The organism is Hymenobacter coalescens, from assembly GCF_054783195.1.
This window is the reverse complement of record NZ_BAAGRA010000005.1, coordinates 57,672-113,918: the sequence shown is the minus strand read 5'-3', so window position 1 is coordinate 113,918 and position 56,247 is coordinate 57,672. Positions and strand designations below refer to the sequence as shown.

General features: G+C 65.6%; 51 protein-coding genes (2 of these 51 running past the window's edge). 34 read left to right on the top strand and 17 right to left on the bottom strand.

Annotated features, from left to right (window positions below; all coding sequences use genetic code 11):
* Together ACYVKQ_RS05030 and ACYVKQ_RS05025 are read left to right on the top strand one after the other, a co-directional pair.
* Positions 1–185: the 3' portion of a helix-turn-helix domain-containing protein gene (locus ACYVKQ_RS05030; RefSeq protein ID WP_460576255.1), read on the top strand. 658 nt of this gene lie to the left of the window's left edge; only the last 185 of its 843 coding nucleotides appear in the window; its start codon lies beyond the left edge, outside the window; its stop codon occupies positions 183–185.
* Between the two features lie 75 nt (positions 186–260).
* On the top strand, positions 261–764 hold the full coding sequence (locus tag ACYVKQ_RS05025; RefSeq protein ID WP_460576253.1) for an SgcJ/EcaC family oxidoreductase: 504 nt from the start codon (positions 261–263) through the stop codon (positions 762–764).
* Positions 765–772: 8 nt separating this feature from the next.
* Here the strand turns inward: ACYVKQ_RS05025 and ACYVKQ_RS05020 are convergent, their stop codons facing one another.
* Positions 773–1,246 (bottom strand): nuclear transport factor 2 family protein, encoded by a 474-nt coding sequence (locus ACYVKQ_RS05020; RefSeq protein ID WP_460576251.1) that lies wholly within the window; start codon positions 1,244–1,246, stop codon positions 773–775.
* A gap of 185 nt (positions 1,247–1,431) precedes the next feature.
* Here ACYVKQ_RS05020 and ACYVKQ_RS05015 point away from each other — a divergent pair, with 185 nt between their 5' ends.
* On the top strand, positions 1,432–2,178 hold the full coding sequence (locus tag ACYVKQ_RS05015; RefSeq protein WP_460576249.1) for a head GIN domain-containing protein: 747 nt from the start codon (positions 1,432–1,434) through the stop codon (positions 2,176–2,178).
* Between the two features lie 84 nt (positions 2,179–2,262).
* Here the strand turns inward: ACYVKQ_RS05015 and ACYVKQ_RS05010 are convergent, their stop codons facing one another.
* Positions 2,263–5,163, bottom strand: a complete 2,901-nt coding sequence (locus tag ACYVKQ_RS05010) for a PA14 domain-containing protein (RefSeq protein WP_460576247.1) — start codon at positions 5,161–5,163, stop codon at positions 2,263–2,265.
* A gap of 244 nt (positions 5,164–5,407) precedes the next feature.
* Here ACYVKQ_RS05010 and ACYVKQ_RS05005 point away from each other — a divergent pair, with 244 nt between their 5' ends.
* The gene (locus ACYVKQ_RS05005; protein ID WP_460576245.1) at positions 5,408–6,421 is read left to right on the top strand and encodes a DUF3667 domain-containing protein; all 1,014 of its coding nucleotides are present in this window, start codon (positions 5,408–5,410) and stop codon (positions 6,419–6,421) included.
* 7 nt (positions 6,422–6,428) lie between these two features.
* Here ACYVKQ_RS05005 and ACYVKQ_RS05000 read toward each other — a convergent pair whose 3' ends face one another.
* Positions 6,429–7,004 (bottom strand): hypothetical protein, encoded by a 576-nt coding sequence (locus ACYVKQ_RS05000; RefSeq protein WP_460576243.1) that lies wholly within the window; start codon positions 7,002–7,004, stop codon positions 6,429–6,431.
* A gap of 114 nt (positions 7,005–7,118) precedes the next feature.
* On the bottom strand, positions 7,119–9,221 hold the full coding sequence (locus ACYVKQ_RS04995) for an IPT/TIG domain-containing protein (RefSeq protein ID WP_460576241.1): 2,103 nt from the start codon (positions 9,219–9,221) through the stop codon (positions 7,119–7,121).
* A 125-nt stretch (positions 9,222–9,346) separates the two neighbouring features.
* Between ACYVKQ_RS04995 and ACYVKQ_RS04990 the strand changes: the two genes are divergently transcribed.
* Together ACYVKQ_RS04990 and ACYVKQ_RS04985 are read left to right on the top strand one after the other, a co-directional pair.
* The gene (locus tag ACYVKQ_RS04990) at positions 9,347–9,991 is read left to right on the top strand and encodes a hypothetical protein (protein ID WP_460576239.1); all 645 of its coding nucleotides are present in this window, start codon (positions 9,347–9,349) and stop codon (positions 9,989–9,991) included.
* A gap of 268 nt (positions 9,992–10,259) precedes the next feature.
* The gene (locus ACYVKQ_RS04985) at positions 10,260–10,772 is read left to right on the top strand and encodes a hypothetical protein (RefSeq protein WP_460576237.1); all 513 of its coding nucleotides are present in this window, start codon (positions 10,260–10,262) and stop codon (positions 10,770–10,772) included.
* Between the two features lie 76 nt (positions 10,773–10,848).
* On the opposite strand, the gene ACYVKQ_RS04980 is transcribed toward ACYVKQ_RS04985, so the two are convergent.
* Positions 10,849–11,760, bottom strand: coding sequence for a DUF72 domain-containing protein (locus ACYVKQ_RS04980; RefSeq protein ID WP_460576235.1), 912 nt, complete (start codon positions 11,758–11,760; stop codon positions 10,849–10,851).
* Positions 11,761–12,106: 346 nt separating this feature from the next.
* Here ACYVKQ_RS04980 and ACYVKQ_RS04975 point away from each other — a divergent pair, with 346 nt between their 5' ends.
* The 4 genes from ACYVKQ_RS04975 to ACYVKQ_RS04960 all read left to right on the top strand — a co-directional run bounded on the left by ACYVKQ_RS04975 (position 12,107) and on the right by ACYVKQ_RS04960 (position 16,582).
* Positions 12,107–12,859, top strand: a complete 753-nt coding sequence (locus ACYVKQ_RS04975; RefSeq protein WP_460576233.1) for a septal ring lytic transglycosylase RlpA family protein — start codon at positions 12,107–12,109, stop codon at positions 12,857–12,859.
* A 299-nt stretch (positions 12,860–13,158) separates the two neighbouring features.
* Entirely contained in the window at positions 13,159–15,597 is a 2,439-nt protein-coding gene (locus ACYVKQ_RS04970) for a penicillin acylase family protein (protein WP_460576231.1), read from the top strand.
* A gap of 6 nt (positions 15,598–15,603) precedes the next feature.
* Complete coding sequence (locus ACYVKQ_RS04965) at positions 15,604–16,221, top strand: energy transducer TonB (protein WP_460576229.1); 618 nt, start codon at positions 15,604–15,606, stop codon at positions 16,219–16,221.
* Positions 16,214–16,582 (top strand): hypothetical protein, encoded by a 369-nt coding sequence (locus tag ACYVKQ_RS04960; protein ID WP_460576227.1) that lies wholly within the window; start codon positions 16,214–16,216, stop codon positions 16,580–16,582. Before ACYVKQ_RS04965 ends, ACYVKQ_RS04960 begins: the two co-directional genes overlap by 8 nt.
* Positions 16,583–16,649: 67 nt before the next feature.
* Here the strand turns inward: ACYVKQ_RS04960 and ACYVKQ_RS04955 are convergent, their stop codons facing one another.
* Complete coding sequence (locus ACYVKQ_RS04955) at positions 16,650–17,885, bottom strand: alpha/beta hydrolase family protein (RefSeq protein WP_460576225.1); 1,236 nt, start codon at positions 17,883–17,885, stop codon at positions 16,650–16,652.
* 187 nt (positions 17,886–18,072) lie between these two features.
* Between ACYVKQ_RS04955 and ACYVKQ_RS04950 the strand changes: the two genes are divergently transcribed.
* The 3 genes from ACYVKQ_RS04950 (at position 18,073) to ACYVKQ_RS04940 (ending at position 21,069) form a co-directional block, all read left to right on the top strand.
* Complete coding sequence (locus tag ACYVKQ_RS04950; protein WP_460576223.1) at positions 18,073–18,474, top strand: BlaI/MecI/CopY family transcriptional regulator; 402 nt, start codon at positions 18,073–18,075, stop codon at positions 18,472–18,474.
* A complete protein-coding gene (locus ACYVKQ_RS04945) occupies positions 18,452–19,783 on the top strand; it encodes a TonB family protein (protein WP_460576221.1) in 1,332 nt (443 codons plus the stop codon). The genes ACYVKQ_RS04950 and ACYVKQ_RS04945 overlap by 23 nt, the downstream gene beginning before the upstream one ends.
* Before the next feature lie 296 nt (positions 19,784–20,079).
* A complete protein-coding gene (locus tag ACYVKQ_RS04940; protein ID WP_460576219.1) occupies positions 20,080–21,069 on the top strand; it encodes a hypothetical protein in 990 nt (329 codons plus the stop codon).
* Positions 21,070–21,242: 173 nt separating this feature from the next.
* Here the strand turns inward: ACYVKQ_RS04940 and ACYVKQ_RS04935 are convergent, their stop codons facing one another.
* Positions 21,243–22,814, bottom strand: a complete 1,572-nt coding sequence (locus ACYVKQ_RS04935; RefSeq protein WP_460576217.1) for an efflux MFS transporter permease — start codon at positions 22,812–22,814, stop codon at positions 21,243–21,245.
* Positions 22,815–23,025: 211 nt separating this feature from the next.
* Between ACYVKQ_RS04935 and ACYVKQ_RS04930 the strand changes: the two genes are divergently transcribed.
* Positions 23,026–23,265, top strand: coding sequence for a four helix bundle protein (locus ACYVKQ_RS04930; RefSeq protein ID WP_460576323.1), 240 nt, complete (start codon positions 23,026–23,028; stop codon positions 23,263–23,265).
* Positions 23,266–23,326: 61 nt separating this feature from the next.
* Here ACYVKQ_RS04930 and ACYVKQ_RS04925 read toward each other — a convergent pair whose 3' ends face one another.
* The 3 genes from ACYVKQ_RS04925 to ACYVKQ_RS04915 form a co-directional block, all read right to left on the bottom strand.
* Positions 23,327–24,442: an HlyD family secretion protein gene (locus ACYVKQ_RS04925; protein ID WP_460576215.1), complete on the bottom strand. Its 1,116-nt coding sequence runs from the start codon at positions 24,440–24,442 to the stop codon at positions 23,327–23,329.
* 108 nt (positions 24,443–24,550) lie between these two features.
* On the bottom strand, positions 24,551–24,979 hold the full coding sequence (locus ACYVKQ_RS04920; protein ID WP_460576213.1) for a universal stress protein: 429 nt from the start codon (positions 24,977–24,979) through the stop codon (positions 24,551–24,553).
* 107 nt (positions 24,980–25,086) lie between these two features.
* The gene (locus ACYVKQ_RS04915) at positions 25,087–26,412 is read right to left on the bottom strand and encodes a TolC family protein (protein ID WP_460576211.1); all 1,326 of its coding nucleotides are present in this window, start codon (positions 26,410–26,412) and stop codon (positions 25,087–25,089) included.
* 213 nt (positions 26,413–26,625) lie between these two features.
* On the opposite strand from ACYVKQ_RS04915, the gene ACYVKQ_RS04910 reads away from it, so the two are divergent.
* The 8 genes from ACYVKQ_RS04910 to ACYVKQ_RS04875 all read left to right on the top strand — a co-directional run bounded on the left by ACYVKQ_RS04910 (position 26,626) and on the right by ACYVKQ_RS04875 (position 38,274).
* Positions 26,626–28,734, top strand: coding sequence for a sigma 54-interacting transcriptional regulator (locus ACYVKQ_RS04910; RefSeq protein WP_460576209.1), 2,109 nt, complete (start codon positions 26,626–26,628; stop codon positions 28,732–28,734).
* Positions 28,735–28,833: 99 nt separating this feature from the next.
* Positions 28,834–28,986 carry a hypothetical protein gene (locus ACYVKQ_RS04905; RefSeq protein WP_460576207.1) on the top strand — a complete coding sequence of 51 codons (153 nt, stop codon included), beginning with the start codon at positions 28,834–28,836 and terminating at the stop codon, positions 28,984–28,986.
* Positions 28,987–29,205: 219 nt separating this feature from the next.
* Complete coding sequence (locus tag ACYVKQ_RS04900) at positions 29,206–30,582, top strand: AAA family ATPase (protein ID WP_460576205.1); 1,377 nt, start codon at positions 29,206–29,208, stop codon at positions 30,580–30,582.
* A 168-nt stretch (positions 30,583–30,750) separates the two neighbouring features.
* Positions 30,751–31,782: an McrC family protein gene (locus ACYVKQ_RS04895; protein WP_460576204.1), complete on the top strand. Its 1,032-nt coding sequence runs from the start codon at positions 30,751–30,753 to the stop codon at positions 31,780–31,782.
* Positions 31,783–32,022: 240 nt separating this feature from the next.
* Positions 32,023–33,672 carry a TldD/PmbA family protein gene (locus tag ACYVKQ_RS04890; RefSeq protein ID WP_460576202.1) on the top strand — a complete coding sequence of 550 codons (1,650 nt, stop codon included), beginning with the start codon at positions 32,023–32,025 and terminating at the stop codon, positions 33,670–33,672.
* A gap of 72 nt (positions 33,673–33,744) precedes the next feature.
* Positions 33,745–35,076, top strand: a complete 1,332-nt coding sequence (locus ACYVKQ_RS04885) for a TldD/PmbA family protein (RefSeq protein ID WP_460576200.1) — start codon at positions 33,745–33,747, stop codon at positions 35,074–35,076.
* A 207-nt stretch (positions 35,077–35,283) separates the two neighbouring features.
* On the top strand, positions 35,284–36,936 hold the full coding sequence (locus ACYVKQ_RS04880; RefSeq protein WP_460576198.1) for a TldD/PmbA family protein: 1,653 nt from the start codon (positions 35,284–35,286) through the stop codon (positions 36,934–36,936).
* A gap of 12 nt (positions 36,937–36,948) precedes the next feature.
* Entirely contained in the window at positions 36,949–38,274 is a 1,326-nt protein-coding gene (locus ACYVKQ_RS04875; RefSeq protein WP_460576196.1) for a TldD/PmbA family protein, read from the top strand.
* A 119-nt stretch (positions 38,275–38,393) separates the two neighbouring features.
* Here the strand turns inward: ACYVKQ_RS04875 and ACYVKQ_RS04870 are convergent, their stop codons facing one another.
* Complete coding sequence (locus tag ACYVKQ_RS04870; RefSeq protein ID WP_460576194.1) at positions 38,394–39,026, bottom strand: porin family protein; 633 nt, start codon at positions 39,024–39,026, stop codon at positions 38,394–38,396.
* Positions 39,027–39,142: 116 nt separating this feature from the next.
* Positions 39,143–39,763 carry a porin family protein gene (locus ACYVKQ_RS04865; protein WP_460576192.1) on the bottom strand — a complete coding sequence of 207 codons (621 nt, stop codon included), beginning with the start codon at positions 39,761–39,763 and terminating at the stop codon, positions 39,143–39,145.
* Positions 39,764–40,006: 243 nt separating this feature from the next.
* On the opposite strand from ACYVKQ_RS04865, the gene ACYVKQ_RS04860 reads away from it, so the two are divergent.
* A complete protein-coding gene (locus ACYVKQ_RS04860; protein ID WP_460576190.1) occupies positions 40,007–40,630 on the top strand; it encodes a DUF4159 domain-containing protein in 624 nt (207 codons plus the stop codon).
* Between the two features lie 10 nt (positions 40,631–40,640).
* Here ACYVKQ_RS04860 and ACYVKQ_RS04855 read toward each other — a convergent pair whose 3' ends face one another.
* Together ACYVKQ_RS04855 and ACYVKQ_RS04850 are read right to left on the bottom strand one after the other, a co-directional pair.
* Positions 40,641–41,243, bottom strand: a complete 603-nt coding sequence (locus ACYVKQ_RS04855; RefSeq protein WP_460576188.1) for a hypothetical protein — start codon at positions 41,241–41,243, stop codon at positions 40,641–40,643.
* A 231-nt stretch (positions 41,244–41,474) separates the two neighbouring features.
* Positions 41,475–42,131 carry a hypothetical protein gene (locus tag ACYVKQ_RS04850; protein ID WP_460576186.1) on the bottom strand — a complete coding sequence of 219 codons (657 nt, stop codon included), beginning with the start codon at positions 42,129–42,131 and terminating at the stop codon, positions 41,475–41,477.
* Positions 42,132–42,475: 344 nt separating this feature from the next.
* Here ACYVKQ_RS04850 and ACYVKQ_RS04845 point away from each other — a divergent pair, with 344 nt between their 5' ends.
* From ACYVKQ_RS04845 to ACYVKQ_RS04825, 5 genes are all read left to right on the top strand, one after another.
* A complete protein-coding gene (locus tag ACYVKQ_RS04845) occupies positions 42,476–43,453 on the top strand; it encodes an AAA family ATPase (RefSeq protein WP_460576184.1) in 978 nt (325 codons plus the stop codon).
* Positions 43,454–43,608: 155 nt separating this feature from the next.
* On the top strand, positions 43,609–44,493 hold the full coding sequence (locus tag ACYVKQ_RS04840) for a DUF58 domain-containing protein (protein WP_460576182.1): 885 nt from the start codon (positions 43,609–43,611) through the stop codon (positions 44,491–44,493).
* A gap of 64 nt (positions 44,494–44,557) precedes the next feature.
* Complete coding sequence (locus ACYVKQ_RS04835; RefSeq protein ID WP_460576180.1) at positions 44,558–46,093, top strand: BatA domain-containing protein; 1,536 nt, start codon at positions 44,558–44,560, stop codon at positions 46,091–46,093.
* The gene (locus ACYVKQ_RS04830) at positions 46,090–48,315 is read left to right on the top strand and encodes a hypothetical protein (RefSeq protein WP_460576178.1); all 2,226 of its coding nucleotides are present in this window, start codon (positions 46,090–46,092) and stop codon (positions 48,313–48,315) included. Before ACYVKQ_RS04835 ends, ACYVKQ_RS04830 begins: the two co-directional genes overlap by 4 nt.
* 25 nt (positions 48,316–48,340) lie before the next feature.
* Positions 48,341–50,125 carry a hypothetical protein gene (locus ACYVKQ_RS04825; protein WP_460576176.1) on the top strand — a complete coding sequence of 595 codons (1,785 nt, stop codon included), beginning with the start codon at positions 48,341–48,343 and terminating at the stop codon, positions 50,123–50,125.
* Between the two features lie 379 nt (positions 50,126–50,504).
* Here ACYVKQ_RS04825 and ACYVKQ_RS04820 read toward each other — a convergent pair whose 3' ends face one another.
* A complete protein-coding gene (locus ACYVKQ_RS04820) occupies positions 50,505–50,735 on the bottom strand; it encodes a hypothetical protein (protein ID WP_460576174.1) in 231 nt (76 codons plus the stop codon).
* Positions 50,736–50,873: 138 nt separating this feature from the next.
* Here ACYVKQ_RS04820 and ACYVKQ_RS04815 point away from each other — a divergent pair, with 138 nt between their 5' ends.
* Together ACYVKQ_RS04815 and ACYVKQ_RS04810 are read left to right on the top strand one after the other, a co-directional pair.
* Positions 50,874–51,461 (top strand): RNA polymerase sigma factor, encoded by a 588-nt coding sequence (locus ACYVKQ_RS04815; protein WP_460576172.1) that lies wholly within the window; start codon positions 50,874–50,876, stop codon positions 51,459–51,461.
* A gap of 48 nt (positions 51,462–51,509) precedes the next feature.
* Entirely contained in the window at positions 51,510–52,655 is a 1,146-nt protein-coding gene (locus ACYVKQ_RS04810) for a trypsin-like peptidase domain-containing protein (protein ID WP_460576170.1), read from the top strand.
* Positions 52,656–52,879: 224 nt separating this feature from the next.
* Here ACYVKQ_RS04810 and ACYVKQ_RS04805 read toward each other — a convergent pair whose 3' ends face one another.
* Entirely contained in the window at positions 52,880–53,725 is an 846-nt protein-coding gene (locus ACYVKQ_RS04805; RefSeq protein WP_460576168.1) for a hypothetical protein, read from the bottom strand.
* A gap of 190 nt (positions 53,726–53,915) precedes the next feature.
* On the opposite strand from ACYVKQ_RS04805, the gene ACYVKQ_RS04800 reads away from it, so the two are divergent.
* The 4 genes from ACYVKQ_RS04800 (at position 53,916) to ACYVKQ_RS04785 (ending at position 56,117) form a co-directional block, all read left to right on the top strand.
* Positions 53,916–54,494, top strand: a complete 579-nt coding sequence (locus ACYVKQ_RS04800; protein WP_460576166.1) for a DUF4142 domain-containing protein — start codon at positions 53,916–53,918, stop codon at positions 54,492–54,494.
* 41 nt (positions 54,495–54,535) lie between these two features.
* Positions 54,536–54,781 (top strand): hypothetical protein, encoded by a 246-nt coding sequence (locus tag ACYVKQ_RS04795; protein ID WP_460576164.1) that lies wholly within the window; start codon positions 54,536–54,538, stop codon positions 54,779–54,781.
* Positions 54,782–54,841: 60 nt separating this feature from the next.
* On the top strand, positions 54,842–55,501 hold the full coding sequence (locus ACYVKQ_RS04790) for a DUF4142 domain-containing protein (RefSeq protein WP_460576162.1): 660 nt from the start codon (positions 54,842–54,844) through the stop codon (positions 55,499–55,501).
* Positions 55,502–55,676: 175 nt separating this feature from the next.
* Positions 55,677–56,117, top strand: a complete 441-nt coding sequence (locus ACYVKQ_RS04785) for a RidA family protein (RefSeq protein WP_460576160.1) — start codon at positions 55,677–55,679, stop codon at positions 56,115–56,117.
* 13 nt (positions 56,118–56,130) lie between these two features.
* Here the strand turns inward: ACYVKQ_RS04785 and ACYVKQ_RS04780 are convergent, their stop codons facing one another.
* Positions 56,131–56,247, bottom strand: the 3' portion of a protein-coding gene (locus tag ACYVKQ_RS04780; RefSeq protein WP_460576158.1) for a hypothetical protein. It continues 312 nt past the right edge of the window; 117 of the gene's 429 nt are visible here — the last part of the coding sequence; its start codon lies off the right edge, out of view — the gene reads right to left on this strand; the stop codon is at positions 56,131–56,133.

Genomic DNA, 56,247 nt, shown 5'->3' with positions numbered 1-56,247 from the left:
AGGCCTACCGGCTGAAAACCCGGCAGCCGCAGCTCGATTGGCAAGACGTGGTGTACCGCTGCGGCTACTACGACCAGATGCACCTGATCCGGGACTTCAAGCTGTTTGCCGCCGTCACGCCCACCATTCTGGTCGGAGAGGAAGCCCGCTCGCCGCTGAATCTTTTCCCGGGCGCTCCGTTTTAGAACGTCGGTTTTTTACTATCGGCCCCGGCCCGGCCCCGCTACTTTGGCTTCCTCAACACCTAACCGATGAAGCCTATGAAAACCCTGCTTCCCCTGCTGCTGGCCCTGGCGCTGACCCACTCCACCCCGGCCCAATCAGCCAAGCAAACTGCCGACGAGAAGGCGGTATGGCAAGTATCCGAGGGCTTGGTGGAAGCCTGGAACAAGCACGACCTGAACCTGTATTTTGCCCACTTCGCGCCCGAGGCGCAGTGGGTCAACGTGGTGGGCATGTGGTGGCACAACGCGGCCGAGCACCGCTACGCGCTGGGCATCTTCATGCAAATGATGTTCAACAAAACCACCCACACCACCCGGCGCACCGAAGTGCGGATGCTGCGCCCCGACCTGGCGCTGGTGCGCAGCCAGTGGCAGCTGGATGGCTGGGTGATGCCCGACGGCAAAGACATGAGCGACTTTTCGACCGGCGTACTCACCCTGATCATGGAGAAGCGCCAGGGCCGCTGGCTGGTCATCGACGGGCACAACACCAGCATCGATAACCAAGCCCAGGACCCGGTTCTGACCATGAAAAAGTAGCCGGGCGCCTATTTACGACGGCGGGCCATAAACTTCTCCAGGTTTTGCCGGGCCGTGGCCTGCACCTGGCGCTGCAGCCAGGGCGACCAGCCCAGCAGCCAGCCCGTCGGGCCGAGGGCCTGCCGCGCCCAGCGCCAGAAGCTGAACGCGTCGTGGTGGGTCAGGATTTTGCCGTCCTGAAAGGTGAACCGGGCCCGGATGTGGTTGTGCACCGGCCGGCCCGTCCGCGAGAAGGTGTAGTGCGCGTCCCAGGTCGCGCGGCCCTCGTGCTCATCGGCCCGGATGTCGTTGAACGCCAGGCGCAGGTCTTTGCCCTGCTCGCACAGCATTTGCCACATCGCCCCGATTTCGGCGCCGCGCAGGTGGGCAAAGGCCGCGTCGTTGAAGGTCGCGTCGGGGTGGTAGCAGGCAGCCATGGCGGCGTGGTCGCGGCGCTGAAAGGCTTGGTAGAAGCGGTGCAGCAGTTCTTCGTGGGGCGTCATGGCAAGGCGAAAGCGGAAGCCCAAAGCTGGCGAAACCAACAGCATCGTCCAACTAACGGCGGCCAAGGTCGCGGCGCGGCCCGCGGCTATGAGCCGCAAACCAGCCATTCGGCTGGCTCAGGCAACGGTGCGGGTCCCGGCAACATCTGCTACCTTGAATACTCTCCTTTGTTCCCCGTCGCCTCATGAAACATTCGCTTCTCCCCCGCCTGATTTTGCCGGTTGCCCTGCTGGCGACCCTCGCCGCCTTCCGCCCTGCTCCGGAAGCTGCGCTGAAGCCCGCCGCCTACGCGGCCGCCGACACCCGCGAGCAGCGGCAGGTGGCGGCATTCACCCGCCTAACCTTGGCTACCTCGGCCGAAGTCATTCTGGAGCAGGGCAGCACCCAAAAAGTAGAGGTAGTAGGTGCCGCTGAGGACCTGAAAGACGTGGAAACCACCGTGGAAAACGGCCGCCTGCGCATCGGCACGGTGCATAAGAACGGCCTGAACTGGCGCGGCTTCCGGGGCCCGGTGAAAGTGTACGTAACCATGCCGGCCATCGAGGCGCTAGGCGTGAGCGGCTCGGGCAAGCTGCACGCCGATAAGCCACTGCGAGCAAAGGCCCTGACGCTGGCGGTGAGCGGCTCGGGGCAGTTGCGAGCCCCGCTGAGCGCCGAAAGCGTGGACGCCAGCGTCAGCGGCTCGGGCAGCATGGCGCTCAGCGGCAGCACCCAAACGCTGAAGGCGGGCATCAGCGGCTCGGGGCGCATCGAGGCCTCGGGCCTGCAAGCGGGCAGCTGCGAGGCCCACATCAGCGGCTCGGGCAACTGTCGCTTGAACGTATCCGAGAGCCTGGATGCGCGCATCAGCGGCTCGGGCAACATCTCCTACGCCGGTTCGCCCCGGGTTACCAAACACATTGCCGGCAGCGGCCGGGTCAGTAAAAATTGATCCGGCCGCCCGGGTCTAACCACCAAGGGCCGGCCCGACGCATGCGTCGGGCCGGCCCTTTCTTGTGGGGGCTTGCCGGGCAGCTTACTGCACCACGATCTTGCTGGTGCTGCGGCCCTGCGGGCTGGTGACGCGCAATTGGTACACCCCGCTTGGCAGCCCCGGCACCACGATTTGCTGCTCCCGCGTGCCGGGCACCAGCTGGTGCTGGCGCACCAGGCGGCCGCTCAGGTCCAGCAGCTCCAGGCGGGTGTCGGGCGTAGCGGCCTGCTTCAGCTTCACCGTGAAGCGCCCGTCGTTGGGGTTGGGATATACCGTAGCCACGGGCGCAGCCGCTGCTGCAGCGGCGCGCTGCACGGCCACGGCGTCGCTGGTCGTGTTGGTGCCGTCGGTATCCACCTGCCGCAGCCGGTAGTAGCTCAGGCCGGGCAGCGGCTCGGTATCCACGTAGCGGTAGCTGCGCCGGGTGGTGCTGGTGCCGGCCCCGGGCACCAGCCCCACGCGGTGGAATGCCCGGCCATCGGCGGAGCGCTCCAGCTCGAAGTGGTGGTTATTGATTTCCTGAGCCGTTTCCCAGCTCAGCTCCACCTGTTGTTCGCCCAGGGGCCGGGCGCGGAAGCTCACCAGCGTAATCGGCAAGGCCCCGCGCGCCGCCTGCATGCCCGAGCACATGGACGTGCTGGGCACCGCTTCCCGGGCCAACCCCGCCGCCGCGTTTTCCCATTCCAGCTTGAGCACGTTGCCCCCGACAAACTCGCCGTAGTGAACCAGCAGGTTGTGCAAGCCCGCCGTCAGGTATACGCTGGCGGTGCCGGTTTGCAGCGCGTGCACGCCGTAGTTATTGATCAGGGCCGAGGCATCCGTGGGCGGCGAAGCCAACGCGTTGTCGTCCAGCCAGATGTAGGAGGCGTCGTCGGAACTCAGGTAGAACGTGTAGGTACCGCTCACGGGCACGTACAGGCTGCCGCGGTAGCGGGCGCTGAAGTGGTCCGGGTCGCTGTTGGAGCCCTGGGCCGGGGGCACCACGCTGCCCCAGCTGCCCACCGCCTCAAAGTTCAGCTGCGGGTCGATGCGTGCAAAGACCGGGGTGTTGTCCCGGAAAAAGCCGTGACTTTCGGCCTGAAAGTCAAAGAAACCTGCATAGTACTCGCCGTAGAAACCCGCCGCGACGCCCTGCCCCGACGGATCGTTGCCGCTGCAGCCTGCCGGGGGCGGAGGCGTGACCACGAAGGAGAAGGCAACGGCCTGTTCCAGCGCCCCTTCGGCGTTGTACACCACCACGCCCACGCTATACTGGCCCTGCGGCACGGTGGCCGCCGCCGTGAGCACGCCGGTGCTGCTGTTGATGGTGATGCCCGCCGGCAGGGCGGCCGCGTTGTGCAAGGCGTAGCCCTGCACCGGCAGCGGGCTGTTCGCCGTCGGAGCAGCCGACGACGCGGCCCGGCCAAACGGCGTCGACACGTTGCCGGGCGAATAATTCAAGGCTATGGGCGGACGACGCACCGGTTGCACCACCGAGCAAAACGCCGCGGAAGGCACTACCTGCCGCGCCAAGCCCGCGGCCTCGTTTTTCCACTCCAGGGTCAGCACGTTGCCGCCGGCGGTTTCGCCATAGTGAATCAGCACGTTGTGCAGCCCGGCCGTCAGAAACAACGTGACCGAATCGGTGCGCGGGGCGTGCACGCCGCCGTTGTCGATGGTGGCACGGCTCGTCAGCGGCGTCGCATCCAGCGCCGCGTTGCCGAGCCAGAGGAAGGAAGCATCGTCGGAGGTCAGGTAGAGCGTATAGCGGCCGGTGGTGGGCACATACAGGCTGCCGCGCAGCCGCGCGCTGAAGTCATCCGGATCGGTGGCCGTACCCGTGGCGGGCGGGCTCAGGTTGCCCCAACTGGCGGCGTTCGTAAAGTTTACCAGCGCATCAATGCGCTGCAGGGCGGGCGCATTGGTTTGGAAGAAGGTCTGGTCATTTTGGAAAAAACCCGCGTAGTATTCGGCATACAGCCCGCTTGCGGGAGCGGCTCCGCCCGGGTCGGCGCCCGCGCAGCCCGAGGGCGGCGGCGGCGCGATGTCGAATGTAAATACGTTGCCGAAAGTACTGGTACCGCTGGCATTGGTCAGGGCCACGTTCACGCTGTACAGACCGCTCGGCACGGTGGCCGCTGCCGTGAGCATGCCGGTGCTGCTGTTGATGGTGATGCCGGCCGGCAAAGCGGCCGCGTTGGCAATGGCAAACGCTGTAATGGGCTGTCCGCCGTCGCTGACGACCGGAACGCCTGAACTGAGGGGCGAGCCGGCGGCCACGGCCGCCGAGTTCGGCGCGTAGGTGATGCCCTGCGGCACCTGCAGCACGTTCTGAATGGCCGTGCACAGGGCCGAGGAGGGCACGATCTGGCGCGGAATGCCGGCGGCGGCACTTTCCCACTCCCAGGTCAGCACGTTGGCGTACAGGCTTTCGCCGTAATGAATCAGCACGCTGTGCAATCCGGCCGTCAGAAACACCGTGGCGCTTATTTCCACCGAGGAATGGCTGCCGCCGTTGTTGATGAGCGCGTCCGCGGCCTGGGCGGGCAGCGCCTGCGAGGGCGCGTCCAGCCAGAGGTAAGCCCCGTCGTCAGCCGTCAGGTAAAAGGTGTAGTTGCCGGATACGGGCACATACAAGCTGCCGCGGTAGCGGGCGCTGTAGAAATCCGGGTTGATAGCCGTATTCTGGGCCGGCGGCGTTACGGTGCCCCACGTGTCGGTATCGGGAAAGTTGATCTGCGCTTCGACGCGTGCCAGCCCTGGGGCATTGGAGGTGAAAAACGTCTGGTCGTCGTTGAAGTAACCCGCGTAATATTCCGCGTAGAGGCCGTTGGTGGCGGGGTTGCCGCCGGGGTCGGTACGCGTACAGCCGGAGGGCTGAGCCACGCCCCGGAGCTGCGCGGCCAGCAGCAGGAGCGGGAGGAGCCAGCAGCTTCGGAGCATGAGCAAGGAAAAGTGCTTCATATCCAATTAGCTTAAGAGGTGGAAAGAAAGGGATTGGCAACCCTCAATAAATATACTCTATCCAAGTACTTATTGTATGAATTTTATAATAATATTTTCTTAAAAGTGAATTTTGTCATGGAAATACACAATTAATCCATTTTCATATCGAATGGAAATTATGCAGTCTGCTAAAGGATAACGCCAACGAAATGCTTACTTGCGAGGCTTCGCGGGCCTTTTTATCCGCTCCTTCCAGCTCTGCATGGCGCACCACGACCACCGCCTCCCTACCTGCGCAAACTGCGGCTACGACTTCACCGGGCGGGCACCGGACAACTATTGCCCGCGCTGCGGCCAGCAGAATCAGGCCCTCGATCTTTCCTTGGGCCACGTGCTGGAGGAAACGCTGGAGGGCCTGTTTCACTTCGACGGCAAGGTGTTCCGCACGGCGCGCCTGCTGCTGCTCCGGCCCGGCAGGCTTACGCGCAAGTTCTTGGAAGGGCACCGCGTGGATTTCGTGCCGCCCATCCGCCTGTATGTATTCGTCAGCTTCGTGTTTTTTCTGGTGCTGGCGTGGGCATCGGGCCATGACGAGCGCCGCCTGGCCGATACGGCCCGGCCCCTGACCGGCGCCATCCAGCAGGCCGTGCTCGACAGCCTGCGCGCCTCCGGCCGCTCACCGGCCGTCGTCAACCTGGACCTGTCGTTGGGCAACATGCGCCTCGATGAAAACGACTCGCTGGAACTGGGCGAAGCGCATTTTGCTTGGCGGGACATTCGCTCCTACCCGGCCTCGCTCTCCCCCGCGCAGGCCGACTCGCTGCTGCGGGCCAAGGGCGGCACGCCCACGTTCTGGAACCGCCTGCTTTTGCGCCAGGCCGTGCGCCTGCCCGGCACCACCGTCGAGCAGCTGGAACAGCGCATCAATAAGGCGCTGTCGCTGACGATGTTCGTGTTCATGCCGCTGTTTGCCGTGCTGCTCAAGCTGCTGTACCGCCGGTTTCGGTACCTGGCCCACCTCATCTTCTCGCTGCACCTGCACGTATTTGCCTTCGTGCTGATGCTGCTGATCATCGGCCTGACGCGGCTGCTGCCCGGGGGCTATGCGGGCCTGCTGTGGGTGATGCCGCTGTACGTGGTGGTGGCCCTGCGCGAGGTGTACGCCCAAGGGTGGCCGAAAACCGTGCTGAAAGGCGCGCTGCTGCTGGGCGGTTACACCGTGGTTCTGCTGCTCGGGCTGTTGAGCGTGCTGGCCTTTAGCTTCGCCACGGTATAGCCGCCACCTAGTTTCCGAAGAGCCCCCCGCCCGACCGACGCTTGTCGGTCTTCGTCTTGGTTTTGGTCTTGCGCCGTTCCTGGTCCTTGTCGTCTTCGAAGAGGCCGCCCATAAATGACTTCTTCTTTTCCTTGATCAGCACGTAGCGCACCGACACAGCGGTGGGGAAGCGAAACCATTCCTCGTTGTTCAGCTCCACGCTGGGCTTGAAGTCGACGCCAATCAGGAAGGGCACAACGGGCAGCTTCCACTCGGCGCCCACCAGGGCATCGAACCCGCCCACGGCCCCGAAGTCTTTGTGCCGGCCCGCGTGCCCGCCGGCTCCGAAGTAGTAGTTCAGGCTGGGCCCCAGAATAGGAAAGTGCCGCTCGAGGAGTAAGGTGCCCGTCACTTCGCGTGGGCGCAGCAAGGCAATGCCCTCCAGCGTGGTCTTTTCGAAGATGCGCTGCTGGGCAGTGATGCCGTAGTTGCCGCTGCCCAGGCGCAAGCCCACGGCGGTGCGGTATTTCTGCGCGGCGGCGGGCCGGGCAGCCAGGGCAGCAAAGCCCAACAGTACGAATAAGCGGAAGCGGGAAGCAAACATGCGGGGAAGCGTTACGAAAGCCCTATCGTGCCACGGCTTGGCAAAGTACGGGCCAGCGTTGGTCGGCCGGAGCCGCCGGAGCCGGCTCCCGGTACGGCTCGCGTCCGCCCCCGGTTACTCCACCCGCACAAACGGCGCCGCCCCGCTACGGTCGCCGTCGTTCCAGCGCAGCACGTACCAGCCGGCGCTGAGCACGGGCAGCGCCAGGCTGAGCGTGTTGATGCCGGCCTGCGGCACGGTCAGTCGTTGCCCGCCGTAGTAGCGCCCGGCCGCGTCGTAAATGCGCACTTCCAGCTCGTTACTGGCCGCCGGGGCAAAGTACTCCAGGCCAATGATAGAGCCGCTGGCCGGGTTTGGGAAGACGGCAAACGGCACGCCGGGCTCTACGCGCACGCCTACGGGGGCCGTTGGCAGGCGCAGTTGGTTAGCCAGTTGTACTTGCAGGCGGTAGTAAAGCAGGCCGCCGGGGGGCTGGGTATCGGTATAGGAATACGAAGCAGCCCCGGTGGCCGGCACCTGGGCCAGTTGCGTCCAGGTGTCGGCGTCGGAGCTGCGCTCCACCACAAAGGCTTGCACGTTGCACTCCCCCCGGGTGGGCCAACTCAGCTGCACGCGCCCGGCGTCGGCGCGAACTTCCACGGCGGCGGTGAGCGGGGCCGGCTGGGCGGGGGCAGGGCCGCAGGTAGGCGCGGCCAGGCTGCGCAGCTGCACGGCGTAGCCGGCCCGCACGTCGCGGCCGGGGTTGAGCTGCCGGTTTACCTGTCCGCGCGCCACGGCAAAGTGCATCACGGCGACCAGCGGGGCAATGACGTGCCCGAGCTGATGGGCGTGGCCCAACTCGTGGAGCACCACGGTTTCAAAATCAAACTGCCCGGTGGCCGGCAGGCCTGGCCCGTACTGCCAGTTCACTCCGTCGTCGAACTGCATATCCACCTCCTTCACCCAGAAGCGGGCGGTACCGCTGGCGTCGCGGCAGCCGATGTAGTAGCTGGTGGTGCGCCCCAGAATGTTGTTCGGTAGCTCCGCTCCCTGATCGAACTCCAAGGCGTTGACGTCGTCGCTGCCGATGCCGCGCGCGTTGCGTTGCGTGCCCAGCTCCCAGTTGATGGCCGTTTGGCAGCGCCAGGAACCCAGGGCCCGGCCAAACGCGGCCAGCGCCGCCGCGTTCTGCACAAAGGCCGCGTCGGGCTGAAAGCTGTACCCGCCGCGGTTGTTCTGGTCGATGTGCACCGGGGCATGCGTCACGCCGGAGTTGGTCTCGGCCACGTTGGTCAGGGCGTAGCGCACCGTCAGCGGCAGCGGGCTGAGGGCCGCCTGCTGATCGGCCGCTACCACGCGCACGGTGCCGGTACCGGCGGGACGCCCCTCGGCGGAATTGGACGGCACCCGCACCTGAATGCGGGTATCCGACCAGCTGACAACGTCGCGGGGCCGGGCGGCGGTGAACGAGACGCCCCCGTCGTCGGCGTTGCGAAACTCCACGCTCCCGGTGGTATTGCCGAAGCCCGCGCCGGTAATGGTCAGCACCGAATCGGTTCCGGCCGAGATGCTGCGCGGGCTCAGGGCACTGATAACGGGCGCGTGAATACCCCGCGCCGCTGGCGGCTGCAAGCGCCGCACCAGGGCTGACGCCACAACCTTATTGGGCAGCAACTCCCGCAACGCCTGACCGGTCAGGGCCGTTTGCTCGCGGTAGAAGGCCGCATCGATGCGCGCATAGCGGCGGAAGGGCTCCGCGGCGGTAGCCGTCGGGAGGTCGTAGCGAATGAAGCCCTGCTCGCTGGCGTAGGCGGTCCAGGCACCGGGTAGGGAAAGTCCGCGGAAGGCGGCGGGCGTCAGGAACAGCAGGCCCTGCACCCCGGGGCTCAGTGTGAGCGTGTTGGTCAGGGTCTGGCGGGCGTCGTCCACCGTGCCGCCTTCCGTCACCACGGTGAGCGGGGCGTCGGCGGCCCACTGCCCCTTCAGCAGCTTGTACACGCGCAAGGTATTGGCGGTGTAAATGCGGCGGTGGGCATCGTCCCAGAAGCTGCGCTGGCTCACGACTTCGGCCTCCACCACCAGCGCGGCCGCCTGCGCGCGTTGGGCCGGGTCGAGGGGCAGCAGCAGGCAGTGGGTTTGCTCGGTGGTCGGCCCGGACTGCGCCCGCGCGGGTATCGTGGCCCCAAAGAGCAGCGCGCCAAGGAGGAGCGGGCGACAAACAGTAGCAAGTGAAAGCATAGCAGCGGCGCGAAAAACAGGCTTTACCAACATACGACTTTTGTGGCCTCTTGGTCGGCCGAGGCCAGGGCCATGCAACGTCGGCGGGCTGGGGTGGCTCCTGCCCATGCACTTAGCCTCATCCCATGTCGTCCTTTTCCTACCTCCACCGATTTGCCGGCCTGCCGCTGGCCTTATTCACCGTTTCAGCCGCCTGGGCCCAGCAGCCTGACACGCTTCGCGCGCGGCCGGTACCGGCCAGCCCCGCCACCATGTTTAAGCTCGGCTTGGATGCTGCTCGCGTTACGGGCGGCTACTCGGGCTTCACGCTGCCGTTGTACGCCGGCGTGGAGCGGCAGCTGGGCCAGCATTGGTCCCTCACAGCCGACGCCAACGTGGGCCTGGGGCCCGGCAACGGCCTTGGCTCCGTGGCCCAGCTGGGACGCTTCGGCGCTTCGGTGGGCGCCCGCTACTACTATAGCCGGGCCCGGCGGCAGCACAAGGGCAAGCCCGTAACGGCCCTGGGCGGCACGTACCTGCAGTTGCAGGGCAGCGCGGAATTTTCACGGCTTATGCCTTTCTACGGGGAAGGCAGGTCCAGCTTCCGCTACCATCCCGGCGTCGAGCTGCTCTGGGGCTACCAGCGCCGCCTGGGCCGCTACGGCTTCATGGACGTGGGCGCTGGCCTACGCGTACACAACGAGCCGCAATATTACTATTACGGGGGCCCGCAGCGCGGCTTCTGGCGCGTAGAGCCCCTGCTGCGGGCCCGCATCGGGCTGACGTTGTAGGGCGGCTTGGCGGGCAGTGGCCGGTTAGGTGCCCACTCATAGGGGGGCTGCTTTGGAAGCGTGGCCGCGCAGGTAATAATTTACGGGACGGCAAGGCGTTCCGGAAACCGTTCTACCCTCGTTTTTACTATCCCATGCGCTTTTTTATCCTTCCCGTCACAGCGCTGACGCTGCTTGCTATTTCCCCGCCCAGGCCCAGCAGGCCGATACTCTGCCGGCTGCGCCGGCGTCCCCTCCCCCCGCCACGCTGTTCAAGCTGGGCACCGACGTGCTGCGCGCCGAAGCCGGCCCCTGGGGCGTTTCGGTGGCTCTGTACGGCGGCGTGGAACGGCAGCTGGGCCAGCACTGGTCGTTTACCACCGACCTCACCCCCAGCTTGGGTTTCGACCGCCGCCCCCGCCGGGGCGCGGCGCTGCACCGGCTCGGGGCGGCGCTGGGCACGCGCTATTACTATAGCCAGGCCCGGCGGCAGCGCAAGGGCAAACCCGTGCGGGCGCTGAACGGCACCTACTTGCAGCTGCAGTACCGCAGCGAATTCAACGGCTATTACGGGGGCGACTATTACGGCACCCGCTGGCGGATGTACTACCGCCACACCCCCAGCCTGGACGCGTTCTGGGGCTACCAGCGGCAGCTGGGCCGGCGCGGCTTCTGCGACCTGGGCGCCGGCGTAGGCTTGCGCCGCCCCGACTATTTCCTCTCGCAAAGCCTGGACCTGATCGAGGGCCGCAACTTGGCGCTGGGGGCGGCTCTGCGGGCCCGCGTCGGCGTCGTTTTCTGAATCCAGATGCCCCGCTCACAGCCAAACGGCTTCTTTTCCCCGCGGGGAAAAGAAGCCGTTTGGCTGTGAGCGGCCCTCAGAACAGCTTGCCCTGTACCGGCTGTACCACCAGCTGGGGCAGGGCAAGCTCGCGGCCGGTGAGCTTGGCAAGGCGCTGCAGAAAATACTGCGCCCAGGTGGGCGCGTCGTTCACGTCGCGCTGGTGAATAAAGAAGTACACCTCGTGCAGCCCCTGGGCCAGCCACGCGGCCAGGCGCTCGGCCCAGGCGTCGGCGCGCAGGTAGTCGGAGCGGTGCAGGGCGTGGCCGTTGAAGCGCACGAACGCCGTGGACGTGGTCAGGCGCTGGTGCAGCACGTCGCGGCGGCCGGCCACGTCGCTGAGCACCCAGGTTTTGCCCAGGGCTTCGAGCAAGGCGCCGGTTTCGGCCAGCAGGCCGGGGTCGTGGTACCAAGCCGGGTGGCGCAGCTCCACGGCCAGCGGCAGGTGCTGGGGCCAGTCGAGCAGGTAGCGCTCCAGGCGCGGCAGTTGCGGCGGGGCAAAGTTGGGCGAGAGCTGCAGAAAGGCCATGCCGAGCTGCTCGCCCAGGTTTTCCAGGGCCCGGCAGAAGGAGTTCGTCAGGTCGTCGGCGCGGTACAGCTCTCGGTCGTGGCTGATGCTCTGGGGCACCTTGGGGCAGAAGCGAAAGTGCGCGGGCACCGCCGCCCGCCAGCGGCGCACCATCTCGGCGTCGGGAATGCGGTAGTGCGTTACGTTGACCTCCAAGGAGTTAAACTGCCGCCCGTACCAATGCAGCTGCTGGTCGTCGCGCAGGCCCAGCGGGTACCACGAGCCCAGCCAGGCCTTGTTAGTCCAGGTGGGGCAGCCAACCCAGATGCCGGCAGGGACTGCGGGCGGGCTGGTGCGCGCCAGCAGGGCGGCGGTGTCGGGGTGGTCGGGGGGCAGGGCGAAGTCGATGCCCCGCACGTCCGGAAGTCGGCCAAAATCCATAGCCAAACTTACGTAAGGGCCGGCCGGCGGCTACTAGTTGCTTAAGCATAATTTTCGGCTTTTGCAACCACCGTTTGGACAAAAGCCGGAGTGCCCGACGCATTTTTTTTCAGCGGCGGATAATCTTATTTCGGCGGCCTCCCTCGCTTTGTCTGTTCAGAATGCAAAATCACCCCCAAGGAAACACAATCACCTATTTAGCGTCTCCGGTTGAGTCAGGGCTAATGCAAATTTTCCTGACTAAGCACAATTTTTCAGAAAAATGCCTAGCTTCCCGCCGCTCCCTATTTGGATTGTATTTCAGATAGGCTAATAGATTTGGCCCGTTCACCATAGCAGAGAATGAATGAAGTCTAAACAACGACAGAACCTCTCGGGCTTGCTGATGATGTGGCTGACGGCCCTGCTGATCATCGCCACTTCGTTGTCCTCTTTCGCCGACGATACGCCCAACGCCACCGCTTCTAAAAGCGCCGTTCTGCGCGGCCGAGCCTCCTGGTACGGCCGCGAACACCAAGGCCACCGCACCAGCAGCGGCGCCCGCTTCGACCGCAACAAGTACACCTGCGCGCACAAAACCCTGCCCTTCGGCACGAAGCTGCGCGTTACCAATCCCGAAACCGGCAAAGCCGTGGTGGTGCAGGTCACCGACCGCGGACCGTACCGACACCAGCGCATCCTGGACCTAGCCGAAGTGGCCGCTCGCCCGTTGGACATCGTCCGCCGCGGCGCCGTGGGCGTAGTGGCCGAAATCGTCCCCAATGACACTCCCCTGGGCCCCGTCGCCGGCGTGGTGGCCGTGCCCGAGCCCGAGGCGGCCGATGTAGCCGTGACAGAGCTTACGCCCGAGCCCGCCGAAACCTACGTGGTGCAGGCCGGCACGTTCGGCGAACTGCGCAACGCCGAAGCCCTGGCCGCCCAGATCAAAGCCCTCGATGCGCAGCTGGCCGTGGCCGTGCGCCAGGACAACGTGAATGGCCGCCCCCTCAACCGCGTCATCGTGGGCCAGCGCATGCCGCGCGCTCAAGCCGATGACGTGTGGCAGCGCCTGCAGAGCCGCGGCATCAACGGACTAGTGCGCCAGGCGGAGAACCTATAACCCTGATTCCAAGCAAGCCTGTCCCGCCGCCCCGGATGTTCGAACATCCGGGGCGGCGTTTTTGGTGTGTAGCCGCTCAAGAGCCCGGTCGTTCCCGTTACGGGCTGCCTTTACCGGTGCCCGATAACCGACGTCCGTCTGGCGGTCAAGCCACACCCTGTACCAAACGGCTCACGCCCGCTTCGGCCGGGTGGTTCAGCCCTTCAGGGAGGTGCGGGTGTGTGGGGCGGTCCGCCCCGGGTTTGCGCGGCGCGTTTTTTTGTCGGATGTTGTAGCCTGCTGTTCCCTAGCTTCTTTCTATGCTGCGCTACGTCCGGGCCGCGCTGGCCTTGCTGACCACCGGGGCCCTCGTGTGGGTGCTCGATACCAACCACGGCGAAATCCCGGCCTTTGGGCGGTTTCTGAGTCCGTTCGAAGGCTTCTGGCGCAACGGCGAGGCGCCGGATGACTTTGCCGCCGCCCAAACGCTGGACCTGGCCGGCCTGCGGCAGCCGGTCACGGTACGCTTCGACGACCACCGGGTGCCGCACATCTTCGCCCAGAATGACCATGACCTGTACTTCGCGCAGGGCTACCTCACGGCCCGCGACCGGCTCTGGCAGATGGAGTTTCAGACCCACGTAGCCGCCGGGCGCATTTCCGAAATCGTGGGCGCGCGGGCCCTGGAGTACGACCGGTTTCAGCGGCGCATGGGCCTGCCCCACGGGGCCGAAAAGTCCTTGGCCGTCATGCTGGCCGAACCCACCACGCGCACCGTGTTGGAGGCGTACTCGGCGGGCGTCAACGCCTACATCGGAGCGCTCAGCCCGCGCGACTACCCGCTGGAATACAAGCTGCTCAACTACGCCCCCGAGCCCTGGAAACCGCTCAAGTGCGCCCTGCTGCTGCAGCTCATGGCCTGGGACCTGAGCGGCCGCTCCGACGACCTGCGCCTTTCCAACGCCCTGGGCAAGTACGGCCCGGCCGTGGTGCGGGACCTGTTCCCGGATTACCCCACCCGCGAAGACCCCATCGTGCCCACCGGCACCCCGCTGGACTATGCGCCGGTGCAGGTGCCGCCCGTGCCGGCGGCTTTTGCCGCGGCGGCCTCGGATAAGGTGCCGCAGCGTGAGCCCGACCCGGAGCTGGGGTCCAACAACTTCGCTCTGAGCGGCAGCCGCACGGCTTCGGGCCTGCCTATCCTGGCCAACGACCCGCACCTGCAGCTCAACCTGCCCAGCATCTGGTACCAGGTGCAGTTGGTGGCGCCGGGCGTGAACGTGTACGGCGTGACCATCCCCGGCGCGCCCACCATCATCATCGGCTTCAACCAGGACGTGGCCTGGGGCGTGACCAACGTGGGCGGCGACGTGCTCGACTGGTACCAGCTCCGGTTCAAGGATGCCACGAAGCGCGAATACTGGCACGCCGGGCAGTGGAAGCCGGTGCGGCGGGTGGTGGAGCGCATTCGGGTGCGCGGCCTGCCCGAACGGCTCGACACGGTGCTCCACACCCACCACGGCCCGGTGGTGTATGACCGCGACGAGAAGCCCTTCAACGCGCAGACGCCCGTGCGCCACGCCATGCGCTGGACGGCCCACGAGGGTGGCAACGAGGTGCTCACCTTTTACCGGCTCAACCGCGCCCGCAACTACCAGGACTACGCCGCCGCGCTGAGCACCTACGCCGCCCCGGCCCAGAACTTTATCTTCGCCAGCCAGCAGAACGACGTGGCCATCTGGCCGAACGGCAAGTTCCCCCTGAAGTGGCGGGCCCAGGGCAAGTTTGTGCTCGACGGCTCCAACCCGCAGCACGACTGGCAGGGCTGGATTCCGCAGGCGCAGAACCCGCACGTGAAAAACCCAGCCCGCGGCTTCGTGTCGTCGGCCAACCAGTTTCCGGCCGGGCCCAACTACCCGTATTACCTGGGCTGGAACTTCGCCAGCTACGAGCGGGGGCACCGCATCAACGAGCGGCTCGGCCGCATGCGGCAGGCCACGCCCGACTCATTGCGGGCGCTGCAAAACGACAACCTGAACCTGAATGCCCAGCTGATGCTGCCGCGGCTGCTGGCGCTGGTGGCGCCCGGGCAGCTTACCCCGGCCCAGCGCGCGGCCTATGACGCCCTGCGCCGCTGGAACTACGCCTACGACGCGCAGGCCGTGGGCGCGAGCATATTCGATTTGTGGTACGGCGAGCTGGTCGACCGGCTCTGGGCCGATGACTTTGGGCCGGCCGCTACCGGCCTGGAAATGCGCTACCCGCCCCGCGACCGGACCAACAACCTGCTGCTGCGGGAAGACACCTCCCGCTGGATCGACGACCGGCGCACGCCGCAGCGCGAGACGCTGCCGCAGCTGGCGCTGCAGAGCTTCCGGTTCGCCGCCGACTCGCTGGCGCGCAAGTTTGGCCCGCTCGGGCCGAAGTGGGCCTGGAGCCAGCAGAAAAGCACCGACATCCTGCACCTGGCCCGCCTGCCCGGCTTCGGCCGCCTGGACGTGGACTGCGGCGGCGGCGCGGGCATCGTCAATGCCACCTCGGAGCGCAACGGGCCTTCGTGGCGCATGGTGGTGGCCTTGGGCCCCGAGCCCAAAGCCTACGGCGTGTTTCCCGGCGGCCAGAGCGGCAACCCCGGCTCCCGCTACTACGACGACCTGCTGGAAACCTGGCGCGTGGGCCAGCTCAACGAGCTCATCTACCTGACTTCGCCCACGCAGCCGCACCCGCGGGTGCCGGCCGCCTGGCAGCTCAAGCCCTGATTACGTATGCCCCCCACTCCGCCACCCCGCCGCGGCCTTTCGCCCCGCGTTTTTGCCTGGATTTTCGGCCTGTTGCTCATAGCCTTCACCAGCTTCCAAATGGCCCAGAACCGGCTGCAGCACCCCGAACCGCCACCCAGCAGCACTGTTGCTGAAATCGGGGGCGATGAGACAACAGCGCATGGCCAAGCACGCAGGCAAGACGGCTCGTCTGCGCCTGGGCTCGATTTTAACGTATCGGCATCAGTGGCCGACACGTCGGCGGCCAAGGTATATGCCTACGTGGATCAGATGCCCCAGCCTCCAGGCGGCATGGATGGCCTGATGCAATACCTCAACAAGAACATTCAATATCCTGCCGAGGCACTGGACCACCACGTTGAGGGCAAAGTCTACATCAACTTCTCTATCGATCCTACTGGCCATGTGCGCGACGTAAGAGTAGCGAAAGGTATTGGCGCCGGCTGCAACGAGGAAGCAGTTCGAGTTATTAGCCAGATGCCTCGTTGGCAGCCAGGTCTGCATAACGGTCAAGCAGTTGGTGTTTCCTATACCATTCCGGTGGCATTTACCATCAACACCCCTTCCTTCCTGCGCCTTCTTGATAAGATCTTCCATGCGTAGCCCCTGGCGTCTCTTTCTTCTGATTCTCGTACTGGCCGCCCTGGCCCAGTTTTTCCTGCCCTGGTGGAACGCCGCCGTCGTGGCCCTACTGCTAAGCCTGGGGCTAGCCCGGCGCGGCGGCGCGGCTTTCCTGGCCGGCTTCGGCGGCGTGGGGCTGGGCTGGCTGCTGCTGGCCGGCTGGCTCCACCTGCAGGCCGACGGCCGCCTGAGCCACCGCGTGGCCGAGCTGCTGCCGCTCGGCGGCAACGGCTGGCTACTGGTGCTGGCCACGGCTCTGCTCGGCGGCTTGGTCGGGGGGCTGGCTGCCCTCACGGGCGTCTGGCTGCGGCAGGCATTGGCGCCCCGGCCCGAGCCGGCATAAAAAACCCCGGCCGGGCATCGAGCCCGGCCGGGGTTACGGCATTAGTAGCACCAAAGGGCTGCGCCTTTTATTGATTGTATTCCGAGATGAACGCGAAGGCCTCCAGGGTGTAGCTTACCGCCGACGTAAAGTGGTTGCCGCCCTGAATGGGGCGTAGCTCTACCTGCGTGGCGCCGCGGGCGCGCATGGCGTTGTAGGCGTCCTGCGAGTTGAAGAAGGGCACGTAATCGTCGGCCGTGCCGTGGAACAGGGCCAGCGGCGCCCGGGGCTTCCAGTCATGGATGTCGTTGGCACGGAAGCTGGCCAGCATCGGCGCGTCCGTCCCGCTGAGCACGCCCGTGCGGAACGCGCTGGTGAACAGCTGATCGGCCTGGTTGGGCACGGCGCTGAACGGATTGGCCTGCAGCTGGCTGGCGTAGGGCTGATTATAAAAGAACGAGGCGGGGCGGTTCAGGCCGTAGGCGCGGTTGTAGGTATCGAGCACCCACACGTAGCTGCTCAGGAAGTTGAGCGGCTGCGTCGAGCGTAGGATGTAGTTGGCGAAGGCCGACTTGTGGTAGGCCCCGGCACCCGGCGCGCTGGCCGTGACGGTAAACTCCGACGCGGCCGTCTCCTCCATCAGCTTGTGCAACGCCAGCGTGGCGAAGCCCCCTTCCGAATAGCCCAACAGGAAGGTCTTGTCGTTGCGCTCCACGCGCTGCTGCTGGCAAAACTCGCGGCTGGCCCGCAGCATATCGAGCGAGGTGGACGCCAGCGAGGCGGCATGCTCGTAAGGGTGCGGCAGCGCCTTGGCCGCGCCGTAGCCGAGGTAGTCGGGCGCCGCCACAATGTAGCCTGTGGACGCCAGCACCGACACGGCGGAGTACACCTCGCTGCTCGACTTATAATAGGAAGGCGCACGGTCCTCATCGGCCGGCGAGATGGTGCCGTGCTGGTAGCTGAGCAGCGGCAACGACTGGCCCGCGGGCACCTTGGGCACCAGCAGGGCGCCCGAGGCCGTCACGGTTTGCCCGTCGGTGTCCTTGGTCGAATACGTGAGCTTGTACACCCGGATGGGGTAGCGGATCAGCGCCGCCGCGAACGGGACGCCGCTCACGTGCCCGGCCAGGGCCTGCGGCGTGTACTCGCCGATGAGCGTGCTGCTCAGCAGACGGGTGGCCGATGCGGCCTCCGTGGGCGTAGCGGGCGCGACTTCGGCCCGCGCCGATTCGTTTTGGCAACCCATGCTGGGGCCCACCAACAGCAGGGAGGCCAGCAGCCACGTCAGTGGCGTCGATCGGAAAAATGGCTTGGAGAAGAACACAGCGTGAAGACGTTACGATTGGATTTCCTTTCAACACGCCGCGCGGTAAAAGATTCGATTCCAGGCAAAATCCACGCTTCCCTCACAAACCGGGCAGGGACAGTCAACTTGTTGGGCGAACCAAAAAGAAAACTTTAGTTGATTAACTAAATAATTAGTTATACGTTTAACCCAGTAGATGTCAACGATGCAACAACTCCCCGAACTCACCCGCGCCGAAGAGCAGGTCATGCAGGTGCTCTGGCGCCGCGGCCCGTCCTTTGTGAAGGACATGCTCCCCGACATGCCCGCGCCCGCGCCGGCCTACAATACCGTCTCGACCATCGTGCGCATCCTGGAGCAGAAGGGCTACGTGGGCCACGAAGCCTTCGGGCGCACCCACCGCTACCACGCCCTGGTGGCCCAGGATGAGTACCGCCGATTTTCGCTGCGTAAGCTGCTGGGCGGCTATTTCGGCGGCTCGTTTCCGCGCCTCGTCTCCTTTTTCGCCAAGGAAGAAAACCTCGATGCCCAGCAGCTCGACGAGCTGCTGCGCCACGCTCAGCAAGACCTCAACTCTGCGGACGATGACTCCCACCGGCCTGCTTAACTGGATGCTGCAAAGCACCGCCCTGCTGGGCCTGTGCTGGGCTTTTTATTACCTGGTGCTGCGCCATGAGCGGCTGTTTCAGTTCAACCGGGGTTTTCTGCTGCTCGCGCCCCTGCTGACGGCGGTGCTGCCGTTGTTGCCTCTGCCCGGGTGGCTGAGCCCGGCGCCCGTGCTGCCCGCCGGGTTGCTGCGCTTTAGCCTCTGGCTGCCGGAGGTGCAAGTGGGCCCAGACCATTCCGCGGCCGGGCCGGCGCTGCCCTGGCTGCCGGTGCTGTACGGGTGGGGCCTGGCGGCGAGCCTGCTGTGGCAGCTGAGCCGGCTTGTGTGGCTGAGCCAGCTGCTGCGGCGACTGCCCCGGCAGGCGGCGGCGGGCTATACCCTGCGCCTGACGGGCGGACGACTCCCGACCAGTTCCTTTGGCCGCACGGTGCTCTGGGATGACGCCGCGCCGCTGACGTCGGCGCAGGCTGCCCAGGTGCTGGCCCACGAGCTGGCCCACGTGCGCCTGGGCCACACCGCCGACCGGCTGTGGCTGCACCTCTGCCAAGCCGTGCTCTGGTTTAACCCCTTCGTGCACCTCTGCGCCCGCGCCCTAAACCTGACGCACGAGTACCAGGCCGACGCGGCCGCCCTGCAATCCACACCCACCGCCTCCACCGCTTACACCAGCCTGCTGGCCCGGCAGGCTGTATCCGCCCTGGGCATCCGCCTACCGTTTGCCCATTCTTTCTCCACTTCCCAAACCCTTAACCGCATTCACATGCTACACCATCCGCCCCCCGCGCGCCGCTGGAAACCCTGGCTGGCCCTGCCCCTCTCCGCGCTGCTGCTCGCGGCCGTCGCCTGCGACAAAGCCGCCTATGCACCAGAACCCGGCACGTCCGAAGCCCTGGGCCGCAGCAACCTGGTGGCTCCGCCGCCGCCGCCACCTGCCCCCCCGGCTCCGGCTCGCCTCACCGATTTGGGCCGCGTGTACGACCAAGTGGATCAGATGCCGGAGTACTCCGGCGGCATGGCACAGCTCATGCAGGATCTGGGCAACGGCGTGAAGTACCCCGCCGCGGCCAAAGCCGCCCAGCTCGGCGGCAAGGTTTTCATCAGCTTCGTGGTCGGGCCCGACGGGGAGATGTACAACCCGCAGGTGCGCAAAGGCGTGCAGGCCCCCGCGGGCCAGGAAGCCCTGGCGGCGGAGCTGAACGCGGAAGCGCTGCGGGCCGTGCAGCAGCTGCCGAGCACCTGGGAGCCGGGCCGGAAAGGCGGCAAGCCGGTGGCGGTGGAGTTTACCCTCCCGATTACGTTTGCCCCCTGAGTCCTCCCGTCCGACGATGACTGGCACCGCTGGTGTCTGCCTTGGCCGCCCAACGTGTTGGGGGGCCATTGGGCCTTAAACGCCGGTAAGACGGGGCAACTATCAGATTAAAATTATTTTAACTTTCTATAAATGAAGCTGATTTCGAACGCGGCCCAGCGGCAGCGGACAACTTTCCGGCCCGGCAATCAGGCGAAATGCCCTAACTTCGTAGCCTCAATGCCCGCTTTCCTAATTCGCTAAACGTGACCCGTTTCCCGCTTCTTTCGCGCTTTGGCGCACCGCTTCTGCCCGTTTTGGGCCTCTTGCTGGCCCCCACCCTGCTGCCCGGCTGCAGCAGCAAGGCCGACAATGAATCTTCGGCCACCGCCACGGCCTCGGCCGACTCGGCCAAGCCGGCCGTCATCGACACGGTGGCCCTGCAGCGGCAGGCCATGCGCCGCGACTCGCTCAAGGCTGACTCGATCGTGAAGGCCAGCGGACAACTGCCAGGCGCCATCCTGCCGGGCAAGCGCATCATTGCTTTTTATGGCAACATCCGCTCGAAGGGCATGGGCATTCTGGGTCGCGAGCCGAAGGAGCAGATGTTCCGCAAGTTTGCGGGCGTGCTGAAGGAGTGGGAAGCCGCCGACCCCAGCATTCCGGTGCAGCCGGCGCTGCACAACGTCACCATCACGGCCCAGGGCACGCCCGGCAAGGATGGCAAGTGGCGCCTGATGAACTCCAAGGCCACCATCGAGGAAGTAATTTCCTGGGCCCGGGAGCATAAATGCATCCTGTTCCTCGACGTGCAGCCGGGCCACAGCACCCTGCAGGTGGAGCTGCCCAAGCTGGAACAGTACCTCAAGCAGCCCGACATTCACCTGGGCATCGACCCGGAGTTTTCGCTGGCCACCATGCCCGGCGTGCGCCCCAACCAGCGCATCGGCACCCTCGACGCGAAGGACATCAACTTCACCATCAACTACCTGGCCCGCATCGTGAGCGAAAACAAGCTCCCGCCCAAGGTACTGACGGTGCACCGCTTTACGCGGAAGATGGTGACCAACTACAAGAACATCAAGCTCGACCCGCGCGTGCAGGTGGTCATGCACATGGACGGCCACGGCGAGCCGACGCTGAAGAAGGACTCCTACCACGACTACATCCAAACCGAGCCGGTGCAGTACACGGGCTTCAAGCTCTTCTACGAGTACGACGCCCGCCCCAAGCCGCACCACATCATGACGCCCAACGAGATACTGACCCAGCTCACGCCCAAGCCGCTGTACATTCAGTACCAATAGTCAGGGCATGCGGATAGGAGTTTAGGAGTTGCCCATTTCCTCTTACTTGCCACTCAACTCATCAATTCATAGAAAACAAAAAGCCCTGACCGAAGCCGGTCGGGGCTTTTTGTTGAGGGGGCAGGCTCAAACAACTCCTCAACCCTTACCTGCATACTCGCATGCCCTAAAACCTAGTGCGCCGCGTTCAGGTCGACTTTGGTGCCGGGCTTGGGGCGCTTGATGAGGAAGATGAGCGGAATGCAGAGCAAAAAGAAGGTGCCGATCATCAGGAAGGTCTGCGAGTAAGTAATGAGGGCCGTCTGCTTCATGACCATGCCTTCCAGCACGGCGTAGGCCTGGCGCTGGGCCTGCAGCGCGTCGGCGCCCTTGGCCATGAAGCTGGCCACCAGGCCCTGCAGGCGCTGCTGGGTTTCGGGGTCGTAGAGCGACACGTGGGGCAGCAGGCCGATGCGGTTCTGCACGGTGGTGCGCTCCAGGTACGTCCCGATCAGGGCCACCCCAAACGAGCCGCCCAGCTGCCGAATCATGCCGGTGAGGCCGGCGGCCTGGCCCGCGTCCTTGCCGCTAAGGCCCGCCAAGGACATGGTGGTGATGGGCAAAAACAGCAGGGCCAGCCCGAAGCCGCGCAGCATCAGCGGCCAGAAAAAGTCACTCTCGCCGGCCGTGGGCGAAATCTGGGTGCTCATCCAATACGAGAAGACGAAGAACACCACGAAACCCACCGGCAGCATAAACTTCTGCGACACGCCGCCCTGAATCAGCTTGCCCACCATCGGCATCATGAAGCCGGTAAGCAGGGCGCCGGGCAGCAGCAGGTAGCCCGTCTGGGCCGCCGTGAAGCCGAGGATGCGCTGGCAGAAGATGGGGAAAACGAACACCGAGGCAAACAGGCCGAAGCCCAGGATGAACGAGAGGAACGCGCCCACGGCCAGGTTGCGGCTTTTACCGAGCACCCGCAGGTCTACCACCGGCTGCTTGGCCGTCAGCTCCCGCCACACGAAGCCCGCCATGCCGATGACGGTCAGGACCGTGAAGAACAGGATGACCGAGCTTTCAAACCAGTCCTCCGATTCGCCCTGCTCCAGCACGTACTGCAACGAGCCCACGCCTAGGATCAGCAGGAAGATACCCAGCCAGTCGATTTCGCCAATGGGGCGCCGCACGGCGTTCTTGATGCGCTCCGGGTCGCGGATGAACATCACGGTGAAGATGGTGGCCAGCACGCCCACCGGCACGTTGACGTAGAAAATCCAGGGCCAGTCGTAGTTGTCGACGATGTAGCCGCCGAGCGTGGGCCCGATGGTGGGCCCGATGATGACGCCCATGCCGAACAGCGCTTGCCCGAGGGCCAGCTGGTTGGGCGGGAAGGTATCGATGAGGATGGCCTGCGAGGTGGCCATCAGCGCGCCGCCGCCCACGCCCTGCACGAAGCGGAAGAAGACCAGCTCCCAGATGTTGGTGCTCTGCCCGCAGGCCACGGAGGCCAGCGTGAACAGCACCACCGAGAACAAGTAGTAGTTTTTGCGGCCGAACTGCTCGGCCAAAAAGCCCGTCATCGGAATCACGATGACGTTGGCAATGGCGTAAGAGGCCACCACCCAGCTGACTTCCTGCTGCGTGGCCGAGAGGTTGCCCATCATCTGGGTCAGGGCCACGTTCACGATGCTGGTATCGATGAGCTCCAGCAAGCAGCACATCACCACCGTAATGACGATGATCCACTTGGTAAATCCGGTTTCCATGTGGTGAAATGGGGAGGTGGTGAACTGGTGCGTTTTGTTCTTATGTGAGCTAAGACGACGCTACCTATTCACCTTATGGAAGAGGATACTATCCCCAACGTATCGTTTAACGAAGCGTACCGAGCGCGCACCAAAGCAGCCGCGCTGCGGGTAATGCGTTTGTTTCAGCAGTTGCCGCACACAGGGCGAAGCAAGCGTTTTAGGCAAGCAGCTGCTGCGGGCAGCAACATCCGTAGCGGCCAATTTTCGAGCCGCTTGCCGCGGCCGCTCAAGCGCCGAATGGTACGCCAAGCTCTGCATCTGCGTGGAGGAAGCAGATGAGACGTTGTTCTGGCATGAGCTGTTAAGCGACTCCGGCATCATTCCCGCCTCACGCCTTCATAAGCTGCAGCACGAGTATGTGGAACTCGTTGCGGTGCTTGCCACTGCACGCAAGAAAGCGAAGGCCTGAAGGCAGCACGGGTGAAACTGGGAGTAGACAGGAACAGCAAACTCACCGTTTCACCATGTCACTATTTCACCGCTACTGTCGCCGTGACGCTCATGCCGGCGCGCAGCGGGTGCTCGGGGTCCGCTTGGTCGAGCACGATTTTCACCGGTACGCGCTGGGTCACCTTCACGAAGTTGCCGGAGGCGTTGTCGGGGGGCAGCAAGGCGAAGCGGGCGCCGGTAGCGGCCGACAGCGACTCGATGCGGCCGCGGAACTCCTCGTTCGGGTACGCATCCACCTCGATTTCCACCGGCTGGCCCACGCGCATGTTTTCCAGCTGCGTTTCCTTGAAGTTGGCCACCACCCAGGTGCGGCGGCTGGCCACGATGCCCAGCAGCTGCTGGCCGGGACCCACCACCTGGCCGGGCTGCACGCTCTTTTTGCTGACGATGCCGTCGGCCGGGGCTTTCAGCGTGGTGTAGCTGAGCTGCAGCAGGGCGTTGTCGAGGTCGGCCTGGCGCTGCTGCACCACGGCTTCGGCCACGGCCACCTGCTGCTGGGCAGCGGCTACCTGCTGGCGGGTCACGCTTACCTGTTCGGCGGCCGTGGCGCGCTGGGCGGTGGTGGCGCGCAGGTTGGCCTGCACGGCATCCAGCTCACTCTGCGGAATGATGTCCTCCTTGCGCAGAAACTCGCTGCGTTTCAGGTCTTTTTCCAGGCGGGCGCGGCTGGCGTCGCTCACGCCGATGCTGGCCTGGGCGGTGCGCACGTTGGCCTGGGCCGTGCCCACGGCGGCGCGGGCGGCCGTCACGTTGGCCTGGGCGGCGAGCAGGGCGGCCTGGGCGGCATTCACGCGCTGCTGGTAGTCGGCCGGGTCCAGGGTCACGAGCACGTCGCCCTTTTTCACCGGCTGGTTGTCATCTACCTTCACCTCCAGCACCGGCCCGCCGACGCGCGGCAGCACCGGGTACACGTCGCCCTCTACCTGGGCGTCGTCGGTTTCTTCGTGCGTCTGGCCAAACTGGTAGCGCTGGTAGCCGAAGTAGCCGCCCACCAGCAGCAGCAGGGCCAGGATAACCATAACAATCGGACGCTTCGAGCGGCCTGCGGGCTCCTCGTAAGCGGAATCGGCGGTGGGCTGGGCCGGGCCGCCAGGCTGGGACATGTGGCGTTCTACCACCGGTTCTTGCGTTGCCATTTAGTCGAAATGGTGAGTTTGTGAAATGGTGAGATGGTGAGGCGGCGAGGTGGCGGATTTGAGGGTCGGTACTACTGAACATCAACCCACTAGCTCACCCCTCACCGCTCAGGCCGACTGCCGGTGCGGAGACGCGCCCTGGGGTTTGACGAGCAGCGTGGCGCACGGGGCAGAGCGCACCACGTGCTCGGCGGTGTTGCCCATCAGAAAGCGCGCGAGGCCCGTCTGGCCGTGCGAGCCGATGACGATGAGGTCGGCGGCAGCCTGCTGGGCCTCACGCACGATTTCCACCGCAGCCTCCCCGTGGCGCAGCTGCGTGGTGACGTGCGGCGCCCCGGCCTGTTGGGCCACGGCCTGGTAGCGCGCCAGCGCCGCAGCCGCGTCCGCGTCGTCGTCGCTGAGCACGGGCGGCAGCTCCTGCACGTGCAGCAGACGCAGCTCGGCCCCCGTGGCGCCGGCCAGCGCCGCCGCGTAGGCGACTACCAGTCCGGCGGCCACCGAGAAATCCAGCGGGCAAAGAATCTTGGAGAGGTGCATGAGGGGAAATAGTGAAACGGTGCGTGGTGAGTGTGGTGTTCGGGAGGCTGGCACCGCGCCTGCGGCGCGGCTAACTCGACACTCACCAGTACACCACGTTTGCACCATTACCAGATCTGTTCGCCCGTGGCGCGGCGCAGCTGGTACTGCCCGAGGGTATAGTTGTAGATGGCCTGCAGGCGGGCCAGGCGGGCTTGGGCCAGCTGGGTTTCCGCGTCGAGCACCTCGAGGTTGGTGCCCACGTCGTAGCGGTAGCGGGCTTTGGCGCGGGTCAGCGCGTCGGCGGCCTGCGTTACCTGGGTTTCGGCGTTCGAGAAACGCGCGGCGCTGGCATCCATGTTGTTAGCGGCCTGGCGCACGTCGGCGCGCACTTGCTCCTGGGTATCCAGGATGCGAGCCTGGGCGCCGCGGATGGTGGCCTGGGCCTCCACGCGCTGGTTTTTGTTTTTGTTGCCGTCGTAGATCGGTACCGACAGCTGCACCACGCCCACGGTGTTGGGCCGGATCCGGTTGAGCTCGGGCTGGTAACCGTTTTTGGCCCCCACTTGCGCCCCGATGCCGAGCGTGGGCGTGTTGGCACGCTCGATCAGCTTCAGGTTCAGGGTGGCGGTATTTTCCGCGTCGCGGGCCAGCTTCAGCTCAGGGCGATTTTCACCGGCCCGGGCCAGGGCGGTGCTCAGGTCCACGGGCTGGGGCTGGTAGGCGAAAGCGCCACGCACGGGCACCTCGGTGTACTCGGGCTTGTGCAGCAGCCGCGCCAACTGCACCTGCTGGTTGCGCAGCTGGTTTTGCAGGTCGATGCGAACGTTTTCGGCCTGGGTGATGCGCACCTGCGTGGTAGTCACATCGAAACGCGTGCTCACGCCGCCCTGCACGCGCTTCTCCATTTCGCGCTGGTGCTGCCGCAGGGAGCCAATCTGCGCGTCCTGCACCTTGATGCTTTCGCGCACGAACAGGATGTTGTAGTACACCTGCACGGCCGAATAAGCCAGGTCGCGCCGGGTCACGGCGATGTTGTCCAGGGCGGTCTGTCGGCGGCTTTCGGCCAGGTTGGTCGAGGCTTCTTTCTTGCCGAAGTCAAGCAGGCCGTACTGGAGCGTAATGTGCGCGTCGTAGTTGTTGTTGGGCGCCAGCTGAAACGCGGGCTGCCCTTCGGCCAGCTGCAGTTTGACCACCGGATCGATGCGCGTATAGGTGGCCGTGCCCGTTACCTGGGGCAGAAAGCCGCCCCGGTTCTGCTGCACCCGGCTGGTGGCCGCGTTAACTTCTTCTTCCAGCGCGGTAATGGCCGGGTTGGCCTCCAGTACCGAGCGGATGGTGCCGTCCAGGGTCAGCGAGTCGGCGAGCACCGGACCCTGCTGGGCCTGGGCCGCCCCGCCGATAAGCAGCCCCAGGGTCAGCAGCGGCGCGGCAAGTTTGAGTCGAGAATACATAAGGGATGACTGATGAAGGTCGACCCGGTAGTACCCAAGCTTGTGCCAAGGGGCGGAGAGTGTTAAAACTTTATTGAAAAACCGCCTCCTTCACCCATACAAGGCCAAATTATTTTAAGGCATGCCTTCATCGGCCCGCATTTACCAACTTTATTTTCCTGTTATTTCAGAATTTCCTCTTTTATTGCTCCTCATATTTCAGGAAGAATGCTCATGCCCGACCAAGACGACTCCCTGCTGCTCTACCTCAACGATGCCATTGCCACCACCCGCAACAAGGAAGATTTATTTCGCACGGTAACGGAAAAGCTGCGGCTTATTTTCCCCTTCGACGCCATCACCATCCTGACCTTCGACGCCGAGCACCAGTACCGCCGCGTGTTCCTGCGCGACTACCTGGGCGAGGTGCTGTTGCCGGAGCAGCTCGACGCTTCCGGCCGCAGAACGGGCCGCGTGCCCATCGAAGGCACTCCGCTGGAGCAGTTCATGCGGCGGCCCAACCTGCACGTATATGATCTGCTGGAGCTACTGAATGAGGGCGCCGACTTCCAACCTTTTTACGCCCTCGTCGACCGCGGCATGCGCTACCTCACGGTGGTGCCGCTGCGCACCGGCGGTCAGCTGATCGGGCTGCTGTCCTTGGTGGCCCGCCGCCGCCCGGAATTCACGCCCCACGACGTGGACCTGCTGGAGAAAATCGGCAGTCTGGTGGCCGTGGCCGTGACCAACACCCTGGCCTTCGAGGACATTGCCAGGCGCGAGCAGGAGAAAACCATGCAGCTGGCCCTGAACAACGCCCTGCTCAGCATCAAGGAGCGCGGGGAGTTGTTTCGCACCATCGCCGCCGAAATCAACCGCGTGGTTCCCTGCGACTACTTCGGTGTGCGCATGCGCCTGTCCGATACTTCGGCCCGGGCCCTGGCCGAGCTGGCCAAGCAACCCGACGGCTCCTTTGCGGACCTCGACGAAAACCGCCTCGATGAGCTGCCCGACCCGGACTCGGCCAAGCTGGCCGCGGCGGAACTGTTTGCGCGGCCGGGCGTGTACGTCGAAACGGAGTTCGAAGCCTTGGCCGAACGCTACGCTCTGCTGCGCTTTATTCGCGACGAGCGCGGCACCCGCTCCATTCTCAGCGCGCCCCTGGCAGCGGGCGAAGAGCACACCACGGCCCTGATTATGGCCAGCCGCCTGCCGCTGGCCTTCACCGAAGAGTCGCTGGAGCTTATTCAGGGGCTGGCGCCGCAAATTCGGCTGGCCATCCAGAACGTGTTTGCCTTTGAGCAGATTGAGGCGCTGCGCACCCAGCTGGAACGGGAGCGAACCTACCTCATCGACGAAATCAACACCACGGCGGCGGCCCGCTTCGGCGACTTCGTGGGCGGCAGCCCGGTTATGCAGCAGGTGTTTACCCGCGTGAGCCAGGTAGCGCCCACCGACAGCACCGTGCTCATCACCGGCGAAACCGGCACGGGCAAGGAGCTGGTGGCCCGGGCCCTGCACAACCTCTCGCCCCGCAAGGAACGGGCCCTGGTTAAGATCAACTGCGCGGCCCTGCCGGCCCAGCTGATTGAGTCGGAGCTGTTCGGGCACGAAAAAGGCGCGTTTACCGGCGCGCACGACCGGCGCATCGGCAAGTTTGAGCTGGCCGACGGCGGCACCATCTTCCTGGACGAAATCGGGGAGCTGCCGCTGGACTTGCAGGCCAAGCTGCTGCGGGTGCTCCAGGAAAAGGAGTTTGAGCGCATCGGCGGGCGCCGCGTCATCCGCACCGACGTGCGCGTGCTGGCGGCCACCAACCGGGTGCTGGAGGAAGAAGTGGCCGCCGGCCGTTTCCGCGCCGACCTCTACTACCGCCTCGACGTGTTTCCCATTCACCTGCCGGCCCTGCGCGAACGGCCCGAGGACGTGGAACCTTTGGTGCGCCACTTTCTGGAGCGCTTTACCAAGAAGCTCGGCAAGCCGGTGCGCGGCCTGCGCGCCCGCGACCTGAAAGCCCTGCAGCGCTACGCCTGGCCGGGCAACATCCGGGAGCTGGAGCACGTGGTGGAGCGGGCCGTTATTGCTTCCAGCGGCCCGTTTCTGGAGTTTGCGGGCTTCTCGGCCGCCCCCGTTCCAGCCTCGGCGGGGCCTTCCGCCCCGGCTTCGGGCATCCTCAAAACCCTGCGCGAGCAGGAGCGCGACCATATTCTGGCGGCACTGCAGCGTACCGGCGGGCGCGTCAGCGGCCCGCAGGGGGCGGCCGTGCTGCTCGACATCAACGCCAAAACCCTGGAGGCGCGGATGAAAAAGCTGGGCATCCGCCGGGAGCACCGCGCCGACTGAAGCTCGACGGTACCGCGCCGCAATTTGCCGGCCAGCCAAACGCGCGCCGCCGGGGTGCGTACACGGCAGCATGGTTTCACCCACAAACCGACCATAGCCATGTCTAAGACCAGTGCCCCCAAAACGCCCCAACACGATGATCCGGCGCGCAAAAAGCAGGAAGACAAGCGCATGAACACCACCGAAGAAAGCCCGCAGGGCAAGAAGGTGACACCCGACAAAGCCCACGACCCGCAGCGCCACGCCAAGTAGCGGCTGCCCCACTCCGCAGTAACGCCCCGTGCCCGTCCCTATTGGGGCCGGGCGCGGGGCGTCTGCGTTCGGGCGGCACGGGCGGCACGGGCGGCACGGGCGGCTGAACGCAGACGCGCCGCAGCAGGTCCCAGCCCCACGAAATCCGGGAGCGGCCCTGCGTCGGATGGCCGAACTCCCCGCGCGCGGTTGGCGTTTTGCTTCTACCTTACCGCCCGCATGTCCACCCCTCCGTCCGCGCCTTCCGTCCCCCTTTCCGCCCTCACCCGCGAGCATGTGCTGCGCGCCCTGCGCCACATCGACCGGGCCGGGCTGGAGCTGCCGCCGAGCACGGTGTACGAGCTGGTGTACAAGGGCCGCCGCTACCCCCCGCGCCCCGTGGCCGAAATGGCCCTGCGCCTGGCCCTGAAAAAGCCCGACGCGCCCTTCCCGCTGGCCGCCGGCGCGCCCACCAACCGCTTGCTGGAGCGCCTGAGCTTCACCGTGACGACCAAGCGCCCCGTGCTGGCTGGCTCGCCCCACGACGGCGACCTGGCCGCCCAGCAGGACATGCAGCAGCTTTACACCGGCGCCGAGGACGACGAGCCCGCCGCAGTGGAGCCGAAACGAAAGAAGGCGGCGAAAAAACCAGCCGCCGCGGAGCCCGCCAAGCTCAGTATGGAGCCGCAGCCCGCGGCCCTGGCCGCCGAGCCGGAACCCGACTACCCCCCGTTGCCGGCCCTGCCCTACAGCCGCCAAGAGGCCCTGCGGGAATTGTTCGTTTCGGCAGCCCGGCTCGACGATGCGCTGGCCGGCCTGGAGCGCAAGCAGAACCTGATTCTGCAGGGCCCGCCGGGCACCGGCAAAACCTTTCTGGCCCGCCGCCTGGCGTGGTTGCTGCTCGGCGCCCAGGACGACAGCCGCATCGAGCTGGTGCAGTTCCACCCCAGCTACAGCTACGAGGACTTTGTGCAGGGCTTCCGGCCCGACGGGCTGGGCGGCTTTAGCCTCATCGACGGCGTGCTGCCCGACGTATGCCGCCGCGCCGCCCGGCAGCCGGAGCGCCCGTTCGTGCTGCTGATCGACGAAATCAACCGCGGCCACCTGAACCGCATCTTCGGCGAGCTGCTGGTGCTGCTGGAGCCCGACAAGCGCGGCCCCGGCCACGCCGTGCGCCTGCCCTACGCCCCGGCCGACGCCCCGCGCTTCTTCGTGCCCGCCAACCTGTACCTGATCGGCACGATGAACACGGCCGACCGCAGCCTCGCCCCGCTGGATTACGCCCTGCGCCGCCGCTTTGCCTTCGTGCCCATGCAGCCGGAGTTCGGTGAGGCGCTGCGGGCGTTTCTGGCGGCCCGCGGCGTGCCCAAGGTGGTAGTGGCCCGGCTGCTGCTGCGCCTCAACGAGCTCAACCAAGCCATTGCCGATGATCCGGAGCTGGGCCCCGACTTTCAGCTCGGGCACAGCTACTTCTGCCAGCCGCCCGCCCATCCGGCGCAGGCCCCGGCCTGGCTCACCCTGATTCTGGAGCAGGAAATAGCGCCTCTGCTCGACGACTACTGGTTTGACCAGCCCACGCAGGCGGCCGCGCACAAGCAGCGGCTGCTCTCGGCGTAGACCCTTATTCGTTCTGGCGTTTTTAGCCCACAGAGGGCGCTGAAGCCTGCGCAGAGGATGCAGAAGCCGTTCAACGAAGCTACCAACAATTGCCCCAAGCGAAGCGCTCCGCTCCTCGTGTCAATCGTCCACAAAATCCGTGAAATCCGGATGAATCCGCAGTAATCCGTGGTCCCGATTCAAAACCTCTACTACCTGCTTTGCTACGCCTGGAACCGCCTGCCGGAGCCGGGCGAGTGGCAGCAGGTGGCCACCACCGATTTTCACCGGCCGCTGGAGCTGCTCACGCAGATGCTGCTGCTGGGCACCCGCCGCCTGTTGGCCAAAGGCCTACCGCTGGGCTACACCGAACGGGAGGCCGAGCTGACCGAACTGCGCGGGCGCGTATTGCTCACGCCCACCCTCACCCGCGACCTGCTCCGCCAGGGCCGGGCCGTGTGCGCCTACGACGAGCTGGGGCCCGACACGCCGTTCAACCGCCTGCTTGTGGGCGCGCTGGAGGTGCTCGGGCGCACCCGCCACCTGCCCGCCGTGCTGCGCCAGGAGGTACGCCGCGTGCGCAACCGCTTTCCGGCCACCGTAGCGGCCACGCCGCTCACGCGCACCGAGCTGCGCGCCATGCGCCGCCTGCACCTGCCCGGCCAGGAGGGCTTTCTGCTCAACGTCTGCGACCTGATCTACCGCACCGCCCTGCCCGATACGGACGTGGCCGGCCGCACCCGCTTCCACGACTTCCGCCGCGACGAAGCACTGATGGCTGGCCTGTTCGAGCGGTTTGTGCGCAACTTCTACCGGCTGGAGCAGCGCCGCTACCGCGTGGCCTCCGAGACCATCCACTGGCAGGCCGAGGCCGAGCGTGCCGAGGACTTGGCCCTGCTGCCGAGCATGATTACCGACACCAGCCTGACGGCCCCCGACCGCCGCATCATCCTCGACACGAAATACTACGCGGCCGCTCTCAAGCCCCACCACGACCGGCAGCGGCTGATTGCCCCCCACCTCTACCAGCTTTTTGCCTACCTGCAGAATCAGGCACCGCACGCCGCCGCGCCACTCGAAGGCATCCTGCTGTACCCCGCGGCCACCCACGAGGCCGATCTGCGCTACACGCTGGGCGGCTTCCCGGTGCGCGTCGTCACCATCGACCTGAACCAGCCCTGGCCCGGCATTGCGGCCGATCTGCACCGGCTCGTGGCCTGATTCTTTGTGATTTCGCCAATACGCAGCGGGCTTTACCGACGAGACGAGTAGTCAATGGCCGCTTTGGCGATAAATTCTTTGGCCGCGAGCGGGCCCGGCGCACTATCTTGATGCGCCGGGCCCGCTCGCGTGGGCCGACAGCCTGCCGCGGCGGCCCGTGCAGCCCTGCCGGGGCGGCTGCGTCCTTCCGGCGCAATCCTGCGCTTTTTCCCTCCTCTCATCACCAAACCCGTACCCCTCTTGAAACGACGTGATTTTGTCGGGCTGACCAGCCTCGCGGCGGGCGCCCTGTTTCTGCCGAGCTTCCCCGGCTTCGGCGGCACGCCCGTGGACGTGGAGCGCCTGCTCGAACCGCTGATGGACGCCGCGGTGAACAAGCGCCTGGCCGACGCGGCGCTGAACGCGGCCAAATCGGCCGGCGCCTCCTACGCCGACGTGCGCATCGGCCGCTACCTGAACCAGAGCATCTTTACCCGCGAGCGGCAGGTGCAGAACATTGCCAACGGCGAAAGCTTCGGCGCGGGCGTACGGGTGCTGGCCAACGGCACCTGGGGCTTCGCGGCCACCAACGACGTGTCGGAAGCCGGCATGGCCAAGGCGGCCCAGATGGCCGTGCAGATTGCCAAAGCCAACGCCAAGGTGCAGAAGGACCCGGTGAAGCTGGCGCCGCAGAAAGGCTACGGCGAGGTGTCGTGGAAGACGCCCATTCAGCAGAATGCCTTCGAAGTGCCGGTAAAGGACAAGGTGGACCTGTTGCTGGCGGCCAACGCGAAGGCGCTGGACAACGGAGCCAACTTCGTCAACTCGGCCCTGTTCCAGGTCAACGAGCAGAAGTACTTCGCCTCCACCGACGGCTCGTATATTGATCAGGACGTGCACCGCATCTGGCCCACCTTCGGCGTGACGGCCATCGACCGCGCCTCCGGCAAGTTCCGCACCCGCGAAGCGCTGAGCGCGCCCATGGGCCTGGGCTACGAGTACCTGGTGCCCAAAGCCGCCGACAAGATTGCCGGCCCGGCCGGCACCGGCCTGATTGGCTACAAGAACAGCTACGACATCCTAGAAGACGCCGCCCTGGCCGCGCAGCAAGCCAAGGCCAAGCTGACGGCCACCTCGGTGACGCCGGGCAAGTACGACCTCGTGCTCGACCCCAACCACCTGGGCCTGACCATCCACGAAAGCATCGGCCACGCCACTGAACTGGACCGTGTACTGGGCTACGAGGCCAACTACGCGGGCACCAGCTTCGCTACCCTCGACTGGAAAAAGCAGGGCAAGCCCTACGGCTCGAAAATCGTCAACATCGTGGCCGACAAGCTGCAGCCCGGCTCCCTGGGCGCCGTGGGCTACGACGACGAGGGCGTGAAAACCAAGCAGTGGGACATCATTAAGGACGGGCAGCTGGTGGATTACCAGAAGACGCGCGACCAGGCCCACATCGTGGGGCAAAACGAGTCGGACGGCTGCTGCTACGCCCAGTCGTGGCAGGATGTGCAGTTCCAGCGCATGGCCAACGTGAGCCTGAAGCCGGGCACGCAGAAGATGAGCGTCGACGACATGATCAAGGGCGTGGACAAGGGCATTTACATCGCCGGGCGGGGCTCGTTCTCCATCGACCAGCAGCGCTACAACTTCCAGTTCGGCGGCACGGTGTTCTACGCCATCGAGAAAGGCAAAATTGCCGGGCAGATCGAGGACGTGGCTTACCAAGCCAACACCCAGGAATTCTGGAACTCCTGCGCGGCCATCTGCGACCAGTCGGACTACCGCCTGTTCGGCTCGTTCTTCGACGGCAAGGGCCAGCCTTCGCAGGTGTCGGCCGTGAGCCACGGCTCGGCCCACACCCGCTTCAACGGCGTGAACGTCATCAACACCGCCCGCAAAGTGTAGAACGATGTTTCCTCTCCTCCGCTGAGGAGGGGAGCTTCTGTTCAACTTCTCTCTCTTCCTCAACAAACCCTAATGGCTATATTAAGCAAAGACGAAGCCCAGAGCATCCTGACCAAGGTGATGGGTTTCAGCACCGCCGACGAGTGCGAAGGCACGCTCACCGGCACCACGGGCGGCAACATCCGCACCGCCCGCAATACGGTGAGCACCGCCGGTGCCGTCGACAACGTGGCGCTGACCGTGGAGGCGCGCTTCGGCAAACGCTCGGGCATTGCCACCTGCAACCAGTTCGACGACGCGACGCTGCGCCGCTGCGTGCAGCGCGCCGAGGAAATTGCCCGCCTCGCGCCCGAAAGCCCGGAGTACGTGCCCATGCTCGGGCCGCAGCAGTACGCCAACACGCCCTCCTTTGCCCAAAGCACGGCCGGCATCACGCCCGACTACCGCGCCCAGCAGGCCGGCAAGAGCATCACGCTTTGCGACCAGAAAAAGCTCAGCTCGGCTGCTTTCCTCGAAGACCAGGCCGGCTTCGTGGCCAAGCGCAACAAGAAGGGCCTGGAAGCCTACCAGCAGTTTACCAACCTGGACTTCTCGGTGACGGTGCGCACGCCCGACGGCACCGGCTCGGGCTACGCCGCTGCCGACTACACCGACATCAGCAAGTTCGACGCGGGCCGGCTCACGCAGATTGCCGCCGCCAAGGCTGCTACGTCGGTGGCCGCCAAAGCCATCGAGCCGGGCAAGTACACCGTCATTCTGGAGCCCGCCGCCCTGGTGGCCAACTCCGACGCCTCCCTGCTCGGGGCGCTGATGAACGCCTTCGACGCGCGCAACGCCGACGAGGGCCGCTCCTTCCTCAGCAAAAAAGGCGGTGGCAACCGCAAGGGCGAAAAGCTCTTCGATGAGCGCGTGACCATCTACTCCGACCCGGCCAGCGCCGATATTCCGGGCCTGGCCTTCGCCGGCGACGGCCGCCCGCGCCAGAAGGTGACGTGGATCGAGAAGGGCGTGGTCAAGAACCTGTTCAGCTCGCGCTTCTGGGCCCAGAAGCAGGGCATTCCGGACGTGCCGCCGCCCAACGGCTTCATCATGATGGGCGGCACGCAGAGCACCGAGGACCTGATCAAGAGCACGGCCAAGGGTATCCTGGTCACGCGCCTGTGGTACATCCGCCCGGTGGACCCGCAGACCCTGCTGTACACCGGCCTGACGCGCGACGGGACGTTCTACATCGAGAACGGCAAGATCAAGCACCCGATCAAGAACTTCCGCTTCAACGAGTCGCCCATCATCATGCTCAACAACCTGGAGGCCATCGGGCGGCCCCAGCGCCTGGGCGGCAACCTGGTGCCCCCGCTCAAGATCCGCGACTTCACTTTCACTTCGCTCTCCGACGCGGTGTAACGCCAACCTTGCGCCTTATTCCAAGCGAAAAGCCTTCGGTTCCGGTATGAGCCGGGGGCTTTTCTGTTTGGGTGCTGCTTCCCGATGTTGGCCGGTTTTCGGCGCTTAGTCCGGCGGCTGTTTTTCCCTACCTTGACAGCAGCCGGCTCCGGCGGCTGCTCGCTTTAGCTTTTCCGACTTCTCTCTCAACCTCAACCCTAGACGATTGTGAACAGACGCGACTTTATGGGCCTGACCGGCCTCGCGGCGGGGGCCTTGCTCCTGCCCGGCATGCCCAGCTTCGGCGAAACCTGGGTGGACCCGGCCCGCTTGCTGGAGCCGGTGATGGACGCCGCGGTGAACAAGCGCCTGGCCGACGCGGCGCTGAACGCGGCCAAATCGGCCGGCGCCTCCTACGCCGACGTGCGCATCGGCCGCTACCTGAACCAGAGCATCTTTACCCGCGAGCGGCAGGTGCAGAACATCGTCAACACGGAAAGCTTCGGCGCGGGGGTGCGCGTCATTGCCAACGGCACCTGGGGCTTCGCAGCTACCAACGACGTGTCGGAAGCCGGCATGGCCAAGGCGGCGCAAAACGCCGTGCAGATTGCCAAGGCCAACTCGAAAGTGCAGAAGGAGCCAGTGAAGCTGGCCCCGCAGAAAGGCTACGGCGAGGTATCGTGGAAAGCCCCGATTCAGCAGAACGCTTTCGAGGTACCCATCGCGCAGAAGGTGGAGTTGCTGCTGGCGGCCAACGCGAAAGCGCTGGACAACGGAGCCAACTTCGTCAACTCGGCCCTGTTCCAGGTCAACGAGCAGAAGTATTTCGCCTCCACCGACGGATCCTACATCGACCAGGACGTGCACCGCATCTGGCCCACCTTCGGCGTGACGGCCATCGACCGCGCCTCCGGCAAGTTCCGGACGCGGCAGGCGCTGAGCGCGCCCATGGGCCTGGGCTACGAGTACCTCACGCCCAAAGCCGCCGACAAAGTCGCCGGGCCGCAGGGCTCCGACGTCGTCGGCTACAAGAACAGCTACGACATGCTGGAGGACGCGGCCGCCGCGGCCCGGCAGGCCAAGGCCAAGCTGACAGCCACCTCGGTGACGCCGGGCAAGTACGACCTAGTGCTCGACCCGCATCACCTGGGCCTGACCATTCACGAGTCGGTGGGGCACCCGCTGGAGCTGGACCGCGTGCTGGGCTACGAGGCCAACTACGCGGGCACCTCTTTCGCCACGCTGGAGTGGAAAAAGCAGGGCAAGCCCTACGGCTCCAAGCAGGTAAACATCGTGGCCGACAAACTGCAGCCCGGCTCCCTGGGCGCGGTGGGCTACGACGACGAGGGCGTCAAGACCAAGCAGTGGATGCTGATCAAAGAAGGCCAGTTGGTGGATTACCAGAAGATTCGCGACCAGGCCGCCATCGTGGGCCAGAACGAGTCGGACGGCTGCTGCTATTCGCAGTCGTGGCAGAACGTGCAGTTCCAGCGCATGCCCAACGTGAGCCTGCAGCCCGGGCAGCAGAAGCTCTCGGTGGATGAGATGGTGAAGAACGTGGACAAGGGCATCTACATCGCCGGCAACGGCTCGTTCAGCATCGACCAGCAGCGCTACAACTTCCAGTTCGGCGGGCAGGTGTTCTACGCCATTGAGAAAGGCCGCATCACGGGCATGCTGGAGGACGTGGCTTACCAGGCCAACACCCTGGAATTCTGGAACTCCTGCGCGGCTACTTGTGACCAGTCGGACTACCGCTTCGCCGGCTTCTTCAACGACGGCAAGGGCCAGCCTTCGCAGAGCTCGGCCGTGTCGCACGGCTCGGCCACCACGCGCTTCAACGGCGTGAACGTCATCAACACGGCTCGTAAAATCGGTTGACGCTACGCTTCCATGGCTATTCTTTCCAAAGACGAAGCCCAGACCATCCTGAAGAAGGTGATGAGCTTCAGCACCGCCGACGAGTGCGAGGCCAACCTGTTTGGTCGCACCACCGGCAACGTGCGCTACGCCCGCAACACGGTGAGCACCGCCGGCAGCACCGACAACGTGTCGCTGGCCGTACAGACGTGGTTTGGCCGCCGCTCGGGCGTGGCCACCTGCAACCAGTTCGACGACGCGACGCTGCGCCGCTGCGTGCAGCGCGCCGAGGAAATTGCCCGCCTCGCGCCCGAAGACCCCGAGTACATGCCGCGCCTCGGGCCGCAGCAGTACCTCACGGCGCCCTCGTTTGCCCAAAGCACGGCCGGCATCACCCCGGATTTCCGCGCCCAGCAGGCCGGCGACAGCATCGCCCTGTGCGAGGCCCGCAAGCTGACGGCGGCCGGTTACATGGAGGACGGCGCCCGGTTCGAGGCCATTCGCAACTCCAAAGGCCTAGAGGCTTACCAGCAGTTTACCAACCTGGATTTCTCGGTGACGGTGCGCACGCCCGACGGCACCGGCTCGGGCTACGCCGTGGCCGACTACACCGACATCGGCAAGTTCAATGCGAAGACGCTCACCCAGATTGCGGCCGAAAAAGCGGCCCGTTCGGTGGGCGCCAAGGCCATCGAGCCGGGCAAGTACACGGTCATCCTGGAGCCCGCCGCTTTGGTATCGGACGAAGGGCTGATCAACCGCCTGGTGTACGCCTTCGACGCGCGCGAGGCGGACGAAGGACGCTCCTTCCTCAGCAAGAAGGGCGGCGGCACGCGCAAGGGCGAAAGGCTGTTTGATCCGCGCATCAGCATCTCCGTTGACCCGACCAACCCGCTGGCGCCCAGCGGCGTGTTCGACAACGAAGGCTTGCCGGTGCAGAAGCTGCCCATCATCGAGAAGGGCGTGGCCAAGAACCTGTACTACTCGCGCTACTGGGCCCAGAAAAGCAAAACCGCGCCCACGGGCTTCACCGGCAACTTCGTCATGGAGGGCGGCACGCAGAGCACCGAAGACCTGATCAAGAGCACGGCCAAGGGCATCCTGGTCACGCGCCTGTGGTACATCCGCGACGTGGACCCGCAAACGCTGCTGGTGACGGGCCTGACGCGGGACGGAACGTTCTACATCGAGAACGGCAAGATCAAGCACCCCATCAAGAACATGCGCTTCAACGAAAGCCCGGTTATCATGCTCAACAACGTGGAAGCCATAGGCCGCGCCCAGCGCCTGGGCGGCAACCTCGTGCCCCCGCTCAAGATCCGGGACTTCACCTTCACGAGCCTGTCGGACGCCATCTGAGGCGGTTCAGTGCTACTCTTGGCGTCCGCCGTGCCTGCCTCAGGCGCGGCGGACGCTTTTTTATTGCCCTGTCCTAGTTTACCGTTTCTGCTCCCACTGCTGGCGGCCGCCGATGCCCGTTAGCGGCCGGCGCCGAACTTGATGGCCAGGTAGCCTTGAATCACGCGGTTTTTCAGGCGCGGGTCGTTGGCCGAGCGAATGTCCTCGTAGTCGGCAATGTCGTTGAGGCCCGCGTTGAAGCGGCCGCCCACGGTGAAGGTTCTGCCCAGGTCGATTTCGGCGCCGGCGCAGAGGCTGAAGTCCTGACGCTTAAACTGATCGGTAACCTGGCCCTGCACCGAGCCGTACTGCGGGGCCCCGTTGCTGATGCCGGTAAACTTGGTGCCCTTCTGCTCGGCCTGCAGCATCACCCCAAATTGCGGCCCGCCCTGCAAGTGTACGGGACCTAGCTTCAGGTCGAGGAGCACCGGCACGGCCAGGTAGTACAGCTTGGTGGTGTAGTCCTCGTCGGCAGACTTAAACTCGGAGCCCTGCACCGAGTACTGCACCTCCGGCCGCAAAGACAGCGGCCCGATGAGGTTGTAGTTATAGAACGCCCCGACGTGGTACGACGTGTTGTAGTTCGTGTTCTGCTGAATCTGCTCGCCGTCGAGCACGGCGGCATTCACGCCGCCTTTCAGGCCAAAGTATTGAGCCTGCAGGTTCGGGGCGGCGCCAGCCAGGAGCAGTGCAATCAGCGCAAACCGTTTCATAGGAGAAGCAAGAAGAAGGTGTAAGCCCCGCAAAAGTCGTCATCACGGCTCCATTTCCTATCACATCATCGGGGAAGCCCCGCACCATGTGGCCCGCGCCGGGCCGGCCGCCGCGGCTAGGGCAGTTGAAACGCCACGAAACCCTGGAACACGCGGTTGCGCAGTCGCTCGTCGTTGAGCCCGCTGATTTGCTGCACGTCGTTCACGTCCTGCAGACCAGCTACGAAGCGCGCCCCCACCGAGAGGCCCGCCAGCAGCTTGAAGCCCGCACCCACGCACAGGCCGAGGTCGGTTTTGCGGTAGCGGTTCCAGGCGCCGCGGTCGTCGTCGCCGAACACGGCCCCGTTTTCGTCCTCGCCCGTCATCACCCGGCCGTCTTCGCGCGCCTTGAGCAGCACCCCGAATTGCGGTCCGGCTTCCACGTAGGCCCGGGCAAAGCGCACTTTGGCCACCACGGGCACATTCAAGTAGTGCAGCTTGGTGTCGAAGTCGGCCAGCGCCGACTTAAACCCGCCGCCCTGCAGCGAGTATTGCAGCTCGGGCTGCACCGACAGCGGACCGAGCACCTTGGCTTCGTAGAAGACCCCGACGTGGTGGGTAGTGCGAAACTCGGTGCTGGCGGAAATATTCTCGCCGTTGAGCACGGCGGCGTTGACGCCGGCTTTCACCCCGAACTGGGCGTGCGCGGTGGAGAATCCCAACAAGCCCATCAGGGCCGGCAAAACGAAGCGTTTCATAGCAATAGGTACAAGCAGGTGAAGGGCATGATGCTGCTTTCATACGCACTGCCCGCCATCGTGGCTGCACCGTAGCCGTAAATCCTCCTGGAGGTGAGCAGGTTACCAAACCACCCGGCACCCAGCAGACGGGCAGTCAGCTCCTCGCCGGCCGGGCGCCCAGCCGCAGACCGCCGCGCCCGAGGCGGCGCCGTGCCACCTTCCGGGCGGTTCTTCCGTCTGTTGCCCGTTATTTGCTTTCCGATGCCAACGCCCTTCACCTTCGTGCGCCTTAGCTACCGCTCCGGCGACTGGGACGCCGTGGATGAGCGCATGCCGGCCAACCTGCTGCATTCGCTGATCGAGTACACCAACGTCAAAGTCAGCCTCAAGGAAAAGGTGGTGGCGCTGGACTCCGCCGAGCTGTTCAGCTACCCGTTCTGCTACCTGTCGGGCCACCGGCTGGTGCAGTTTACGGCGGCGGAAAAGAAGAATTTCACGCAGTACGTGCGCAACGGCGGCTTCGTGTTCGTCGACGACTGCAACCACGACATCGACGGCCTGTTTGCCCGCTCCTTCGAGGAGCAGATGCGGGCCTGCTTCGGGGCGGGCGCGCTCAAGAAGCTGCCCAACTCGCACCCCATTTACTCGCAGTTCTTCCAATTCAAAGACGGCCCGCCGGCTACCTCGTTCGAACTCAACGGCTGGGGCGACGACCTGATCCACGACTACCTCAAAGCCGTGGAAATCAAGGGGCGCATCGGGGTGCTGTACTCCAACAAGGACTACGGCTGCGAGTGGGACTACGACTTCCGCAACAAGCGTTTCCTGGCCGAGGACAACACTAAGTTCGGGGTGAACATCCTGCTGTATGCGCTGACGGCCTGACGCGGGCGGCTTACAAACTCAGCCCCACCGTCCAGCGCAGGTCGTAGTTGACGGGCAGGATGCGGACGGGCAGCATTTCATTGGCCAGCAGCCGGGATTCCAGCTCGTCGGCAAACGCGCCGTTTTGCCAGAGGCGGTGCTGGTACGAGCAGGCCAGCAGAAAGCCCATGGTCAGCTGCGGCCGGCGCTTGGTCAGCGCGCCATCCACTCCCACCCCAAAGCCGGCATTCACCCAGCCCGATTTGGGTACCTGCCCATTGTGCCCGGGCAACGTGGGCCAGGCCATGCGCCGGTAGCCCACCAGCGGCGCGAAATAGAAAGAACTGAGGTCCGTGGGCTCTTCGTTGAGGTAGAACTCGTGCAGGCGCAGCTGGGTGGTGACGCCCTCCACCTCGCGGGGCCGGGCGCCGCCCCGGTGCAGCCAATCGGCCTGCAGGCTCACGCGGCGCGAGAGGTAGTACTCGGCCGATACCAGCCACCCCATGCGCAGGCGAAGCCGCGCGGGGTCTTCCGTGAAGCTCAGGTAGGTCAGTACCGGGCGGGCGACATCGGCTTTTAGCGCCCAGCGGCCGCGCATGGCATCGGGCGCGGCCTGCGTGCGGGCTTGGGGCACGGGTGTTTGCGCCCAAGTCGGGTTGCTAGAACTGGTTATCAGGCCCACGACGGTGTATACAACTGCTTGCGCGCGAAGGAGATGGTAGCGTATCATAGCAAACTGAAGTAGACGAACTATTGCCCAAGTCACAACTCAACCCGGCTCTCCCTCAGTTGTCGAGGCTCAGCGCCTAGCCCAGCGGCAGTCCGGGGTCTGGGGTGCACCTGCTGGTGTGCAGCAACACCAAGGTTAGAAGCGTACGCCCAGGCCCACGCGCAGGTCGGGCAGCACGGGGGAGAGTTCGTATATCGGCTTCAGGTTGAAATACTCGCTGGAGCTGATGTTTTTATCGTACACCCGCGCCTGCCCGACCTGCTGCCACACCATCACGCCGGCGGCGGCATCGAGCACCAGCCGGCCCTGCAGGCCCACCGGCACCTGCACGCCCAGCAGGGCGCCCGCGCCGCCGAACTTCTTGCGCACGTCGTAAGTGGAGTAGTGGGGGTTGTCGCGCACGGCGCGGTAGCTGAGCGCTGGGGCCACGTACAGGCCCAGCGGCAACCCCGCAAACTTGCGCTGCAGGTAGTAGCGGCCCTGCACCGAGAAGCCCGTGCGGCGCGTGTCGGGCGTGCCGCCGTTGAGCAGCCCTTCCACCACCACGCTGGTGCGGTGGCCCAGGTGGCGCTCGGCGGACACGAGCACCGGCAGCAGGTTGTCCTTATGCCCCCAGAAGTTGTAGTCGACGTTGGAGAGGAGCACGGCAGCCGCATCGAAGCGGACAACGGTGCGGCCGGGAGCGTAGCTAGCTGCGGGCGTCAGGGGCTTCAGAGCGACCGGCTCCTCTTGGGCCAGGCTGGGCAGCGCAGGAAGGAAAAGAGCAGCGGCGAGGATAACGGTGGCGCGCATGGCGAAGGGGGCGTAAAGCAACGGTGGGGTTGATGATTGCGAATGATTCAAAGCACGCTTTTCGCCCCGGCGGTGCCTAATCAATTACCACCCTAACCTGACTTTTGAAAACTACGCATCAACGGGCATAAACCTCCTTAAAATGCCGCATCCGCTGATTCAGAACACTGGAAGCAGACTTTCATGTAGATGATTTTCCGCTCATTTGCTCGGGCCGCGCCGCCTCATTCTGCTTGGCTGGGGCCCGCTCCTGCGCCGAACGGGGCGCAGGCACTATTTTCGGCGGCACGCAGCCTGCGGCAAAAAACACAGACTTTACGCCGCTCTTCGCCCCCTTTTCCTGCATGACTGAACAAGACGTAACCCGCCTGCTCGCCAAACTGCCCCGCCTGCGCCAGGAAATCGGCAAGGTCATCGTGGGCCAGACCGAAGTGCTCGATGAAGTGCTGGTGGCCCTGCTGGCCGGCGGCCACGCGCTGCTGGAAGGCGTGCCCGGCCTGGCCAAAACGCTGCTGGTGCGCACGCTGGCCGCCGCCACCGATTTGTCGTTTCGCCGCATTCAGTTCACGCCCGACCTGATGCCCACCGACATTCTCGGCACCGAAGTGCTGGAGGAAGACCACGCCACCGGGCGGCGCAGCTTCGAGTTCGTGCGCGGGCCGGTGTTTGCCAACCTCGTGCTGGCCGACGAAATCAACCGCACGCCGCCCAAGACGCAGGCGGCCCTGCTGGAGGTCATGCAGGAGTTTGAGGTGACCTACGCCGGGCAGACGCACCCGCTGCCCGACCCGTTCTTCCTGCTAGCTACCCAGAACCCCATCGAGCAGGCCGGTACTTACCCGCTGCCCGAAGCCCAGCTCGACCGTTTCCTGCTCTACATCCGCATCGGCTACCCTTCCGAGCAGGAGGAGCTGGCCATCCTGCAGGGCACCACCGGCGTGCGCGGGCAGCAGCCCGAGCCGGCCATTGGGGCCGAGGAGCTGCGGCAGCTGCGCCTGCTGGTGCGCGAGGTGAGCATCAGCCCCGAGCTGCTGCAGTACGTTACGCGGCTGGTGCGCGCCACCCGCCCCGACGGCTCGCCGGTGAAGTTTATCCAGGATTACGGCCGCTGGGGCGCCGGTCCGCGCGCCGGGCAAGCCCTGGTGCTCTGCGCCAAGGCCCGCGCCCTGCTGCACGGCCGCTTTGCCGCCACCCTCGACGACGTGCGCCAGCTGGCCGCACCGGTCCTGCGCCACCGCCTGCTGCTGAACTTTCAGGCTGAAGCCGACCGCCTCACGCCCGACGACGCGGTGGCCGCCTTGCTGCAAGCGGTGACATTGTGAACTGGTGAGTTGACGCTCACGCGGCACGTTGCCGCGCGGTTTCGCATCTTCCGGACTTCGGTCCCACGGATTTCGAGGTCGGGACGGTTAGTGGCAGCGACCAGTCTGCGCCGGCTATGTCGAAAAACGAATAACCCAAAACGAACAACGAAAACGTGCTCGACGCCGCTGCCCTTCTCGCCCTTGGCAACCTGCCCTTGGTGGCCCGGCTTATTGCCGACGGCGCCCAGGCCGGGTTGCACCCCAGCCGGCGGCGCGGCGCGGGCCTGGAGTTTAGCCAATACCGCCCCTACCAGCCCGGCGACGACCTGCGCCGCCTCGACTGGCGCCTCGCGGCCCGCTCCGACCGTTACTACCTGCGCGAATCGGACGTGGACACGCGCCTGACGGTGCGCCTCGTGCTCGACGCCAGCGCCTCGATGAACCACCCCGACGCGGCGGGCGTGACCAAGCTGGCCTACGCCCGCCTGCTGCTGGCGGGCCTCGCCCACGTAGCCCAGCACCAGGGCGACGCCGTGGGGCTGTACGTGCTGCAGGCCGGCAGCCTGCGCACCGTGCCGCCCCGCGCCGACGCCGGCCAGCTGCCGCGCCTGTACCACGCCCTCACCAGCACCACGGCCGCCGGCGGCCTGCCCACCGACCCGGCCACGGCGGGCCCCTTGCTCAGCCGGCAGGGCAACACGCTGACCGTGGTGGTATCCGATTTTTACGACCTGGAGCCGGCCTCAGCCCTGGAGCGGCTGCTCACCCAGCTGCGCGCCGCCGGCGGCGACGTCATGGCCCTGCACCTGCTGGCGCCCAACGAACTGACCCTGGATTACCCAAACGCCTCCACCCTGGAAGACCTCGAAACCGGCCAGCGCCTGCAGCTCGACCCGGCCCAGCGCCCCGCTTACCAGGCGCAGTTGCAAGCCTGGCTGCGCCGCACCGAGCAGAACGTGCGCGGCCACGGCCTCGATTACCACCGCCTGCTCACCGACGAGCCGCCCGCCGCCGCGCTGCGTACGGCCCTGCGCCGCCGGCAGGGCATGCCGGCCTGAGCCGCACGCAGCCTAGCCAGCCACCGAGCCGTCTGTCCACCGTTCTTCACCTGATCTTCCGCCGTTGCTCTCCTTCGCCAACCCTGCTGCTTTGCTGGCCCTGCTCGGGCTGCTGGTGCCGCTGGCCATCCACTTGTGGAACCGGCGGCCGGGGCACGTGGTGCCGGTGGGGGCGCTGCGCTGGCTGACGCCCGGGGCCGCGCGCCGCACAAGCCGGCTGCACCTCACGCAGTGGCCCTTACTGCTGCTGCGCCTGCTCCTGCTGACTTTGCTGGTCGGGCTGCTGGCCGCGCCGCGCTGGTCCCGCCTGCCCCTACCGATGCGCCCGCAAGTGCTGGTAAGCCCGGCCGTGCTGGCGTCGGCCGCCTGGCCGGTGCTGCGCCCTACCGTCGACTCGCTGCGCCGCCGCGGCGCGGAGCTGCGCGCTTTCAGCCCGGGCTTTCCCTTGCTGGCCGATTCGGTAGCCATCCGCAATGTGGCGCGGACGGCGCAGGCCTCGGCCGGGGCGGCCGACTGGTACTGGCCCCGCGCCGCCGAAGCCGCCGACAGCTTTCCGGGCCAGCCGCTGTACCTGTTTACGGCGGCTTCGCTAACGCATTTCAACGGCACGCGCCCGCTGCTGCCGGCGCGCCTGCGTTGGCAGCTGGTGCCGCTCGACTCGGCCGCCCGGCCCTGGCTGCAGGCCGCCAGCCGCCCCCACCCCGACTCGCTGCACGTGCTGGTGGGCCGCGGCGATGGCACCGGCAGCCGTTTCCGGCGGTACCGGCTGGCGTGGCCCGGCCGCTCGCTTCAGCCGCTGGCGGTTCCCGGCCTGCCGGCGCTGCAGTTGCGGCAGCGCGGACCGGATTTCGCGCTTCAATCAACCGGTCCTGATTCCATCCACGTCCCCGTCGAGCCGGCGCTGCGCGTCGGGATAAGCTACGACGAGTCGCGCCGCGAGGACCTGCGCTACGTGCGGGCGGCACTGCAAGCGGCCGCCCCGGCCTTGCCCGCGGGCCTGCGCCTGCGCGTGCTGCCCGTGGCCGACGCGGCCCGGCTCACGCCCGATTCGCTGCACTGGCTGCTTTGGCTCAGCGACGCGGCGCTGCCCTCGGAGTTGCAACGGCAGGTGCCGGCTGGCCTGCGGGTACTGCGCGATGCGCCTTCGCCCGGCGAGGTTACGGCCAGCACGTTTGCACCCGGTGACATGAACGGCCCCGTGTCTCGCCTGCTCCGCCGCAGCCACCCGGCTCCCGCGCCCGGTAGCGTCGTGCTCTGGTCGGCGGCCGACGGCCAACCCGTGCTGACCCAGCAACGCCGCGCCAGCGGTGCGGAGTATCAGCTGCACACCCGCATGCACCCGCAGTGGAGCAGCCTGCCCGACGACGGCCAGCTGCCGGCCCTGCTGCTGGATCTGCTGGCGCCCGCCCCAGCCGTTACCGTTGACCCCCGGGTGATTGGCTCCGACCAATTGCTGGCTCGCCCGGCCGGAACCGAAAGGGCAGCACCACGCCGCGCCGCGTACCTGAATTTGCAGCCCTGGGTCGCCCTGGCGGCGGGGCTGCTGTTTGGCCTCGAACGTTTGCTGGCCGCTCGTCACTCTTCAGCTACCGCCGTATGACGCCGTCGACAGTCGTTTCGCCGGCGGTGCAGGACGCCCGTCAGGCCCTTGCAAAGGCTCTGCAGCGTCACCGCCTTCAGTCCATTGGCTCGTTGCTGCTGCTGGCACTAGCCGGCTCATTGGCGCTGGCCGCTGCTTATCACCGCTGGCACGCGCCGGCGCTGCTGCTGGGCATCGGCCTGGCGGGTGCCAGCCTGCTGCTAACGGCGCTGTGGTTTACGCGGCGCACCAACGTGGCATTCCTTATCCGGCAGTTCGACCGCACGTTCCCCGAACTGGAGGACAGCACCGGCCTTTTGGTCGACCGCCCGGCGGGTTTGCTGGCGCAGCTGCAGCAGGGCCGCGTGGCCCAGCGGCTGCTGCAATTGCCGCTGGCCGCCGCCCTCCCCATTGCGTGGCGCAGCCGCCTCCTGCTCACGGCGAGCTTGCTGCTGCTGAGCGTGGCTTTGTGGCAGTGGCCGCGCCCCACGAAACCTGCCGCTCCCATTCTGCACCCGCGCTTTGCGGCCGCGGAGAAGGGCCTAGCCCGCGCCACCGCCGCGCGGCTGCTGAGCACGCAGGTGCGCATCGTACCGCCCGCCTACACTCGCCTACCGGCTTCAACGCCCACTGAATTGTCGTTCCGCTGCCCGCAGGGCGCATTGGTCCGCTGGACGGCCCGGCTCAGCCAGGCGGCCGCTGCCCCGCAGCTGCTGGTGACCGGGCAACCGCCGATTCGGTTCCGTGCCGTGCCCGGCCAGCCGCTCACCGTTGAGGCTGAGTACCGCTTTACCCGCTCCGCGCTCTACCGCCTGCAGCTGGCTGGCCAGGCCTCGGATGACTACGCCGTGGAAGTGCAGCCCGACACGCCCCCGGTTTTGCGCCTGCTGGCTCCTCTCTCGTACACGCTCATCGAACGCCGGCAGCAGCCGGAAGTCGCGGTGCGCGTAGCCTTGCGCGACGACTACGGCCTGCGCCGGGCCCGGCTGGTAGTCACCACGGCCCAGGGCGAGGGCGAGGCCGTGAAATTCCGCGAAACGATAACCGACCTGAGCGCTGCTTTGAGCGGGCAGCCGCGCCAGCATACCGCCACGGCTACCCTGCGCCTCCCCGCCCTCGGCCTCACCTACGGCGACGAGCTGTACGTGTATGCCGAAGCCTGGGATGCGGCCGGCCACCGCGCCCGTACCGATGCCGCGCTGGTGCAGTGGCAGGACACGGCCGCTACCAACGACATTGCCGCTATTTCGCTGGGCGTAAACCAGATGCCGGCTTACTTCCGCAGCCAGCGGCAGATCATCATCGATACCGAAAAGCTGTTGGCGCAGCGCCGGCAGCTGCCGGCGGCCGAGTTTCGGGCCCGCGCCAACAGCTTGGGCGACGATCAGAAAATCCTGCGGCTGCGCTACGGCAAGTTTCTGGGCGAAGAGGGCGACCATGGCCTGGGCGAATCCGCGCCGCGCCCGCCGACGGCTGAAGACGCCTCCACGGAGCCCGCCGGACACGATGAGCACGAGGGCCACAGCGACCATGACGGCCACGACCACGCCGCCGCTCCCACCGCTGAAGGCGGTATTCCGACGGCCGATGCCCTGCTCGCGCCCTACCAGCACCTCCACGACGACGCCGAAACCGCGGATTTTCTGGAACCGCAGGTAAAAGCCAAGCTGCGCGCCGTGCTCAGCCAGATGTGGGACTCCGAACTGCGCCTGCGCTTGGCCAAGCCTGCCGAAGCCCTGCCGTACGAGTACCGCGCCCTGCGCCTGCTCAAGGAAGTGCAGCAGCAAACCCGCGTGTACGTGCGCAAGTCCGGCGTCGACCTTCCGCCGCTGCCCGAGGCCGAAAAGCGCCTGACCGGCGACGTGAGCAAAGCCGCCGCGCCTAATCGGCAGGGGCAGCAGCGCCCGAAGGCGGCTACTCAGCCCGCCATTCGCACGGCGCTGGCCCAACTGGCCGCCTACCGCGGCGGCCAGCAGCCAGCCCCGGCCGACCTGGCCCGCCTGCGGCTGGCCGGCCAGGCCCTCGGCTCGGCAGCGCTAAATGAGCCGGCCGCCGCCCTGCCGGCCCTGCGGGCGTGGCGCCGCCTGCTCCAGCAGGTACAAACGGCCCGCCCCATCCCCAACTCCGATCTGGAGGCCGTGGAACGCGCCCTGACCAATCTGCTGCCCCAGCCCACAACGACCCCGCTACGCCCCGCCTCGGCCCCGCTGACCCGCCGGTATTTTCAGGAACTCAGTCGCTGACATGCCATTCTCCGCTCCTCCCGACTTGTTCCTCTATTACGCCCACGCCGCGCTCTGTCTGCTGCTGGCCCTCGGCCTTACCTGGCAGAGCCGGCGCACCGGGCGCGGACGGCGCCGGCTCGTGCGGCTGGTAGCTGGCCTGCTGGCGGCCCTCGCGCTGTGGTTTACCGCCTACCCGCCCCAGTACCGCGTAACGACCACGGCGGGGGCGGCCATCTTGCTTACGCCTGGCTACGAGCCTGACTCCGTGCGCGCCCTGCGCCGGCGTTTTGCGTCAGCACCGATTTTCCGCTACCGCCCGCTGAATTACCCCGGTGGCGACACGCTGGCCCTGACTTCCTTATCAGCTCTAAACAGCCGTGTACCAAACCTGAACACGCTGCACATCGTGGGGGCGGGCCTGCCGACCTCGGACCTGCCGGCACTGCCGTCCACGGTGCGCGTCGTGACGCACCCCACGGCTAGTGCCAATCAGTTCGCGTCGGCGGCCTGGAATCGGCGGGTTGCGCTGGGGCAGGCGCTGCGCATCGAAGGTCGGTTCACCGGCCAAGGCACAGACCCGATCTGGGTGCGCCTGAGCGCCGCCGGCAGCTCGCGCGACTCGGTGCGCCTGCCCGCATCGGGCGGCCGCTTTGCGCTGCGGTACGTGCCACGCCGCACCGGGCGCCTCCTGGCCCGTCTCGAAGCGCGGAGCGGCCGCACGCGGGTGGCCTCGGAGCCGGTTCCCGTGGAAGTACAGCCGGCTCGCCCCTTGCGCGTACTTATACTGGCCGGCACGCCGTCGTTTGAGCTGAACCTGCTGAAGAATCACCTGGCCGAGCGCGGCCACCAGGTAGCCCTGCGGCTGCGCCTCAGCCCGGGGCTGCAGCAAACCGAAGTACAGAACCGCTCCCGCATCGTCCTCGGCTCCCTGTCGGCTGCCACCTGGCGCGGCTTTGATGTAGCCATTGCCGATGCCGATGGCCTCAATGCCTTATCTGCTTCTGAAGCCCGCCTGCTGACGGCGGCCACGGCCGAGGGCCTGGGGGTCCTGCTGGTCGGAACCACCGAGCTGCCGCGCCCACTGCCCGGCCGCACCGACTTTGCCTTGCAAGCTACTTCGACCACCCTGGCCGAGCGGCCGCAACCTATCCGCTGGCCAGAGGGCAGCGCCAGCACGGTGTTACCCGCCCTGCTGCGCTCCACGCCCCGCACCCGCGCCCTGATAAGCGGCCCGACCCGTGGCAGCGCGGCCGCGGCGGCCCGGCGCACCGGCTGGGGCACGGTGGTGGTAGCCACGCCTGCCAGCACGTACCAATGGCTCCTCAGCGGCGCTACCGCCCGCTACGATTCGTATTGGACCACCCTGCTCAGCACGGCGGCTCGCCCGCTGGAACCAGCTGCTTACTGGACCACTCCACTTTGGCCGCGTTTGCACGAGCCCCAAGTACTGCGCCTGACGGCGGCCCAGGCGCCGCGCCGCGCCGGTGGCAGGGTGGAAACCCCGGCAGCCGGGGTGGTGGGGCTGCCGCTGCGTCAAAGCCCGGCGCAACCGGATGTGTGGGAGGGTCGCTTCTGGCCGGCCGCGCCGGGCTGGCACCGTGCGGTAGCGCCTGGCCAGGATACGGCCGCGTTTTACGTGTTCAATGCCACCGAATGGCCGGGTCCCCTCCAAGCGCAGCAGCTGCGCGCCCTGCAGCAGCTCCCCGACCCGGATGCCGCCAGCCCGGCTCACGCGGCCGTGCGCTGGGAAACCTGGATTCCGGCCACGTGGTTTTTTGCCTTATTCGTTTTAGCCGCGGGCTGGCTGTGGCTCGATGAAAAGCGGTAGCAACTGGGTCAGTACCGAATGCAGGGATGACCAATCAGCTGCGGATCGTGGGCCTCGCCCACCAGGTACTGGCCGACTTGCATCACGCGGCCGCGCAGGGTGCTTTCTGGCTCTGTGCCCTCCTCCCTGATCGGTAGGCTGAAGGCCGTTGCAGATGGGGAAGTCGGATGAAGGTGCGGCGTAGCATGAGCCGGAGCTAGGAGCAGATCAGGTTCGGACACGGTGCGGACAAGGTGGACGGGCCGCAAAGGTACGCAGGCATTGACGCGTAGCACTTTCCGGCGGCCCAGGAACCAACGCAAACCGCCCGGACTTCTCCAGGGAGAAATCCGGGCGGCAGCCTAAAGCAATGCGACTGACGCGCGGTCAGCCGGCTTGACTACTGAGCAGCTTGCGTCGTGGTAGCAGCCTCGGTCGTCGTGGTGGTGGTAGCCGGAGCAGCAGCCGTCGTGTCGGTCGTGGCAGCAGCAGCCGTCGTGTCTACGGTCGTAGCTTCGGTCGTGGTGGTTTCGGTGGTCGTAGCTTCTGTGGTGGTTTCAGCAGCTTTGTCACCGCACGAAGCGAGGCTAACAACGGCGAACAGGGCAGCTACTTTCAGCAGATTTTTCATCTGAGTTGGTAAGTTTGAAAATGTTGGTCTGAAAAACGCCCTTCATACCGGCGAACCGTAGAGGTAACCCACCGGAGAAAATATTTTTTCGCTGGGTTACCGCGCCGCCGGTAAGGTATTAAGAACGAGTAACTGCGCATGGGCAAGGGACAACCTTCCTACACCGACGACGAGCTAGTGGCGGGCATCCGCCGCGGCGACGACCGGGCATTGGCACACATGTACCGCCAGTATTTACCCACGGTAATTCACTTGGTGACGCAAAACAGCGGCACCGAAGACGAGGCCAAGGATATTTACCAGGAGGGCGTGATGGTGTTTTACGAGAAGATCCGCGACGGCACGCTCGAACTGAGCTGCCAGATCAAGACCTATCTCTACGCCGTGTGCCGCCGGCTGTGGCTGAAGCGGTTGGCCGAGAAGGGTCGCTACGGCGGCCGCCTCGCCGACCACGAGCCCTACCTCGAAACCGGTGCCGAAGCCGATCTGGCCGAGGCGGAGGAACGCGACCGGCAATTCGCTCTGATGAGCGAGGCGCTGGTGCGGCTCGGGGAACCGTGCCGCTCCTTGCTCGAGGGGTTTTACCTGCTCGACAAGTCCATGCAGCAGCTCACGGCGGAACACGGCTACACCAACGCCGACAATGCCAAAAACCAGAAATACAAATGCTTGGTGCGTCTGAAGAAACTGTTTTTCACCCAATACAAAGAAGAACCGCTCCCTTAACCGACGCGCCGCCTTTTGCTTGGCGGGACTAACACCCGCCCCACTGCCATGATGACCGAAGCCGATTATTACGCCTTCTTCGACGATTACCTGCACGAGCGCCTCGAGCCGGCCGTGCGCCAAAACCTGGAGCGCCGCCTCGCGGCCGATCCGGTGCTGGCCGAGCGCCTGGCCGAGTACCAGCGCCTCACCGGTACGCTGCACGCGTATGGCCAGCGCCTGCGCGTGAGTGAGCAGTTGCGGGCGCTGCAGGCCGAAATCGACGCGGAGCAGGAGACCACCGTGGAGACGGGCCGCCCCGACATGCCGGTGCTGCGCATCTCGCGCACGGAGCAGTGGCTGCGCGAGTTCTGGCACGGGCACCGCGCCACCATGGCCGTGGCAGCTTCGGTAGCCGTGATGGCCGTGTTTGCCACGCTGCTGGGCCTGCAGTGGTGGAACACGCGCAATCAGCCTACCTCGGCGGGCTACGCCAAGCTGCGTTTGGAAGTCAATCAGCTTAAAAACGCGCAGAAGAAAAACCAGCGCGTGATGAACCAGGTCATGAACCAGATCGGCGCCACGCCCCCGGTGCAGAGCAAGTTCAGCGGCACCGGCTTCGCGCTGACTTCCGACGGCTACATCGTGACCAGCTACCACGTAATTCAGGGCGGCGATTCCGTCCTGATTGAGGGTCGGGACAAGCAGCGCTTCCGGGCCGAGCCGGTTTTCTCCGATGTGGCCCACGACCTGACCATTCTGCGCATCACCGACCGCCGCTTCCAGGGCTTTGGCAAGCTGCCTTACACCATCAAGCGCCGCCAGGCGGAGCTGGGCGAGAAAATCTATACCCTCGGCTACCCGCGTGAGGACCAAGTGTATAACGATGGTTCGCTGAGCGCCCGCTCCGGCTTCGAGGGTGATACGGGCTTTTACCAGATCAGCATTCCGGTGAACCCCGGCAACTCGGGTGGTCCGGTGCTGGATGACCGCGGCAACCTCGTCGGGGTTATCAGTGGCCGGCAGATGGACGTGCAAAGCGCGGCCTTCGCCACCAAGTCGTCGTACCTCGCGCGCTTGGTCGACTCGCTGTCGGCCGCGCCCAACCCGCATACCTACAACCTGCCGCGCCAGAACCAGCTGACGGGCCAGTCGCGGACGCAGCAACTGCGCAAGCTGCAGGACTTTGTGTTCGTGGTGAAGGTTTACGAATAACAACTGCCGATTTCTGCCTCACATAAACCAGTAGGGCGCCGTGGTACTGCACCACGGCGCTTTTGCTTTGGGGCTTGGCCAGTGGCGCCGGCTGGCGTTTCATGTTCCCTCAAACTACCTCACAACCACCGTATCCCGGGCGCTAGTGCGGGCCCATGTAACTAAAACAGCCCCGACGGATACCGTCGGGGCTGCTAGGTGCAGGCGGCCAGAGCCAAGACGAGTTAGCGCAAGCGAATGGTGCGGGTGCGGCCGTTCACGGTTACCGAGGCGATGTTGTCGCAGGCCGCGGTGCCGGTGGGGTCGTAATTCAGCAGTAGAGTCTTCTCCTTGGAGGTCTTGATGTCGACGGTTCCGGCGGTGAACACCCGGGCGCAGCCGCGCTGAAACACTTTCTTCAGCGGCTGCTGAATAGTAGCCACGAAAGAGACGCCCTTGCGGTTGGTACCCGTGGCCGAGCCCGTCACGGAGTACTCATCGTCGAGGATGGTGCGGGTACCCTGGCCTGCCAACTGGGTATAAGTGCGTTGCGACGTCCAGGCGGCGGTGCCTTGCGCAGTGGTTACGCTGGCATTCTGCACGTCCAGGGTGTACACGCTGCTGCCGGTGTAGGTGATGGTGCGCGTGCCCGTGTGGGGGTTGCCGTTGACGGAATAATTAACCAGCGAAATGACCACCGAAGAGCCCGGCTGCCGATGCTGCCCGCTGAACACGGCCACGATTTGTCCGCGGCGGATGCGCCCGTCGCGGCCGATGCAGCCGCTGGCGTCAAACGTAATGGTGAGCGTGCGGGTAGCCGCGTCGTAAGTGCGGGTAACGCAGCCTCCGCCCACGGCCAGCAGGTCGGCTGCGGGGGCCCACGTGCCGGTGCTGCGGTTCACGTCTTCGGGCGCGTTGGCATCCACGTACTCGAAGGTGGCGGCGTCGGTGCCTTCGGCATCGGCGTTGTCCTCGGCCGATAGCGTAGAAGAAGGCCCGAAGTCGTCGTCTTTGCTGCAACCGGCCAGGCCAGCAATCAAACTGATACCGAGGCCCGAGAGCAACAGTGCGGAGTAAAAAGAGCGTTTCATGGAGAACTGGTAAAAGCAGTGGAGGAAAGCAAGTGGACGTCCGGGTTTCGCTTGCTTGGAAAGCTGCGGGTATATATAGTTTAAGCTATTCCAAAAAAAATTTACGAGCCGGGAACTTATAGACTTCAACCGCACGCGCGGGCCACCGTATAGCCTTGGTTACCGGTTGTCTGCTAAAATTCGGTTGTCCATGAAAATAGCTTCTCGCTGCCTGTGGCTTTGCGCGGTATCTGGCTTGGTGCTGGCCTCTTGCGGCACCGGCGAACGGGACCCCGTTGCCGACGCCAAGTTTGAGAACGAGCAGCGCATCGGCCGTGAAGACGTAACCAAGCGCCAGGAACAAGACGCCGACTTCATGGTGGAAGCCGCTACCGGCAGCCGCTTCGGCGCCGAGCTGGGGCTGCTGGCCCAGCGGCGCGGCGGCAGCCCGGCCCTGCGCAGCTACGGGCAGCAACTGGCCCGGGAGCAATCGAGCCTGAGCGCGGCGCTGCGCACCGTAGGCGAGCAGAAAAACCTGGCCGTTCCCGATGCGCTGACCCAGGATCAGCAGGAAACCGTTAGCAAGCTCAGCGGCCTGAGCGGGGCCGCCTTCGACCAAGAACTGCTCGGCACCATTACCGAGCACCTCGATGACGCCCACGATGCCTTCGACGACATGGCCGATGACGCCTACGATGGCGACATCCGGGCCGTAGCCGCCAAGCACGCCGCGCTCCTCAAAACCCAACGCGAACGAGCCGACCAACTGGAAGAACAACTTCCCCGCTAACGGCTGTGCCTTCACCTGACCAATCCAACCAGAACCCTGTTATGAAACGACCCGCATTTTTGCTGGCGGCACCGCTGGCCGCATTGCTACTGCTAAGCACCACTTCGTGCTCCGACAACGCCAAGCGCGACGACGCCACGGCCGGCGAAGCCGTGAGCGACATGGATGAAGCCCGCGAAGAAGGGGGCGTGAAGTCCGATGCCGTCGTGATTGATAACAACGCCGGCCCCACTGTAACGGCCGACGCCGATTCGGCGCAACAGACGGCCGGCGACTCGGCCCGCTAAACGGGCGCGACTTTTCATCCGAGCATAGCCGCAATCATTCCAAACCACTTCCAAAACCCCATGAAAAAGCTTCTGTTCCCCGTGCTGTGTTGTGCGGCGCTGATGGCCGGCGCCACCGCCTGTTCCGACAACAAAACCAACGCGGACGTTACCGAAACCGCTAACAACGAGGCCAACGACAACGCCATGCGCAACGCCACCAGCGGCGAAGTCAATGCCTCGAACGACGGCGACACCACTGGCAACGCCAGCACCATGCCCGCCGCCGATCCGAACGCCACCGCGCCCCACAAGGACGACCCCGAGTTCATGATGTCGGCCGCGCACAGCGACCAGAACGAAATTCAGCTCAGCAAGCTGGTGCTGGAAAAAGGCGTCACCGGCATGGCGAAAGACCACGCCAACATGATGATCAAGGACCACACCGCGTCGACGGCCCAACTGAAGCCCATCGCGCAGAAGAAAGGCGTGACGCTGCCCACCGACATGGACGCCGAGCACAAAGCCATTGCCGAGCAGATGAAAAACCTCTCGGGCGCCGAACTGGAGCAACGCTACATGCAGCAGATGGTGATGGACCACCAGAAGACGCTTAACACCATGCAGGCCCACAACACCATGACCCAGGACGCCGACCTGAAAGGCTTCATTGCCAAGGTGACGCCCGTGGTACAGGCCCACCTAGACATGTTCAAGAAGCACGGCGACATGAAGATGTAGCCTGGCTTTAAAGGCCTAATGCAACGAGCCGCTTCAGCCATTGAAGCGGCTCGTTGCATTAGGCGCGTTTGCGACGCACATAATCATGTGAATTGGGCACGCAAGGGCCGCCTTCGGTGCAACGGCCGCCGCCGGGTGGTCGACGTTAGGCAAACGCAAAAACGGTTCAGACCCGATGAAAAACCTCTTATCCACGGCCTTGCTGCTGGCAAGCATAGGTGCTGCCACAGCCCAAACGCCCGCGCCGGTCAAGCCCTTGGCCAAACAGAAATTTAACCTGCACCCCAGCGAAAACGACTACGGCTATGCCCAGGCCGTGCTGGTCGGCAACACGCTCTACGTATCGGGCACGGTAGCCGCGGGCACCATGCCGGAGCAAATCAGCGGCATCTACGCCCGGCTGGAAAAAACGCTGGCCCATTACGGCCTCCGTTTCGCCCACGTAGTGAAGGAAAACGTGTACACGGTGGACATAAAGGGCTTCAACAAAGCGCAGGATGTCGTGCGCAAGAAGCACTACCAAGGCGACTTTCCGGCGGCTACTTGGGTAGAGGTGAAGCGGCTGTTGATGCCCGCCGCGCTGGTGGAGATAGAACTGGTGGCCGTGAAGCCCTGACGCGGTGGCCCGGCTACTCGGCCGGTCCCACGGGCACGGCCGTCCATTCCAGCCGCCGGGTGTCGCAGCTCAGCGCGTTGATGTTCAGGCGAAAGGTACCCGTGGCCGCCTCCGCCCCCGAAAAGCGGCC

Bases quoted from the DNA above. Each gene is read 5' to 3' on its own strand.
- ACYVKQ_RS05025 (WP_460576253.1), top strand. From the start codon at position 261: ATGAAAACCCTGCTTCCCCTGCTGCTGGCCCTGGCGCTGACCCACTCC.
- ACYVKQ_RS05020 (WP_460576251.1), bottom strand. From the start codon at position 1,246: ATGACGCCCCACGAAGAACTGCTGCACCGCTTCTACCAAGCCTTTCAG.
- ACYVKQ_RS05015 (WP_460576249.1), top strand. From the start codon at position 1,432: ATGAAACATTCGCTTCTCCCCCGCCTGATTTTGCCGGTTGCCCTGCTG.
- ACYVKQ_RS05010 (WP_460576247.1), bottom strand. From the start codon at position 5,163: ATGAAGCACTTTTCCTTGCTCATGCTCCGAAGCTGCTGGCTCCTCCCG.
- ACYVKQ_RS05005 (WP_460576245.1), top strand. From the start codon at position 5,408: ATGGCGCACCACGACCACCGCCTCCCTACCTGCGCAAACTGCGGCTAC.
- ACYVKQ_RS05000 (WP_460576243.1), bottom strand. From the start codon at position 7,004: ATGTTTGCTTCCCGCTTCCGCTTATTCGTACTGTTGGGCTTTGCTGCC.
- ACYVKQ_RS04995 (WP_460576241.1), bottom strand. From the start codon at position 9,221: ATGCTTTCACTTGCTACTGTTTGTCGCCCGCTCCTCCTTGGCGCGCTG.
- ACYVKQ_RS04990 (WP_460576239.1), top strand. From the start codon at position 9,347: ATGTCGTCCTTTTCCTACCTCCACCGATTTGCCGGCCTGCCGCTGGCC.
- ACYVKQ_RS04980 (WP_460576235.1), bottom strand. From the start codon at position 11,760: ATGGATTTTGGCCGACTTCCGGACGTGCGGGGCATCGACTTCGCCCTG.
- ACYVKQ_RS04975 (WP_460576233.1), top strand. From the start codon at position 12,107: ATGAAGTCTAAACAACGACAGAACCTCTCGGGCTTGCTGATGATGTGG.
- ACYVKQ_RS04970 (WP_460576231.1), top strand. From the start codon at position 13,159: ATGCTGCGCTACGTCCGGGCCGCGCTGGCCTTGCTGACCACCGGGGCC.
- ACYVKQ_RS04965 (WP_460576229.1), top strand. From the start codon at position 15,604: ATGCCCCCCACTCCGCCACCCCGCCGCGGCCTTTCGCCCCGCGTTTTT.
- ACYVKQ_RS04960 (WP_460576227.1), top strand. From the start codon at position 16,214: ATGCGTAGCCCCTGGCGTCTCTTTCTTCTGATTCTCGTACTGGCCGCC.
- ACYVKQ_RS04950 (WP_460576223.1), top strand. From the start codon at position 18,073: ATGCAACAACTCCCCGAACTCACCCGCGCCGAAGAGCAGGTCATGCAG.
- ACYVKQ_RS04945 (WP_460576221.1), top strand. From the start codon at position 18,452: ATGACTCCCACCGGCCTGCTTAACTGGATGCTGCAAAGCACCGCCCTG.
- ACYVKQ_RS04935 (WP_460576217.1), bottom strand. From the start codon at position 22,814: ATGGAAACCGGATTTACCAAGTGGATCATCGTCATTACGGTGGTGATG.
- ACYVKQ_RS04925 (WP_460576215.1), bottom strand. From the start codon at position 24,442: ATGGCAACGCAAGAACCGGTGGTAGAACGCCACATGTCCCAGCCTGGC.
- ACYVKQ_RS04920 (WP_460576213.1), bottom strand. From the start codon at position 24,979: ATGCACCTCTCCAAGATTCTTTGCCCGCTGGATTTCTCGGTGGCCGCC.
- ACYVKQ_RS04915 (WP_460576211.1), bottom strand. From the start codon at position 26,412: ATGTATTCTCGACTCAAACTTGCCGCGCCGCTGCTGACCCTGGGGCTG.
- ACYVKQ_RS04910 (WP_460576209.1), top strand. From the start codon at position 26,626: ATGCCCGACCAAGACGACTCCCTGCTGCTCTACCTCAACGATGCCATT.
- ACYVKQ_RS04905 (WP_460576207.1), top strand. From the start codon at position 28,834: ATGTCTAAGACCAGTGCCCCCAAAACGCCCCAACACGATGATCCGGCG.
- ACYVKQ_RS04900 (WP_460576205.1), top strand. From the start codon at position 29,206: ATGTCCACCCCTCCGTCCGCGCCTTCCGTCCCCCTTTCCGCCCTCACC.
- ACYVKQ_RS04885 (WP_460576200.1), top strand. From the start codon at position 33,745: ATGGCTATATTAAGCAAAGACGAAGCCCAGAGCATCCTGACCAAGGTG.
- ACYVKQ_RS04875 (WP_460576196.1), top strand. From the start codon at position 36,949: ATGGCTATTCTTTCCAAAGACGAAGCCCAGACCATCCTGAAGAAGGTG.
- ACYVKQ_RS04870 (WP_460576194.1), bottom strand. From the start codon at position 39,026: ATGAAACGGTTTGCGCTGATTGCACTGCTCCTGGCTGGCGCCGCCCCG.
- ACYVKQ_RS04865 (WP_460576192.1), bottom strand. From the start codon at position 39,763: ATGAAACGCTTCGTTTTGCCGGCCCTGATGGGCTTGTTGGGATTCTCC.
- ACYVKQ_RS04860 (WP_460576190.1), top strand. From the start codon at position 40,007: ATGCCAACGCCCTTCACCTTCGTGCGCCTTAGCTACCGCTCCGGCGAC.
- ACYVKQ_RS04850 (WP_460576186.1), bottom strand. From the start codon at position 42,131: ATGCGCGCCACCGTTATCCTCGCCGCTGCTCTTTTCCTTCCTGCGCTG.
- ACYVKQ_RS04845 (WP_460576184.1), top strand. From the start codon at position 42,476: ATGACTGAACAAGACGTAACCCGCCTGCTCGCCAAACTGCCCCGCCTG.
- ACYVKQ_RS04830 (WP_460576178.1), top strand. From the start codon at position 46,090: ATGACGCCGTCGACAGTCGTTTCGCCGGCGGTGCAGGACGCCCGTCAG.
- ACYVKQ_RS04820 (WP_460576174.1), bottom strand. From the start codon at position 50,735: ATGAAAAATCTGCTGAAAGTAGCTGCCCTGTTCGCCGTTGTTAGCCTC.
- ACYVKQ_RS04815 (WP_460576172.1), top strand. From the start codon at position 50,874: ATGGGCAAGGGACAACCTTCCTACACCGACGACGAGCTAGTGGCGGGC.
- ACYVKQ_RS04810 (WP_460576170.1), top strand. From the start codon at position 51,510: ATGATGACCGAAGCCGATTATTACGCCTTCTTCGACGATTACCTGCAC.
- ACYVKQ_RS04805 (WP_460576168.1), bottom strand. From the start codon at position 53,725: ATGAAACGCTCTTTTTACTCCGCACTGTTGCTCTCGGGCCTCGGTATC.
- ACYVKQ_RS04800 (WP_460576166.1), top strand. From the start codon at position 53,916: ATGAAAATAGCTTCTCGCTGCCTGTGGCTTTGCGCGGTATCTGGCTTG.
- ACYVKQ_RS04795 (WP_460576164.1), top strand. From the start codon at position 54,536: ATGAAACGACCCGCATTTTTGCTGGCGGCACCGCTGGCCGCATTGCTA.
- ACYVKQ_RS04790 (WP_460576162.1), top strand. From the start codon at position 54,842: ATGAAAAAGCTTCTGTTCCCCGTGCTGTGTTGTGCGGCGCTGATGGCC.
- ACYVKQ_RS04785 (WP_460576160.1), top strand. From the start codon at position 55,677: ATGAAAAACCTCTTATCCACGGCCTTGCTGCTGGCAAGCATAGGTGCT.